We start from the raw sequence: 54,093 nt of genomic DNA, 5'->3' as shown, positions 1-54,093 counted from the left end.
CGACCTGTCGGGCGGCATGAAGCGCCGGCTCACCATCGCCCGCAGCCTGATCAACCGGCCCGAGGTGCTGCTCCTCGACGAGCCGACCACCGGCCTGGACCCGCAGGCCCGGCACGTCGTCTGGGACCGGCTCTTCCGCCTCAAGCAGCAGGGCGTGACGCTCGTGCTGACCACCCACTACATGGACGAGGCCGAGCAGCTCGCCGACCGGCTCGTCGTCATGGACAAGGGCCTGATCGTGGCCGAGGGCTCCCCGCTCGACCTGATCGCCGAGCACTCCACCCGCGAGGTCGCCGAGCTGCGCTTCGGCGTCGGGGAGCACGAGGCGGTGGCGGGCAAGGTCGAGGACCTCGCCGAGCGGGTCGAGGTGCTGCCCGACCGGCTGCTGCTCTACACCGCGAACGGCGAGGAGACGGTCGCCCGGGTCCACGAGCGCGGTCTCGAGCCGGCGGCCACCCTGGTGCGCCGCGCGACCCTGGAGGACGTCTTCCTCCGCCTCACCGGCCGGACCCTGGTGGACTGATGGCCGACGCGCGTCCCGCCCCCACCCCGAGCACCGCCCCGGCCAACGTGGTCGTCGGCGCCGCCCGGCTGGTCGACTACTGGGCGATCGGCTACCGCCGCACCTGGAAGGGCTCGGCGGTCTCCTCGTTCGTCAACCCGCTCTTCTACGTGCTCGCGATGGGCGTCCTGCTCGGCGACTACGTGGCCGACGACCCCGCCAAGCTCGACGGGGCGCCGACGTACCTCGCGTTCGTGGCGCCCGGGCTGCTCGCCGCCCAGGCGATGCAGACCGTCTTCGGCGAGACCACCTACCCCGTCATGGGCATGATCAAGTGGCAGAAGACCTACTTCGGGATGACCGCCTCGCCGCTCTCGGTGCCCGAGGTGATCCTCGGCCAGCTCGGGTTCGTGATGTTCCGCGTGGGGCTGACCTGCGGCGTCTTCACGCTGGTGATGGTGCCCTTCGGGGTCTACGCGACGGCGTGGGGAGCGGTGCTGGCCTTCCTCGTGCAGTTCCTGGTCGGGCTGGCCTTCGCGACCCCGATCTTCGCCTTCTCGGCCGGCCTGAAGAACGAGGCGCCGTTCGCGCTCGTCTTCCGGCTCGGCATGATCCCGTTGTTCCTCTTCTCGGGCGCGTTCTTCCCGATCTCCAACCTCTCGCCCTGGATGGAGGCGCTCGCGAAGGTCACGCCGCTGTGGCACGGCGTCGACCTGACCCGGATGCTGACCCTCGACACCGTCGACGTCGGCACCGCCGTCGTGCACGTCGTCTACCTCACGACGCTGGCGGTCCTCGGCTGGTTCTGGGCGGTCCGGCGCCTCTCCCGGCGGTTGGAGTACTGATGGCGATCACCACGGCCGCCGTCGCCCGTTCCGTCGCCCGCCCGCTGCGCCCGGGGGAGGCCACCGGGCTGCTGGTCTACCGCAACTACCTCGCCTACCGGCGGGCCTGGTACATCTTCGTCTCGGGGTTCCTGGAGCCGGTCTTCTACCTCTTCTCGATCGGGGTCGGCGTCGGCCAGCTGGTCACCGGCTTCGAGTTCAACGGCCAGGAGATCCCGTACGCCGAGTTCGTCGCGCCGGGGATGCTGGCCGCGTCCGCGATGAACGGCTCGCTGCTGGACTCGACGTTCAACTTCTTCTTCAAGCTCAAGTACAACAAGCTCTTCGACCAGCTCCTCGCGACGCCGCTGACGACCATGGACATCGCCCGCGGCGAGCTGAGCTGGTCGCTGCTGCGCGGCGGGATCTACTCCACCGCGTTCCTGCTCGTCATGGTCGCGATGGGCCTGGTGTCCTCGTGGTGGGCGGTGCTCGTCGTGCCGGCGGCCCTGCTCATCGGCCTGGCGTTCGGCGGCGCGTGCATGGCGCTGACGACCTGGATGCGCACCTGGCAGGACTTCGAGTGGGTCAACCTCGCGATCATCCCGATGTTCCTGTTCTCGGCGACCTTCTTCCCGGTCGAGGCCTACCCGACCTGGATCCGGTGGATCGTCGAGGTCACCCCGCTCTACCGCGGGGTCGTGCTGTGCCGCGAGCTGACCACCGGCGCGCTCTCGTGGGAGTCCGCGGTGAGCGTCGTCTACCTCGTGGTGATGGGTCTGGTCGGGCTTGCCGTGGTCCGGCGGCGGCTCGATACCCTCCTGCTGACATGACCCAGCACGACATGCCACGACCGAACCCGGCGATCGGAGCACTGCTCGCCGCCACCGGCGTGCGCCCCTCGGTCGAGGTCACCGACGACGCGCTCGTCGTGGACCTGGGGTGGAGCTTCTCGGTGACCGTGCCGCGGACCTCGGTCGTCGCGGTGACCGACGAGCCGGGCCGCAAGGTCAGCATCGGCGCCCACGGCTGGCGGGGCCGCTGGCTGGTCAACACGACGGGCGGCTCGCTGGTGACGGTCACCGTCGACCCGCCGGCCCGCGGCCGCTGCCTGGGGCTCCCGGTCACGGTGCGCGAGCTGATGCTGAGCATCGAGGACCGGGCGGCGTTCCGTGCCGAGCTCGACCCCGGGCACGGCTGAGCCCCGGCCGGCCTCAGCGCAGCAGCAGCTCCCACAGCTCGGTGTCGATCCACCGGCCGAACTTGTGTCCGACCTGGTGCAGGGTGCCGGCGTGGCTGAACCCGCACGCGCGGTGCAGCCCCTGGCTGCGCGGGTTCGGCACCGCGATGACGGCGACCACGAGCCGGATGCCGTCGGCGCGGAGCATCGGCAGCAGCGCGTCGTACAGCGCCCGCCCGACGCCCGCGCCGCGGGCCTCCGGCGCGAGGTAGATCGAGGTCTCGCGGGTGTGCTGGTAGGCGGTGCGGGGTCGGTAGTCGCCGGAGAACGCGTACCCGACGGTGACGCCGTCGCGCTCGGCGACGAGCAGGTGGTCGCCCGGGCGGGTGAGCTCGAGCCGCGGCAGCCAGTGGTCGATGCCGGGCGGCTCGGTCGCGAAGGTGGAGATCCCGTGGCGCACCTCGTGGTCGTAGATGGCGGCGACGGCGGGGAGGTCGGTCGCGGTCACGGGTCGGACGAGCACCATGGCGCCATCTTCGCGGAGGATGGCGGCCGCGTCGGCGGTGGCCCCACCGGCCGGCTGGAAGGATGGGCGCCGTGAGCGAGACCGTCGTGCCCGACACCAAGGACTGGACCTGGGTCCTCGACCGGCCGTGCCCCGAGTGCGGCTTCGAGGCCGCCACCGTCACCGTCGACCGGCTGGCGGAGGTGGTGCGGGACAACGCGACCACCTGGGAGGCGGTGCTGACCCTGCCCGACGCCGGGGTGCGCCCGGCTCCGGGCACCTGGTCACCACTGGAGTACGCCTGCCACGTGCGCGACGTGCACCGGATCTTCGACCTGCGGCTCGGCCTGATGCTCGAGCAGACCGACCCGCGGTTCCCGAACTGGGACCAGGACGAGACCGCCCTCGAGCAGCGGTACGCCGAGCAGGACCCGGCCGTCGTCTCGACCGACCTGCTCGACGCCGCCGAGGTCGTCGCCGAGCGCTACGAGTCGGTCCCGCCCGACGCGTGGGACCGTCGCGGCTACCGCAGCAACGGCGACGAGTTCACGGTCGCGAGCCTGGGCCGCTACCACCTGCACGACGTCGTGCACCACGCCTGGGACGTGCGCGCCGCCGCGGCTCGGGCCACCGTGGCGGCGTACGACGCCTCGGCGGCCGCCTACCGCGACGGCACCGCGACCGCGTCGGAGGTCGACCGGGAGGCCATCGAGGCGTTCGCCGCCGCGGCCGGTCCCGGCGCGCGGGTGCTGGAGATCGGCTCGGCCGGCGGCCGCGACGCGCTCCTGCTCGAGGAGGTGGGCCTCAGCGTGCGCCGCACCGACATCACGCCCGCGTTCGTGGAGCTGATGCGCTCGGAGGGCCACGACGCCGACGTGGTCGACCCGCTCACCGACGACCTCGACGACCCGACCCGCCCCGGCACGCCGTACGACGGGGTCTGGGCGAGTGCGAGCCTGCTGCACGTCGACCGGGCCGACCTGCCCGTGGTGCTGGCCCGGCTCGCCGCCGCCACGCGCCCCGGCGGGCAGCTGCGGATGTGGGTCAAGGAGGGCGACGGCGCCGCCTGGTCGCGGCACGGGCACGTCGCCGGCGCCCGGCGGTTCACCTACTGGCGGGCCGAGCCGCTGACCGACCTGCTCGAGGCGGCCGGGTGGGAGGTCGAGCACCTCGCCCACGTCACCGGCACCAAGACCGCCGAGCCGTGGCTCGACGTCCAGGCGAGGCGCCGCCCGTGAGGCACACCGAGTTCTGGGCCCGGATGGACGACGCCCTCGGGGACTCCTACGCCCGCTCGTGGGCGGACCTCTACGTCATCAGCGACCTCGGCGGGCGGACCGCCGCGCAGGCGCTGGCCGCGGGGGTCCCGCCGAAGGAGGTGTGGGCCGCGGTATGGCGCGTGCTCGAGCTGCCGGCGACCAAGCGCTGACCGACGTCGCCGCGGTCCAGCGGCGCACCGTCCGCGTGCTCGTCGTCGCCCAGGCGGTCGGCGCGGTCGGCATCACGATCGGCATCGCGACCGCCTCGCTGCTGGCCCGCCAGATCTCGGGGTCCGAGAGCCAGGCCGGCCTCGCGCAGACGTTCCAGGTGCTCGGCGCCGCGGTGGCGTCGTACCTGCTGGCCCGGCTGATGTCGCGCCGCGGCCGTCGGGTCGGCCTGACCACCGGCTACCTGCTCGGAGCGGCGGGCGCCGTGCTCGCGGTGCTGGCCGGCGTCGTCGGGTCGATGGTGCTGCTGCTCGTCGGCGCCGTGCTGCTCGGCGCGACGACCGCCGCCAACTCCGGTTCCCGCTACGCGGCGACCGACCTCGCCGAGGACGCCCACAAGGGCCGGGCGCTGTCGACGGTCGTGTGGGCCACGACGATCGGCGCGGTCGCCGGGCCGAACCTGACCGGCCCGGCCGCGTCCCTCGCGGACGCGCTCGGGATCCCCGAGCTCACCGGGCCGTTCGCGCTCGGCAGCCTCGGCATGCTCGGCGCCGCGCTCGTCGTCACCACCCTGCTGCGGCCGGACCCGCTGCTGCTGGCCCGGGAGGCGGCGGGCGTCCCGGTCACGGAGCCGAGCGGCACCGCGTGGGCGCGGGCGGTGGCCGCGACGCGGGAGCGGCCCGTGCTGGGCTTCGCCGTGCTCGGCATGGCGTGCGCGCACGCCGCGATGGTCGGGGTGATGATCATGTCGCCGCTGCACATGGAGCACGGCCACGCGGAGCTGCGGGTGATCGGGCTGGTGATCAGCGTCCACGTCCTCGGGATGTTCGCGTTCTCGCCGCTGGTCGGCATGCTCGCCGACCGCACGAGCAGGTGGGCGGTCCTGCTCGAGGCGGCCGCGCTGCTCCTGGTCTCGCTGGTGCTCTGCGCCCGCGCGCCGGAGGGCAGCTCGTGGCAGATCTTCGTCGGGCTGTTCCTGCTCGGCCTCGGCTGGTCGTTCGCGACCGTCGCGGCATCCACGCTGATCGCCCAGCACGCACCGCTCGACGCGCGCACCGACGTCCAGGGGGCCGCCGACCTCGTCATGGGACTCACCGCGGCGGCGGCCGGAGCGGTGTCCGGGCTCGTCGTCGGGACCTGGGGCTACCCGGCCCTCGCCGTCGGCGCGATCGGTCTGGTCGTCCTCGTGGCGGTCGCCGGCCTCGGTGCGCGGGCGACCACCCGGCTGGCAGGCTGACGCCATGGTCTCTGCGGACGTCGCCGTCATCGGCGGCACCGGCTTCTACTCCTTCCTCGACGACGCGGAGGAGGTCGCCGTCGACACCCCGTACGGCGCGCCCTCGGCGCCGGTCGCCGTGGGCACCGTGGCCGGGCGGCGGGTGGCCTTCCTCCCGCGCCACGGCCGGGCGCACGAGCACCCACCGCACGGCATCCCGTACCGCGCGAACCTCTGGGCCCTGCGCAGCCTCGGGGTGCGCCAGGTCATCGCCCCGTGCGCCGTGGGCGGGCTGAGCGACGCGGTCGCGCCCGGCGACCTGGTGGTGCCCGACCAGCTGGTCGACCGGACCTGGCGCCGGGTGCCGTCGTACGTCGAGCGCGGCGCGGCGCACCTGCCGTTCGCGGACCCCTACTGCCCGCGGGTCTCGCAGGCGCTGGTCGGCGCGGCTCCGGACGTCCGCGCCGGGGGAGCGATGGTGGTGATCGAGGGTCCACGGTTCTCGACCCGGGCGGAGTCCCGGCTGCACGCCGCGGGCGGGGCGACCCTGATCAACATGACCGCCGCCCCGGAGGCGGCGCTCGCCCGCGAGCTGCAGATGTGCTACGCCTCGATCGCGCTGGTCACCGACATGGACGCCGGCGCCGAGGAGGGCTCCGGGGTCGGCCAGGAGGAGATCTTCGCGCTGTTCAAGGCGAACCTCGCGCGGCTGTCCGGGCTGCTCGCCGCCGCGATCGCCGGGCTGCCGGACCCCGACGGGTGTACCTGCTCGACGTGGGCCGACGGCATCGAGCTGACCTACGAGGTGCCCGGATGAGGGTGCTGCTGACCGGCTCCGCCGGCTTCATCGGGACGGCCGTCGGGTCGGCGCTCGAGGGCGTGGGCCACGAGGTGGTCCGGGTCGACGTGATGTGGCCGCAGGCCCATGGCGCGACCGCGGCGCCACCGGGCACGCACCAGGTCGACGTCCGGGACGCGGAGGCGTGGCCGGCGCTGCTCGACGGTGTCGACGCCGTCTGCCACCAGGCGGCCGTCGTCGGTGCGGGGGTCCGCGTCGGCGACCTCCCCGACTACGCCGGCGTCAACGACCTCGGCACCGCGGTGCTGCTCGCCGCCATGCACGAGGCCGGGGTCGACCGCCTCGTGCTCGCCTCCTCGATGGTCGTCTACGGCGAGGGCCGCTACACCTGCCCGACGCACGGCGACCGGGTGCCACGGCCGCGCAGTCGCGCCGCGCTGGAGTCCGGCGACGTGGAGAACCACTGCCCGGACTGCGGGGCCACGCTCGGCTGGGCGCTCGTCGACGAGGACGCGCGGCTCGACCCGCGGTCGTCGTACGCCGCCAGCAAGGTCGCCCAGGAGCACTACACGGCCGCGTGGGTCCGCCAGGCCGACGCCGCGGCGGTGGCGCTGCGCTACCACAACGTCTACGGGCCGGGGATGCCGCGGGACACGCCGTACTCCGGGGTCGCGGCGATGTTCCGCTCCTCGCTGGAGCGCGGCGAGCGGCCGCAGGTCTACGAGGACGGCGGCCAGGTGCGCGACTTCGTGCACGTGTCCGACGTGGCCCGCGCGAACCTGCTCGCGCTGGAGTCGGTCGTCGCCGCCGACCGCGGTCGCTACGACGCCTTCAACGTCTGCTCCGGTGAGCCGGTCTCGATCCTCGACGTCGCGCGGCTGGTCGGCACCGGCACCGACACCGGCATCGAGCCCGAGGTCACCGGGCGCTACCGCCTCGGCGACGTCCGGCACGTGGTCGCCTCGCCGGCCCGCGCCCGGGAGGTCCTCGGGTTCGCCGCCGCCGTCCCGCCCGGCGTGGGTCTGCCGGCGTTCGCCACCGCCCCGCTGCGGGCCTGATCCCGGCCGCCGCCGGTGCGTCATACGAGCCGGCTGCTCCGACGACCACCTCGGATGACGTCCGCGGGGGAGTCGCCGGTACGTCATCCGACCTGGTTGCCCCGACGACCACCTCGGATGACGTCCGCGGGGGAGTCGCGGATCACCAGGTCGTGTAGAGCAGCTGCTGGACGGCCAGCGCCCAGACCACCTGGAGCAGCAGGCCCCAGCGGCGCCAGCGCTCGGGCAGCAGCGCCGTGGCCAGCAGGAGCCAAGGGACGAAGGGCAGCCAGATCCGCTCCACCTCGGCCTTGCTCATCCCCGACAGGTCCGCGACCAGCACGCAGGCGGCCGCGGCCGCCGCGAGCAGGGTCACCACCCGGTCGGAGCCGCGGCGCAGCACCGCGAGGCCGGAGCCCACGAGCGGGCCGGCGCAGACGACGAGCGCGGCGAGGTCGCCCCAGACCCAGTACGACGCCGGCCGGTCGGCCGCGATGCCGTCCCAGTAGCGCTCCCGGAGGACGGGGAACGCCTCCCACCACGCGAACCCGGCGGCCGCGAACCCCAGCACCACCGCCAGCGCCGAGGCCGCGGCGACCGGCAGCGGCCACCACGAGCGGGCTAGCAGCAGCACGGCGACCGCGATCAGCCCGAGCAGCGGCAGTCCGTAGGACGACATCACGCACCAGCCGAGCAGCAGCCCGGCGAGCACCGACCACGCCACCAGCCGCCGTCCCGACGACCGGGCGCCGAGCGCCAGGCAGGCGAGACCCCAGGCGGCGAGGGCGCCGAAGAGCGCGTCGGCCGACACGGCCATGAACACCGCCGCGGGCGTGAGGACGAGGAACGGTGCGGCGCGCCGGGCCGCCGGCTCGGCGCCGAGGGCGCGGACGGTGACGAGCACCGCGACCGCCGTGGTCGCCGCCAGCACGGTCACGACCAGCCCGGCGGCGAGGTCGCCGCCGAGGTGGGCGCGGACCAGCGCCACGAAGAACAGCAGCGCCCCGGGCGGGTGCCCGGCCGGGTGGGTCGGCCAGGCGTCCGTCGCGTCCAGCGGGATCCGGTCGACGTAGCCCTGGAGCAGGGCGTGCACGTCGGTCACGGCCCGGGCGCTCGGGAGGTACTCGTAGCGGCTGCCGAGGGTCCGGGAGATGCCGTCGGTCCCGTCGACGAGCGCCAGCGCGAGCAGCCACGCCAGGCTGCCGACGTACGACGTCAGCAGGAGTCGTCCCCACGACAGCCGCTCGGCCAGGCGCGGGCCGTACCACCAGCCCAGCAGCCCGATCACGATCGCGGGCACCGTGCCGGGGCCGAGCAGCTTCGGCTCCCACCAGCCGTGCAGCGGGGGCACCTCGTGCGGGACCACGCTGCGCGGCGCGCGGGACCACACCTCCCAGCCCGTCAGCGGCGGCACCGCGAACGCGACCGCCACCAGCACCAGCGCGACCCCGAGGCCGACCCATGGCGCCCGTGCCCGCGTCGTCGCCATGCCTCCGACCCTAGGTGCCCGACCCGGGCGGCGGGGACCGCCGAGCGCGGGTCCCGCCGATCCGTCACCAGGCCGTAAGCCTTCGGCACGCATGCGGGGGGCCGCCGCTGCCTACCGTCAGGACATGGATCCCGACTGCGACCTGGTGCTGCCCTGTCGGGACGAGGCCGCGGCGCTCGAGGCGCTGCTGCCCCGGGTCCCGTGCTCCTTCGCGGTGGTGGTCTCCGACAACGGCTCCCGGGACGGCACCGCGGAGGTCGCGCGCCGGCTCGGCGCGACGGTCGTCACCGAGCCACAGCCGGGGTACGGCGCCGCGGTGCACGCCGGGCTGCTCGCGGCGACCCACGAGCTCGTGGCGTTCATGGACGGCGACGGCTCCTTCGACCCCGACGAGCTGCTGCCGCTGGTCGAGGACGTCCGGTCCGGACGGGCCGACCTCGCGGTCGGCCGCCGGCGTCCGGTCCGGCGGGGGGTCTGGCCGTGGCACGCCCGCGCCGGCAACGGGCTCGTGGTCTGGTGGCTGCGGCGGCGGATCGGGATGGCCGCCCACGACATCGCGCCGGTGCGCGTGTGCCGGCGGGAGGCCCTGCTCGCGCTCGACGTCCGGGACCGGCGGTTCGGCTACCCGGTCGAGCTGCTCCAGCGGGCGACCGACGCCGGCTGGCGGGTCTCCGAGCGGGACGTCTCCTACCACCCGCGCGCGATCGGCACCCGCTCGAAGGTGTCCGGGTCGGTCCGCGGCACCGCCCGTGCCGCACGCGACTTCTGGCGGGTGCTGGCATGAGCACCGCGACGGGCACCCGGGTGCTGGTGGTCGCCAAGGCGCCGGTCGCGGGCCGGGTGAAGACCCGGCTCGGGGCCGAGGTCGGCCACGACGCCGCCGCGCAGCTGGCCGCGGCCGCGCTCCTCGACACGGTCGTGGCCTGCCAGGGGGCGGTCGGCGCGGACCGCTGCCTGCTCGCGCTCGCCGGCGACCTGGCCGACGCCGTGCGCGGTGACGAGATCGCCGACGCCGTCACCGGGTGGGGCGTCGCCCGGCAGCGCGGCGCCACCTTCGCCGAGCGGCTCGTCAACGCGCACGTCGACGTGCCCCCGGGCGGACCGGTGCTCCAGGTCGGCATGGACACGCCGCACCTGACCGCGGACCTGCTGCGGGCCGCCGCCGAGGACCTCGACGACCACGACGCGGTCCTGGGTCCGGCCGAGGACGGCGGCTGGTGGGTGCTCGGGCTCCACGAGCCCCGCGGTGCCGCCGCCCTGCACGACGTGCCGATGTCGACGCCGGACACCTACCGCGACACCCGCCGGGCGCTCGCGGCCGCCGGGCTCGAGGTCGGCGCGACCGCCGTGCTGCGCGACGTCGACACGGTCGCGGACGCGGAGGCGGTCGCCGCCGCCGTGCCGGACGGCGAGTTCGCCCGGGTCTGGCGGGAGGTGCGTCGGTGACCGTCACCGTGCTCGACCTCGCCCGCTGGGACCGGCCCGCCGACAGCGACGACCGGGCGCTCCTCGACCTCTGCGTGGGCCCGACGATCGACGTGGGCTGCGGGCCGGGCCGGCTCGCCGCGGACCTGGCCGCCCGCGGCCACGTGGTGCTCGGCATCGACGTCCTCGGCCACGCGGTCGGCGCCGCCGTACGTCGGGGGGTGACCGCGCTGCGTCGCGACGTCTTCGAGGCGCTGCCGGGCGAAGGGCGGTGGGGCACCGCCCTGCTCGCCGACGGGAACGTCGGCATCGGCGGTGACCCGGTGGCGCTCCTGCGCCGGCTGCGCGAGCTGCTGGCGCACGACGGACGGGTGGTCGCCGAGCTCGCGGCACCCGGCACGGCGCTCACGACCGGGTGGGCCGCCGTGCGGGTGGGGTCCGAGACGGGGGACCCGGTGCGCTGGGCGGTCCTCGGGGTCGACGACGTCGACCAGGTCGCGAGGCAGGCCGACCTCCTCGTGGGGGACGTGGTCCGGCTCGGTGAGCGCTGGTGCGCAGTGATGGAGGCCGCATGAGGATCCCCACCGACAGCGACTTCACGTCGCGGCTGCGCAGCCCGGCCGTCACCGCACGGGTCGGGCTCTGGCTGGGCATCTGCTTCGGGATCTGCTTCGTCACCGGGCTGGTCAGCCACTACGCCCAAGACCCGGCGCACCCGGTGCCGTTCCCCGCCAGCCCCGTGTGGGGCTACCGCGTCACCCAGGGCCTGCACGTCATCACGGGCACCGCCGCCGTACCGCTGCTGCTGGTCAAGCTCTGGACGGTCTACCCGCGGCTGTTCCGGCGGCCCGAGCGTGGCTGGCGCCAGCTGCTCCTCGACGCCACCGAGCGCGGCACTGTGCTGGTCCTGGTCGCGTCGGCCGTCTTCCAGCTGGCCTCCGGGCTCGCGAACTCCGCGCAGTGGTACCCGTGGTCGTTCTCCTTCCGCACCACCCACTACGCGGTCGCGTGGATCGCGATCGGCTCGGTCCTGCTGCACGTCGCGGTCAAGCTGCCGGTCATCCGCGACGCGCTGGGCGCCGACGTCGAGGACACCGCGCACGACCGGCCGACCGCCACGACGCCCGGTGTGCTCAGCCGTCGCGGCCTGCTGCGCACGACCTGGCTGGCGGCCGGGGTCGCGGTGCTGGCGACCGCGGGGAGCACGGTCCCGTTCCTGCGCCGGGTCTCCGTGCTCGGGGTCCGCTCCGGCGACGGCCCGGAGGGGGTGCCCGTCAACAAGTCCGCGGCCGCGGCGAAGGTGACCGCCAGCGCGACCCGCTCCGACTACCGCCTGGTGGTCGCCAACGGTGACCGTCAGGTGTCCCTCAGCCGCGCCGACCTGCTGGCGATGCCGCAGTCGACCCACGACCTCCCGATCGCCTGTGTCGAGGGGTGGAGCGCGAGCGGCACCTGGACGGGCGTGCGGGTCCGGGACCTGCTGGACCTGGTGGGCGTGCCCCGCGGCACCGACGTCCACGTCACCTCCCTCCAGGAGTCCGGTCCCTTCACGACCACGGTCCTGCACGCGAGCTTCGCCGACGACGACCGCACCCTCCTCGCCCTCGCGCTCGGCGGAGAGCCGCTCTCGATCGACCACGGCTACCCGGCCCGGGTGATCGCCCCGGACCGGCCCGGGGTGCTCCAGACGAAGTGGGTCGCGCGGATCGAGGTGCCGGCATGAGGGCCGCGCTCGGCGCCCTCGGCGTGCTCGTCGCCGGGTACGGCGGCTGGTTGCTGTTCACCCGCGAGAGCGACCTCGTCGGGGTGGCGGTCTGGCTGGCCGCCGGCGTCGTCCTGCACGACGCGGTCCTCGCGCTGGTCGTGGTCGCCCTCGGCGCGCTGACCGTCCGGCTGGTGCCGGCCCCGGCCCGGGCGCCGGTCGTGGTGGGCTTCGTCGTGCTCGGCTCGGTCACGCTGCTCGCCGTGCCCGTCCTGGGGCGGTTCGGTGCCCGCGCCGACAACCCGACCCTGCTCGACCGCGACTACACGGCCGGCTGGTTGGTGCTCGCCGGCATCACGGTGGTGGCCGTCGTCACCGTGGCACTCGTACGCTCACGTCGACGCGTGAGCAGGAGGTGACGTGGCCCGGGTCCTGGTGGTGGACGACGACCACACCGTCCGCGAGGTGGTCGTCTCGTACCTGCGCGCCCACGAGCACGAGGTGACCGAGGCGGCCGACGGCGAGACCGCGCTCCGCCTGGTGCGCGACCGGCCCGTCGACCTCGTCGTGCTGGACCTGATGCTCCCCGGCATCGACGGCATCGAGGTCTGCCGGCGGCTGCGCGAGGCCGGCGACGTCCCGGTCGTCATGCTCACCGCGCTCGGTGAGGAGACCGACCGCGTGGTGGGGCTCGAGGTCGGCGCCGACGACTACGTCACCAAGCCGTTCAGCCCGCGCGAGCTGGCGCTGCGGGTCGACTCCGTCCTGCGCCGCACGCACGTCGCCGTCGCACCGCGACGCCTGGTCGACGGCGACCTCGTCGTCGACGAGAGCGCCCACACGGCGTACCGCGGCGGCGCGCCGCTGGCCCTCACTGGCCGCGAGTTCGACCTGCTGCGGTTCCTGCTCGCGCACCCGGGGAAGGCGTACTCCCGCGACGAGCTGCTGCGCCAGGTCTGGGGCTGGTCGATCGGCGACCAGTCGACGGTGACCGTGCACGTGCGCCGGCTCCGCGAGAAGGTGGAGCCCGACCCGCGGCAGCCGGCCCGGCTGGTGACGGTGTGGGGCGTGGGCTACCGCTGGGAGGCGACGCATGTCGGGTGACCAGGTGCAGATCGTGATGGTGGCGGCGGCCTGCGCCGTCGCCGTCGGCGCCGTCGGGCTGGTGGTCGCCTGGCTGGTGCGGCACCGGTCGATCCGGTGGCAGCTCGGCCTGATCGTCGTGGTGTCGATCGGCTCGGTGCTCGCCGGCGTGGTGGCCGTGTCCCGGATGATGTTCCTGTCGCACCACGACTGGGAGGTCGTCAGCCTGGTGGCCGGGGTGGCCGGCCTGGTGGCGCTGCTGGTCGCGCTGGCCCTCGGTGCGGCGATCTCGCACTGGTCCGAGGCGCTGCGCGTCGGCGCCCGTCAGCTCGACACCCACGGCACCTACGTCGCCGACCCACGTGGCCCCAGCGAGCTCCAGGCGCTCTCGGCCGAGCTGGCGCGGACCAGCGAGCGGCTCGAGGAGTCGCGGGAGCGCGAGGTGCGCCTCGAGGAGTCACGGCGCGAGCTGGTCTCGTGGGTGTCCCACGACCTGCGCACGCCGCTGGCCGGGCTGCGGGCGATGACCGAGGCCCTCGAGGACGGGATGGCCCCCGACCCCGAGCGCTACCACCGGCAGATCCGTGCCGAGGTGGACCGGATGGTGCGGATGGTCGACGACCTCTTCGAGCTCTCCCGCATCCATGCGGGCGTGCTGCGGCTCAGCCCGCAGCCGGTCGCGCTCGGCGACCTGGTGAGCGAGGCGATCGCCGGCGCCGACCCGGTCGCCCGGGCGCGCAGCGTGCGGCTCGGGGGCAGCGTGGAGCCCGGGGTGGAGGTCACCGCCGACGCCGCCGGGCTGTCGCGGGTGATGACGAACCTGATCATGAACGCGATCCGGCACACCCCGGCGGACGGCACCGTCGAGATCCGCGGGCGGGCCGTCCCGGAGGGCGTGGAGCTCAGCGTGCTCGACCAGTGCGGGGGCCTGTCGACCGAGGACATGGGGCGGGTCTTCGACCTCGCCTGGCGCGGGGGAGCGGCCCGCACGCCGGTGCCCGAGGGCGCCGAGGGGCAGGGCGCCGGGCTGGGCCTGGCGATCGTCAAGGGCATCGTCGAGGCGCACCGCGGCGTGGTCGAGGTGGAGAACGTCGAGGGCGACCCGCCCGCCGGCTGCCGGTTCCGCGTGCTCCTCCCGGCCTGACCGCCGGGCCGCGCGCCGGGCCGACACGCCCGGTCCTCCTCCCGAACATCTGTTCGATCGTGGGCTAGTTTCTGTCCACAGGCATGACGTGGGACGAGGTTCTCCACAGCAGTCGACGGCGCTGATCAGGCGCTGTCGGTGGCTCGCTCTAGCGTCGCAGACGTGCCTGGACCACGACGAGAGACAAGGAAGCACACCATGGCTGGTGGAGGAGACCGCGAGAAGGCGCTCGACGCCGCGCTCGCGAACATCGAGCGGCAGTTCGGCAAGGGCTCCGTGATGCGCCTCGGCGACGAGACCCGGGCCCCGCTCGAGGTGATCCCGACGGGATCGATCGCCCTCGACGTCGCGCTCGGCCTCGGTGGCCTGCCGCGCGGTCGCGTCGTGGAGATCTACGGGCCGGAGTCCTCCGGCAAGACCACGGTGGCGCTGCACGCGGTGGCCAGCGCCCAGCGCGCCGGCGGCATCGTCGCCTTCATCGACGCCGAGCACGCGCTCGACCCGGACTACGCCAAGGCGCTCGGCGTCGACACCGACGCGCTCCTGGTCTCCCAGCCCGACTCCGGTGAGCAGGCGCTCGAGATCGCGGACATGCTGGTGCGCTCCGGTGCGCTCGCCCTGGTCGTCATCGACTCGGTGGCCGCGCTCGTGCCGCGGGCCGAGATCGAGGGCGAGATGGGCGACAGCCACGTCGGCCTCCAGGCCCGCCTGATGAGCCAGGCGCTGCGGAAGATGACCGGTGCCCTCAACAACTCCGGCACGACCGCGATCTTCATCAACCAGCTGCGCGAGAAGATCGGCGTCATGTTCGGCTCGCCCGAGACCACCACCGGTGGCCGGGCGCTGAAGTTCTACTCCTCGGTGCGTCTCGACGTGCGCCGCATCGAGACCCTCAAGGACGGCCAGGACATGGTCGGCAACCGGACCCGGGTCAAGGTCGTGAAGAACAAGGTCGCGCCGCCGTTCAAGCAGGCCGAGTTCGACATCATGTACGGCAAGGGCATCAGCCGCGAGGGTGGCCTGATCGACGTGGGGGTCGAGGCGGGCCTCGTCCGCAAGGCCGGCGCCTGGTACACCTACGAGGGCGACCAGCTCGGCCAGGGCAAGGAGAACGCGCGGACCTTCCTGCGCGACAACCCCGACCTGGCCAACGAGCTGGAGAAGAAGATCCTCGAGAAGCTCGGCGTCGGTCCGACCGTCGACCACGAGGTCGACCTGCCGACCGACCCGATCGGCGTCGACGACTTCTAGGCCCGATGACCCTCGACGAGGACCGGCCGGCACCCGACTGGATCGGCGACGTCTCGGCCGGGGTGGACGCGTGGACCCGACGCGCCGCCCCGGCCGACCGGCCGGCCCCGCCCGACGACCCGGTCGCGCAGGGACCCGATGCCGACCCCGAGTCGGTGGCGCGCACGATCCTGCTCGACCAGCTGACAGGTCGGGCGCGCAGCCGCCGGGAGCTCAGCGACAAGCTGGCGGCCAAGAACGTGCCCGCGGAGGTGGCCACCCGGCTCCTCGACCGGTTCGAGGAGCTCGGGCTGGTCGACGACGACGCGTTCGCCCGGTCCTGGATCGCGGCTCGCGGGTCCGACGGCTCCGGCGGTGGCAAGGGCCTGGCGAAGCGGGCGCTCGCCCAGGAGCTGCGCCGCAAGGGTGTCGACGACGAGGTCGCCCGCGAGGCCCTCGACGACATCGACCCCGGGGACGAGGAGGCCGCTGCCCGCACCCTGGTCCGCAAGAAGCTGCGCACCCTGACCCGGGTCGACGACACCACGGCCACCCGGCGCCTGGTCGGCATGCTGGCCCGCAAGGGCTACGGCTCCGCGATGGCGTTCGCCGTAGTGCGAGACGAGCTGGCCCGCAGTGGACGAGAATGCCCGGGTGACGACTGAGCACGAGGTCCTGACCTGGGAGATGTTCGGCACGGCGGCGCACGAGCTCGCCCAGCAGGTGGTCGACAGCGGGTACCAGCCCGACCTGGTGCTCTCGATCGCCCGCGGTGGGCTCGGCCTCGGGATGGCGCTGGGCTACGCGCTGGACGTCAAGAACCTCTCCGCGGTCAACGTCGAGTTCTACACCGGCATCGACGAGCGGCTCGAGGTCCCGATCATGCTGCCACCGACGCCTGCCGCGGTCGACCTGGCCGGCCTGCGGGTGCTGATCGCCGACGACGTCGCCGACACCGGGAAGACGCTGGAGATCGTCCGCGAGTTCTGCGCCGGCCACGTGGCCGAGGCGCGGACCGCCGTGATCTACCAGAAGCCGCACAGCACCGTGGTGCCCGACTACACCTGGCGCCGTACCAGCCGCTGGATCGACTTCCCGTGGTCGACCGAGCCACCGCTGGTCGAGCGGGGCCGCAGGTGACCCAGGTCCACGTCGTCGTCCACGACCGCGGACGCGACCTGGCCGGTGTGGTGCACGAGGACGAGTCCTGGGCGGCGGCCGCGCGGCGCACGGTCGCGAGCCTGCACGCCGAGCCGGCGCCTGTGGACCTGTCCGGCGCGGTGAAGCAGTTCGTCGTCGACCACGACAACCGGGTGACGGTCCGGGCGATGGGTCGTGGCGACCTCCCCGACGTCACCCGCTGGCGGCAGAGCGAGCACCTGCACCGGTGGTGGGCCTCCGACGGCGAGCCGACCGCCGAGCGGGTCGCGGCCCAGTACGGCCCGAGCATCGACGGCACCACGCCCACCCGGATGTGGGTCGCCGAGGTGAACGGCCGCTCGGTCGGCTTCCTCCAGGACTACCGGATCGGCGACTACCCCGAGTACGCCGTCCTCGGCCCGGACCCCGACGCGATCGGGGTGGACTACGCCCTGTGCGAGGAGTGGAGCGGACGCGGCTTCGGCGCCCGGGTGCTGTGGGAGTGGATGCTGCGCGCCCGGCGCCGCTTCCCGGCGGCGGCGACGTTCTTCGCGGCACCCGACCACCGCAACGCCGCCTCGCTGCGGATGCTCGCCAAGGCCGGGTTCACCGAGGGCCTGTGGTTCGACGAGCCGCAGGAGGACGGATCGGTCGACACGGTGGTCGGCTGCTCGCTCGACGTCGCGCGGGTGCTGGGATGATGGCGCGATGACAGCCCACCCCTTGCGGCTCCCGGCCGGCCCCGTCGACCTCGACGACATCCCCAGCGACGCCACCCCCGGCTTCAAGGGGAACAAGAAGAAGGCCAAGGCGGCCCTGTTCGCGATGGGCGACGAGATCGCCGACCGCCAGGAGCGGCTCTTCGCCGAGGGGCGCACGACCGGGTCGCACCGCCGGGTGCTCCTGGTCCTGCAGGGCATGGACACCTCCGGCAAGGGCGGCGTGCTCAAGCACACGGTGGGTCTCGTCGACCCGCAGGGCGTGCGGATCACCTCGTTCAAGGCGCCGACCGACGAGGAGAAGAAGCACGACTTCCTGTGGCGGGTGCGCCGCGCCGCGCCGCAGCCGGGCTACATCGGCGTGTTCGACCGCTCGCACTACGAGGACGTGCTCATCGGCCGGGTCGACCACCTCGCCGAGCCCGAGGAGATCGAGCGGCGCTACGACGCGATCAACGACTTCGAGCGCGAGCTCGTCGAGGACGGCACCGTCGTGCTCAAGTGCATGCTGCACATCTCCAAGGACACCCAGAAGGAGCGCCTGATCCGCCGGCTCGACCGGCCGGACAAGCACTGGAAGTACAACCCCGGCGACCTGAACGCCCGCTCGAAGTGGGACGCCTACCGCGAGGCGTACAACGTCGCGCTCGAACGCACCCACACCGACCACGCCCCGTGGTTCGTCGTCCCGAGCGACCACAAGTGGTTCCGCAACCTCGCGGTCGGTGAGCTGCTGCTCGCCGCGCTGCGGGGGATGGACCTGCAGTGGCCCCCGGCCGACTTCGACGTCGAGGCCGAGCGGGCCAGGCTGCTCGCGGAGGACGCGAGCGCCTGACCCGCCCGTGGGGTGGGCTCAGCGAGGGCTCAGCTCACGCCGAGTAGGTGTAGAACGTGCCGCTCTGCGTCGTGGCGAACGACTTCGTGCCGGGGAGCTCGATCTTCCAGTAGTACCGGCCCCGGCGCGGCGCGGGCAGCGGGGTCGAGAAGTGGCTCTGGGCGTTGGTCCGCAGCGTCTTGTACCTCGACCACTTCTTGCCGTGCTTGCGGAAGATCGTGACCTTGCCGTGGTACTTCGGGCTCACCGTGCCGCTCAGCACGACCCGGCGGGTGCCGACGTTCTTGATCGCGAGCTTGCGCTGGACGTGGGAGATCGCGCCGGCCGAGGACGGCTCGTACTCGCTGGTGCCGCTGTAGAGGACCCGGTACGTGGCGTTGCCGACGGCCCTGACCGAGTCGTAGAGGTACGCCGACGACGAGGTCTTCACCGTCTTCCAGTGCCTCCCCGGCAGCCGGCGCTGCACGGTGAGGGTCCCGTCGTACACCTGGCTGCCGCCGGCGGAGACCTCGATCGAGAGGCTCAGCGTCTCGCCGTACACGATGGCGCCGGGCTGGCTGGCCGTGGTGCTGCTGCGGTAGATCCAGGGCTTCCCGTCGGTTCCACCGACGATCTGGGTCGCGGTCGCGGCGTGCGCGGGCGCGGTGGTGGTCAGGAGGGCGGTCGGCGCAACCAGCACGGTGGTGAGGGCGGCGGCGACGAAGTGACGAAGGCGCATCGTGGTCCTGTCGTTGGTGTCCGAGTGAGGTGGGTCCCCGAGGTCCCGAGCCCGGACTACCCGACGGCGGCGGCCGGTAAACGGACCTCGGCCGGCCGCTAGGGTGTGCCGGTGATCCCGACGGTGGCCGTGACGCGCTACGTCACCCCGCTGCGCGAGGGCGGCAGCCTGCCGGGCATCGTCGAGGCCGACGACCTGGGCACCTACGTCTGCAAGTTCCGCGGCGCGGGCCAGGGCGTCCGGGTCCTGGTCGCGGAGGTGGTGGTCGGGGAGATCGCCCGCCGGATCGGGCTGCGCACCCCCCAGCTGGTCGCGCTCGACCTGGACCCGGAGATCGCCCGCTACGAGGCCGACGAGGAGGTCCAGGACCTGCTCAACGCCAGCACCGGCCTCAACCTCGGCGTCGACTTCCTGCCCGGCGCCTTCGGGTTCGACGGCACGGTGCCGGCCGACGCGGCGTCCGGGAGCGCCCCGACGGGCGGGGGCGTCGCCGCCCGGATCCTGTGGCTGGACGCCTTCACCGCCAACGTCGACCGCTCGTGGCGCAACCCCAACCTGCTGCTGTGGCACGGCGACCTCTGGGTGATCGACCACGGCGCCGCGCTGTACTTCCACCACGCCTGGCCGGGCGGTTCGCTGCTCACGGACGGTGGTGCCGAGCGGTTCGCCGCCCAGCCGTGGAGCTTGGACGACCACGTGCTGCGCGACCACGTCGCCGGCCTCCCGGCCGTGGACGCCGAGGTGACCGCGCTGCTCGACGAACGGGCGCTGGCCGAGGTCCTCGCCGAGGTCCCGGACGCCTGGCTCGAGGCCGTCCCGGGGGCCGAGACCCCCGACGACCTGCGCGCCGCCTACGTGCGGTTCCTGACCGCGCGCCTGGCGACGCGGCACTGGCTGCCGGAGGTGGCCGTCCGGTGAGCCGCCTGTCCTACCAGTACGTCGTGCTCCGTTGCGTGCCCCGCGTGGACCGCGAGGAGTTCCTCAACGTCGGCGTCATCGTCTACTGCCAGGCCACCGACTTCCTCGAGGTCGCGTGGCGGGTGGACCGCGACCGGCTCCGGGCCCTCGACCCGATGCTCGACCTGGACCAGGTCTGCGAGGCGCTGTCGTTCGTCGAGGGCGTCTGCGCCGGCGACGAGCGGGCGGGTGCGGTGGCCGGCGAGGCGCTCGGGCTGCGCTTCGGCTTCCTCCGCGCCCCGCGCAGCACGGTCATCCAGCCCGGCCCGGTCCACGGGGGAGTGACCCTCGACCCGGCCCGCCAGCTCGACCACCTGGTGCAGACCCTGGTCGGCTGAGGCCCGCGGCGGCCGAGATGCGCGACTCGGCGATCAGGACGGGACCAGCCCGTGCTCGTGGGCGAACACGACGATCTGCACCCGGTCGCGCAGGCCGAGCTTGCGCAGGATCGCGCCGACGTGGGTCTTCACCGTCGACTCGCTGGCGAAGACCAGGCCGGCGATCTCGGTGTTCGACAGGCCGCGGGCGACCGCGGCGAACACCTCGCGCTCCTTGTCGGTGAGCCCGAGGTACGCCGTCGGGGTCGGTGCCGCGGCCCGGAACTGCCCCTCGAGCAGTGCCGACAGGTCGGCGGGCGCGAGCACCGCGTTGCCGGCGTGGACGGTGCGGATCGCGTCGCGCAGCATCGCGGGGGTGGTGCCCTTGAGGAGGAACCCGCTGGCGCCGTACCGGATCGCGGTGGCGGCCCGGTCGTCGAGGTTGAACGTGGTCAGCACCACCACCCGGACCGGCTTCCCGCGCCGGGCGGCCCGGTCGGGGAGGAAGATCTGGCGGGTCGCCTCGACGCCGTCCATCTCGGGCATCCGGACGTCCATCAGCACCACGTCGGGGGCGAGCTCGTCGACGAGCCGGACCGCCTCGGCTCCGTCGGCGGCCGCGCCGACGACCTCCATGCCCTCCTGGGCGTCCACGATGACCCGGACCCCCTCGCGGAACAGCTCCTGGTCGTCGACCAGGAGCACCGAGATCGTCATCGGGCCCGCACCGGCACCCAGGCCGTCGCGGTGAACGTCGGCGGGTCGAGGCGGCGGCGCACGTCGAGCCGCCCGCCGACCGACTCGAGCCGGCGGCGCATGCCGTCCAGGCCCTGGCCCGCGGGGCCCGGCGGCTCGGCGGGGAGGGACAGCGGCTGGGTCTCGTCGGGAGTGGTGTCGATCGCGTTCTGCACCTCGATGCGGAGGTCGCCCTGCCAGTGCCGCTCGACGCGCACCGGCTGGTCACGCGGGCCGTGCTTGATCGCGTTCGTCAGCATCTCCTGGAGCACCCGGAAGGCGACGACCTCGAGCTCCGGCGGCATCGGCTGCGGCGCGCCGACCTCGGTCGACACCACCTCGTGACCGCTGGCGCGGACCCCCTCGACCAGGCTGTCCAGGTCGACCTGGCGCGCCCGTGCCGGGGCGGACCCGGACGTGGAGGCCAGGACGTGGCGGACGTCGTCCAGCGACGTCCTGGCCGTCGTCGCGATGTTCGTCATGGTGCGCTTGAGTCCCTGGGTGTCGACGTCGTCGAGGTACTGGGCCGACTCGGCCTGGGCCAGGATCACCGCCAGGGAGTGGCCGACGACGTCGTGCACGTCGCGGGCCAGCTGGGTCTGCTCGTCGCGCAGGCGGGCGATCTCCTCGGCCTGGTCGCGCTCCGCCTCCGCCGCGACCTGGGACCGGCGCGAGCTGCGGGACCGCGCCGAGAACCGGAGCGCCAGGCCGAGCAGCCACGGCGCGGCGAGGATCGTCGCTGCCATCAGCGCGGCCGGGATCCGCCAGTCGTCGCCGGCCTGGTACCGCTGCTGCGCCAGCTCCATCACCCCGGCGACGTGGAGCGCCTCGTAGAAGACGCTGGCGTCCAGCCAGAGCACGGCGATCGCCGCCCCGAGCGGGATCGACAGCCCGCTGATCCAGACGACGACGGTGCTGCCCCAGCGGGCGCAGCCGAAGGCGACGACGGCCAGCAGCAGCTCGACCACCATCGCGTTCGTCCCGGTCAGCACCTGGACGGCCCCGACCAGCCAGGCCAGGGCGAGCGCGGCACCGGGGGCCGCCCGGGAGAGCCCGACCGCCCCCGCGACCCCCACGACGATCGCCAGCGGGCCCCACGGGTTGACCGAGTAGACGCCCCGGTCCAGCTCGACCAGGCCGACCAGGAGGACCCCGAGCCCGACGGCGGCGTCCGGGACCCACGGTCGCCAGTCGGTCATGCCGCGACCCCCACCCGTCGGCGGGTCAACACACCGGTGAGAGCGGCGATGGCCGGTCCTCCTGCCAGGTCGGTGCGGGCGTGTCGAGGCTAGGGAACCACACCGGGGTCGCCGGGGCGCGGTGCCGGGCACCGCGGACCAGCTCGTCGAGCAGGTCCGGGTAGGAGAGCCCGGCGGCGGTGAACATCCGCGGCACCTGGGAGTGCTCGGTCATCCCCGGGATCGTGTTGACCTCGTTCAGCACCGGGCCCGCGTCGGTCAGGAAGAAGTCGATCCGCGCGACGCCCGCGCAGCCGAGGGCGTCGTACGCCGTCAGCGCGGCCTGCTCGAGCGCCCGGGCATCGGCCTCGTCGAGCCGGGCGGGGACCCGGAGGTCGGCGTGCCCGCCGTACTTCGCGTCGAAGTCGAAGAGCCCGTCGACGACGATCTCGAGCGCCGGCGACGCCACGACGGTCCCGTCGGCGCGACGGAGGACCGCGACGTCGATCTCCCGGCCGGCGACCACGTCCTCGACCAGCGCCCGGCTGTCGAGGGCGAGTGCCACCTCGAGCGCCGGGAGCAGCCCGTCGGGGGCCGTGACCAGCGCGACGCCGTGGCTGGACCCGGCGGCGACCGGCTTGACCACCACGGGGTGGGTCCACCGCTCGCGGGCCGCGGTGGCCGCGGTGACCAGGTGACCGGGCGCGGTGGCGATGCCGACCGCGCCGGCGACGAGCTTGGTCGCCCACTTGTCCATCGCGAGGGCGCCCGGGCCGATGCCGGAGCCGACGTACGGCAGCCCCGCGAGCTCGCAGAGCGCAGCGAGCGCGCCGTCCTCGCCGCGTGGTCCGTGCACGACCGGGAAGACGACGTCGCAGGACCGGAGCACCTGCGCGGCCCCGGCGAGCCCGATCGGCCGCAGCGAGCGGTCCCGCCAGGTGCCGTCCCGGCCGATGGTGAGGGGCACGACCTCGTAGGTCGTCGGGTCGAGCGCCGCGGCCACCGCGGCGGCCGACGCCAGGGAGACGTCGTGCTCGCAGCTCTGCCCGCCACCGATCACGGCGACCCGGGTCCTCACGACAGGCTCCGCAGGTGCGGCACGGCCCGGACCGAGCGCCGGACCCGGGTCCCGATGCCGGTCACGACCTCGTGCTCGATGGTGCCGGCCCAGGCCGCCCACTCGGCGACGCTCGGCTCACCGGCGTCGCCGGGCCCGAAGACCGTGACGGTCTCGCCGGGGTCGACGCCGCGGTCGCCGAGGTCGACGACCAGCTGGTCCATGGACAGGAGCCCGACCACGGGGCGCCGCGCGCCGCGCACCAGCACCTCGGCACGTCCGGAGGCTGCGCGCGGCAGGCCGTCGGCGTACCCCAGCGGGACCAGGCCGAGGTGGGTCGGGCGGCTGGTCCGGTGGGCGTGGCCGTAGCCGACCGGGGTCCCGGCGCGCACCCGGCGCACCGAGACCACCGGCGCGGTGAGCGTGAGCGCCGGGCGCAGCGCGGTCGTGCGCGAGGGGTCGATGCCGACCAGCCCGGCCCCGACCCGGCTCATCGTGTGGTGGCTGCGCGGGTCGGTGAGCGTCGCGGCGGTCGCGGCGAGGTGCCGGTCCCGCGGCCGGAGCCCCACGGACCGGGCCGTCTCGAGCGCCCAGGCGAACCGGGTGCGGCCGAGGGCGTTGCAGTCGTCGGCCGGGTCGGCGGTGCACCCGAGGTGACCCATGACGCCGACCACCTCGACCTCGCCGCGCAGCTCGGCGCGGCGGGCGGTCCGGCACAGCTGCGCCCAGCTCGCCGGGTCGGCACCGTCGCGCGCCATGCCGGCGTCGACGTGCAGGTGCACGCGGGCCCGGCCGGGTGCGGCGGCGACGGCCGCCAGGTGGTCGAGGCTCGGGACCGCGACCTCGACGTCGCGCGCGACCGCGGTCGCGAAGTCGGCGTCGACCGGGTTCAGCCAGCTCAGCAGCGGTACGCCGAGGCCGGCGTCGCGCAGCGGCCACGCCTCGTCGAGCGAGGTGACGCCCAGCCGGGTGGCGCCGTGGGCGAGCGCGGTGCGGGCCACGTCGACGGTGCCGTGGCCGAACCCGTCGGCCTTGACGACCGCCATCAGCTCGCCGGTGGTGCGGGCCGCGAGGAGGCGGGTGTTGCGCGCGATCGCGTCGAGGTCGACGGCGAGCCGGGGTCCGCCGCCGGTCCGCCCGCGAGCCGTGACGAGCGCCTCGGCGCTCACGCCGCGACCGCCGCGGCGACGGGGCCGTACACCGCGTGGTCGGCGCCCGAGACGAGCGCCCAGTACCGGTCACCGTGGCTCCAGTGCCACCACTCGGTCGGGTAGTTCACCAGGCCCGCGCCGTGCAGCACCTGGGAGAGCAGGGTCCGGTGCGCGCGGGCGTCGGCACCGATGCCGTCGGCGGCGAACCAGCACCGCCCGTCGCTCTCCTCCGGAGTGGCGTCGATCGCGGTCCCGAGGTCGAGCTCGTCGTCGCAGGCGTCGACGAGGGTGAGGTCGACCGCGGCGCCGGCCACGTGCGGTGCGACGTCGACGGGGGAGACGAACCGGCTGGTCAGCCGCTCCAGCTCGCCGCGACCGATGCCGGGGTGCAGGGCACGGAGCTCGGCGGCGTACGACCCGATGATCGCCCGCTGCCGCTCGACCGACCGGTGGCCCTCGACCACGCGCAGCCGGATGCCGGGCGGCAGGCACGCGTCGGCGGCCGCCAGGCGGTCGGCCAGGCCGGCGCGCACCAGGGCGCCGGCGGGGGAGAGGTCGGCCGGCAGCCGCACCAGCGGCTCGCCGCACTCGACCACGGGCAGCGCCCGGACGCGCTCGTCGGACAGCAGGATCGTCATGTCCGGAACGCTAGGAACCCGGACCCGGCCAGCGCCTCCACCTCAGGTGCCGATCAGCTGTCCTGGCGGCTGATCCTCCTCAACCGCGAGTCGGCGCATCTTGTGCACGCAGGCGTCCAAGATGCGCCGAGTCGCGGTCAGACCGGGACCAGCTCGACCGCGCCGACGGCGTACCGGGCCAGGATCGCGCGGGCCAGCTCGGGGTGGGCGCCGAGCGGTGCGGACACCGCCACCGCTCCGGCCTCGGTCGCCAGCTCGGCGGCCCGGTCGGGCAGGAACCCGGGCGCCAGGAACAGCGAGGCGACCGCGATGTGCCGACGGCCCTCGGCGCGGAACGCCCGCACCGCCTCACCGGTCGCCGGCGGCGCCGACGACGCGAACGCAGCGGTGACCGGCAGCTTGTGCCGCGAGGCCCAGACCCGGGCCAGCCGGGCCACCGCCTGGTTCGCGAGCGGGTCGCTCGAGCCCGCCGCGGCGAGCACGAGCGCGTCGAGCTCGCGCACGCGGGCCTCGCGCAGGGCTTCACGCATCCGGACGTCGAGCACCTCGAGGAACTGGGCCTCGAGCCCGAGGATGCGGGTCGCCCGGATCGTCACGCCCTCGTGCCGGGCCTGCGCCTCCGCGATCGCGCTCGGGACGTCGACCTTGGCGTGGTAGGCCTCGGTGAGCAGGAGCGGGACGACGACGATCTCGTCGTGGCCGGCCTTCACGAGGCGGTCGACGACCGTCGAGAACGACGGCTTCGACAGCTCGAGGAAGGCCTGCTCGACGCGCAGGTCGGGGCGCATCGCCCGGACCTCGTCGACGAGGGCCTTGATGGTGGCGGCGGACCGGGGGTCACGACTTCCGTGAGCCAGGGCCACCAGAGCAGGAGCAGCCATCACACTGCCTCCTTCGTGGTGCGTGCTGTTGCGGTGGTGCGGACGCCGGCGACGCTGCCGGGTGCGCGGGTGCGGGTGCTCGTCGACCGGGTCATGAGTGGATCCCGCACTCGGTCTTGTTGGTGCCGGCCCAGCGGCCGCTGCGCGGGTCCTCGCCCGGAGCGACGCGGCGGGTGCACGGCCAGCAGCCGATGGAGGGGTAGCCGTCGTAGACGAGCGGGTTGACCAGCACGCCGCTGTCGGCGATGTAGCGCTCGACCTGCTCGTCGGTCCACCGGGCCAGCGGCGACACCTTGACCTTGCCCTTCTTGGCGTCCCAGCCGATCACCGGCGCGATCACCCGGTTGTGGGTCTCCGCGCGGCGCAGGCCGGTCGCCCAGGCGTCGTACTCGGCCAGCCCGTCGGATAGGGGCTGGACCTTGCGCAGCTTGCAGCACAGGTCCGGGTCGGTCTTGTAGAGGTCCTTGCCGTAGGTCGCGTCCTGTTGCGCCACCGTCTGCACCGGGGTGATCGTCAGCAGGTTGACCGGCAGCGTGGCGGCGACGGCGTCGCGGGTCCCGATCGTCTCCACGAAGTGGTAGCCGGTGTCGAGGAACACGACGTCGACGCCGGGCGCGACCTTCGAGGCGATGTCGGCGAGCACCGCGTCGCCCATGGAGGAGGTGACGCAGAACCGCTTGCCGAAGGTGGCGACCGCCCACTCGATGATGTCCTCGGCCGGGGCGAGCTCGAGCTCGGCGCCCCAGTGCGACACCAGCTCGCGCAGCTCCTCGGGGGAGCGGCCCTCGGTCGCGGTGCCGCGGTTGTTGCGCGCGGAGATCGTGGTGGCGGCGGTCATGACTGCGCTCCTGACGGGGCTCCCGAGGGTCGGACGAGGCCGAGCATCTTCAGCGAGAACGCCCGCAGGCAGCCCCGGCAGTCCCAGGTGCCGTGCGGCGAGGTGACCTCGCCGGACTCCGAGACGACCTCGTGCGGCCGCAGGTCCTGCTCGCCGCAGTAGGGGCAGTGGAACGGGATGCCGCGCTCGCTCATGGCGCCACCTCCAGGACCTTGTCGCCGCGGAGCAGCTCCTCGTCGGCCCGGGCGACCCAGGAGGCGAAGCTCTCGTCGGGCTCGCGGCTGGCCAGGAAGTTGGTCACCACGGCCGTCACGTAGTCGTCGAGCCCGGCGCTGGTGACCTTGTGGGCGCGCAGCTTGCGCCCGAAGTTCGCCTCCAGGCCGGTCGCGCCGCCCAGGTGCACCTGGAAGCCCTCGACCTGCGCGCCCTCGTGCATCACCAGCTGGCCCTTGAGGCCGATGTCGGCGACCTGGGTGCGCGCGCAGGCGTTGGGGCAGCCGTTGACGTTGACGGTGATCGGGACGTCGAGGTCGGGGAACCGACGCTCGAGCTCGGCGACCAGGTCGCGCGCCCGGTTCTTGGTGTCGACGATCGCCAGCTTGCAGAACTCGATGCCGGTGCAGGCCATCGTGTTCTGCCGCCAGGCCGACGGCCGGGCCGAGAGCCCGATCGCGTCGAGGTCGTCGAGCAGCGCGTCGACCACGGCCGGCTCGACGCCGATCAGCACGATCTTCTGGTACGGCGTCAGCCGGGCGCCCCGCACGGCGTACTGGTCCATCAGGTCGGCGAGCCGGACCAGGACGGTGCCCGACACGCGGCCCGCGGTCGGGGCGACCCCGACGTAGCGCAGGCCGTCGCGCTGCTCGTGCACACCGACGTGGTCGCGGTGGCCGGTCGGCGAGGGCGGGGAGGGAAGGGAGACCAGCCGTCGGCCGAGGTACTCGTTCTCCACGACCTCGCGGAACTTCTCGATGCCCCAGTCCGCGACGAGGAACTTCAGGCGGGCGCGCGAGCGCAGCCGGCGGTAGCCGTAGTCGCGGAAGACCGACGCGACGGCCTCCCAGGCGTCCGGGACCTCGTCGAGCGGGATCCACACGCCCATCTTCTGGGCGAGCATCGGGTTGGTGGACAGTCCGCCACCGACCCACAGGTCGAAGCCGGGGCCGTGCTCGGGGTGCACGGTGCCGACGAACGAGACGTCGTTGGTCTCGGGGGAGACGTCCTGGGAGGGGTGGCCGGTCAGCGCGGTCTTGAACTTCCGCGGGAAGTTCGAGAAGTCCGGGTTGCCGATGTAGCGGCGGTAGATCTCGTCGAGGGCGCTCGACCCGTCGATGATCTCGTCCTTCGCGACGCCGGCGACCGGCGAGCCGAGGAACGGCCGCGGTGAGTCGCCGCACGCCTCGATGCTGGAGAGACCGGCCGCGTCCAGGCGCTCCCAGATCGCGGGGACGTCCTCGACGCGGATCCAGTGGTACTGGATGTTCTCGCGGTCGGTGACGTCCGCGGTGTCGCGGGCGAAGTCGACCCCGATCGTGCCGAGGGCCCGGACCGTGGCGGGGGAGAGGAGCTTGCCGTCCGAGCGGACCCGCAGCATGAAGTAGCGGTCGTCGAGCTCCTCCTCGTCCAGCACCGCCGTCCTGCCGCCGTCGATGCCGGGCTTGCGCTGGGTGTAGAGGCCCATCCACCGGAACCGCCCGCGCAGGTCGGCGGGGTCGATCGAGTCGAACCCGCGCTTGGAGTAGACGTGCAGGATCCGCTCGCGCACGTGCAGCGGGTCGTCGTCCTTCTTGGACTGCTCGTTCTTGTTCAGGGGCTCGGTGTAGCCGAGCGCCCACTGCCCCTCGCCGCGCTTGGGGCGGGGGATCTCGGTGTGCTCGGCACGCCGGGCGGTGAAGCGGGGGTCAGACATGTGGGTGTGTCCCTCGACGAGAGGGGCGCGTCCGTCGACCGGCGACGTTGCCGGGAGGTCAGCGCCCGGGAGTGGGGCGGACGGTCAGGACGGCCAACACATCATGCTGCGCGTGCGTCCGAGGTCCACGTGGCGCCGGGCCACGAGGTACGCATGGGTCGCAGCGGAGATCATGTCAAGCAGTCTCAGGGAGCGGACGTCGATCCCACAAACCGGAATCTCATGATGTGAGATCTGCAGCCACGATGTGAGACGCACGGCCAGGTCGCCGCCGGGCGGACGGCTCCGGGCGGCGGCGACACTAGGCTGAACCCCATGACGGACCGGATCGATTCCCTCACCAGCAGCGCGTACCAGCAGGCCCTCGAGGTGATCGCCTCGGTCGAGCCGCGGATCGCGGAGGCCACCCGCCAGGAGCTCGCCGACCAGCGCGGCTCGCTCAAGCTCATCGCCAGCGAGAACTACGCCTCGCCGGCGGTGCTGCTGACCATGGGCACCTGGTTCAGCGACAAGTACGCCGAGGGGACGGTCGGCCACCGCTTCTACGCCGGCTGCCAGAACGTCGACACGGTCGAGGCGCTCGCCGCGGAGCACGCCCGCGAGCTGTTCGGAGCGCCCTACGCCTACGCCCAGCCGCACTCGGGCATCGACGCCAACCTGGTCGCCTACTGGGCGATCCTGGCCCACCGGGTCGAGAGCCCCGCACTGGAGAAGCTGGGTGCCAAGAACGTCAACGAGCTCTCCGCCGAGGAGTGGGAGACGCTGCGCGGCGAGCTCGGCAACCAGCGCCTGCTCGGCATGGCGCTGGACGCCGGCGGCCACCTCACGCACGGCTTCCGCCCCAACATCAGCGGCAAGATGTTCCACCAGCAGCAGTACGGCACCGACCCGGAGACCGGGCTGCTCGACTACGACGCGCTGGCCGCCAAGGCCCGCGAGTTCAAGCCGCTGATCCTGGTGGCCGGCTACTCGGCGTACCCGCGACGGGTGAACTTCGCGAAGATGCGGGAGATCGCCGACGAGGTCGGCGCCACGCTGATGGTCGACATGGCGCACTTCGCGGGCCTGGTCGCCGGCAAGGTCTTCACCGGCGACGAGGACCCGGTGCCGCACGCCCACGTCGTCACCACCACGACCCACAAGTCGCTGCGCGGCCCGCGGGGCGGCCTCGTCCTCGCGCAGGAGGAGTACGCCGCCGAGGTGGACCGCGGCTGCCCGATGGTGCTCGGCGGCCCGCTGTCGCACGTGATGGCCGCGAAGGCGGTCGCGCTGGCCGAGGCGCGCCAGCCGTCCTTCCAGGCCTACGCCCAGTCGATCGCCGACAACGCGAAGTCGCTCGCCGACGGCTTCCTCTCCCGCGGCGCGAACCTGGTCACCGGCGGCACCGACAACCACCTGGTGCTGCTCGACGTGACCTCGTTCGGCCTGACCGGCCGCCAGGCCGAGTCGGCCCTGCTCGACGCGGGCGTCGTCACGAACCGCAACTCGGTCCCGCAGGATCCGAACGGCGCCTGGTACACCTCGGGCGTCCGGCTCGGCACCCCCGCGCTGACCACCCGCGGCTTCGGCCACGACGAGTTCGACCGGGTGGCGGAGCTGATCGTCCACGTCCTGCAGAACACCGAGCCCGGCACGACCAAGGCGGGCGGACCGTCCAAGGCGTCGTACCGCCTCGGCGACGGCGTGGCCGCCAAGGTGCGCGACGCCTCGGCGGAGATGCTCGACAAGCACCCGCTCTACCCGGGGATCGACCTCGGCTGAACCTGGTCGACGCGGGCGGGCCCGGCCTCAGCCCCGGATCACCGCACGACGAGGCTTGTCGCGAGGTAGCCGTCCACAAACTGTGCCCCCAGGGTGTACGGGCCCACCGTCGTCGTGATTGTCCCGACCATGATCAGGCGCTCGTCGGGGGAGACCGCCACGTCGAGGCCGGTCGCCGAGCAGCGCAGGGGCACACGGGGGGAGTGTTCTTGTCGAAGGTGAGATCGCATCCCACGCCCGCGACCGGGCGGAAGTCACCCGCGGGAACGCCATGGTCGGAGAACAGGCGCACGTGCATCGTCGCAGGCACATCGACCCAGTCGGAGATGGTGTCCGGGGCGTAGCTGGCCGACAACGACGTGACCGTCCCGGCCCGCGCCAGCACCTGGACCAGCCCGAGGAGCGGACGATCTCCGAATGCCCCGGGAGGGCTGACGACGTCGGCGTCGTCGATGTGGTACGTCCGTGACCCGGCGCCGCTGATCGGGAGGACGGCCGCGAACTCGGGCGAGCCGTCCTGGCGGTTCTGCATCGTGACGACGCTCTGGCCGCTGCTCGCGGTCAGGATCGTGCCGTTCGCGTCGGCGCCCGCCGGCCCCGAGGGCCCCGCTGGACCGGACGGTCCCGGCAACCCGCTGGGTCCGGGCGCTCCGCTGGGGCCGGTCGCGCCCGAGGGCCCTGGGGGGCCGGAGGGTCCTGCCGCGCCCGACGGCCCCGGTGCACCCGACGGTCCGACGGGCCCGGTTGGTCCGACCGGTCCGACGGGTCCGACGGCGCCGCTCGGCCCCGCTGACCCCGGGGCACCGCTCGGTCCTGCCGGTCCGGCAGCGCCGCTCGGTCCGGCAGCGCCGGGCTCGCCCTGCTGGTTCCAGGTCAGCCGCGTCTCACGCAGCCGGCGGGGGCCATCGGTGAGGCAGGGCGCCTGGGCGGTCTCGAGGCGGATCACCCCGGTCCGCACGCTCGCGCAGACGCTGATCATCGTCGACGAGTCCCGGCTGCCGGCGGCGTAGGTGGCAGTGACAGTGCCGCTGAGGACGAGCACCGCGGCGCCGACCGTGGCGGCGCGACGGGAAGGTGTGGTCACGCGCCGACGCTAGGGACCCGCCCTCGCCCGGGCGACCGCGTCTAGACCGCGGCCGGCGCGGCCCTCGATGTGATGCCCAGCCAAGCACCCGCTCTACCCGGGGATCGACCTGTCCTAGGTCGACCGGCCGCGGGAGGTCGCGTCCAGCAGGTCGAGGCTGAACCTGGTCACGGCCGCGCGCTCCGCCGCCACCGGGGCCAGCTGGGGCGGCGGTGTCGTCTCCAGCAGGTCGAACGGGACGGCGGACAGGCCGGTGAACGCGAACAGCAAGATCGCGTGTGCGCGTCGGACGGTGTCCTCGTCGTGCCCGCAGCCGGCCGCGTAGGCCGGGACGACGACGTCCTCGATCGTCCCGAGCGCGGAGGCGGGCAGCTTGCCGATCATCGTCTCGCCCACCAGCAGCTGGGTCAGGTCGAAGCCCACCGGCAGCGGGGTGAACTGCCCGAAGTCGATGAGCGTGAACCCGTCCGGATCGTCGTCGGTGACGAGCAGGTTGCCGGGGCAGGCGTCACCGTGCGCGGCGAGGCGGGGGAGCGCCCCGACCTCGGCGGCCAGCTCCGGCAGCACGTCGAGCGCGGCGAGCAGCCGCTCGCGCAGGGTCGGGTCGAAGACGCTCAGTGCCGGGTGCTCCCAGATGTCGGACCGCAGGATCGGCTCGAGCTGCATCGTGACCCGGGTGGCGCGGTAGGTCTCCGCGCTCATCGCGAACCCGCCGACGTCGGCGACCTCCGCGACCTCCGGGCTGCTGCTGAGACGCCCCAGCAGGTGCGCTGCGCGGGCGAACCGGTCGAGCGACCAGGCCCGCCCGGCCGTCGCCACCACCTCGAGCCACAGGGCGTAGGACTCGTCGTCGACGTCGTGCACGCCGTACGCGCGGGGCATGCGGAGGCCGGCGGGCAGCCGGTCGCGGAGGTCGGAGCGGTAGACCTCGCGCTCGGTGCGCCAGGGGTAGCTCGCCGCAGCCGCCTCCCGGAACTCCTCCGGGACCATGGCGAAGACCGGCGAGCGCGTCCATGCCTGGACCTGCTTGACGAAGAACGCGAACGACCCCGTGCCGGCGTGGCCCCGCACCCACCAGCGGCCGGCCGTGGTCATCGACGGGACGTCGTAGGCCACGGGCTCGACGACCAGGGAGTCGATCCGCTCGACCGGCCCGCCCACCTGGTCGGCGACCATCGCGAGGAGGGTCCGGTCCGGCACGTCCGCGGCGCCGAGCGCGTCGCGCCCACCCATGGGGTGAGGGTACGACGATTCGGGCTCGTCCGGCCCGGGTACGCAACCGGTATGGCTGAGACTCGGGCGCCGAAGAAGAACCGCACGCACTGGCTCTACGCGGCGGTGGTCCTCGCCGTGGCCCTGGGCATCGCGGTCGGGCTGCTGTTCCCGGACTTCGCAGTGCGGCTCAAGCCGCTCGGCGACGCCTTCGTGGGGCTCATCACGATGATGATCCAGCCGGTCATCTTCTGCACGATCGTGCTCGGCGTGGGCTCGGTGGCCAGCGCGGCCCGGGTCGGCAAGGTGGGCCTGCTCGCGATCGGCTACTTCCTGGTGATGTCGACCTTCGCGCTCACCATCGGGCTGGTCGTCGGCAACATGCTGCACCCCGGTTCGGGGCTGGACCTGACCGAGGACGTCACCGCCGCCGGCGCGGCCCAGGCGGAGGAGGGCCACGGCAGCACCACGGAGTTCCTGCTCGGCATCATCCCGGACTCGCTGTTCTCCTCGCTGACCTCCGGTGACGTGCTGGAGACGCTGCTGGTCGCCCTGCTCATCGGCTTCGCGCTCCAGCAGATGGGTGCGTCCGGGCGGCCGATCCTCACCGTCGTCGAGTACGCCCAGCGGCTCGTCTTCCGGGTGCTCGCCATGGTGATGTGGGCAGCGCCCGTCGGTGCCTTCGGGGCGATCTCGGCGGTCGTGGGGGAGACCGGAGCCGACGCGCTGAAGGGCCTCGCGATGCTGATGGCCGCGTTCTACCTGACCTGTGCGCTCTTCGTCTTCGGCGTCCTCGGCGTCCTCCTGCGGGTCGTCGCCGGGATCAACATCCTGTCCCTGTTCCGCTACCTCGGCCGGGAGTTCCTGCTGATCCTCGCCACCTCCTCCTCCGAGTCCGCGCTGCCGCGCCTGATCGCGAAGATGGAGCACGCCGGCGTCGACCGGACGACGGTCGGCATCGTGGTGCCGACCGGCTACTCCTTCAACCTCGACGGCACCGCCATCTACCTGACGATGGCGACGCTGTTCATCGCCGAGGCGATGGGGGACCCGCTCTCCCTCGGCGAGCAGATCTCGCTGCTGGTGTTCATGATCATCGCCTCCAAGGGCGCCGCCGGGGTCACCGGTGCCGGGCTCGCCACGCTCGCCGGCGGCCTCCAGTCCCACCGCCCCGACCTGGTCGGCGGCGTCGGCCTGATCGTCGGCATCGACCGCTTCATGTCCGAGGCGCGGGCGCTCACCAACTTCGCCGGCAACTCGGTCGCCACGGTCCTCATCGGCCGCTGGACCGACGGCCTCGACCGGGACCGGTTCGACCGGGTGCTGGCCGGCGAGCTCCCGTTCGACGAGCAGACCATGATCGACGAGCCCGACGAGGACCGGCAGCCCGACGGGGTGCGCGAGGCCGAGCCCGTGCCCGAACCGGCCGAACGCCGCTGACCGCCTCCGGCCGAGCCGCCTCAGACCACCGGCGTCGCGCGCTCCACGACCGCCCGCAGGTCGCCACCCTCGAGCGCACCGAACGTGCCGTCGTACGACGTCCCGAGCCGTGACGCGCAGAAGAGGTCGGCGACCTCGGGCGGCGCGTAGCGGACCAGGAGCGAGCCCTGGAGGACGGCGGCCATCCGGCCGGCGAGCCGGCGCGCGCTGACCTCGAGCCGGTCCGGCTCACCCATCAGCGAGCCGAGCAGGGCGAGGGTGTCCTCGATCGCCCGGTCGAGGCGGGTGTCGCCGCCGCGGGCCCGGCCGACCTCGGTGATCCACGCGTCGAGGACCTCGGGCTCGCGGCCGAGCGCCCGCAGCACGTCGAGCGCGTTGACGTTGCCCGACCCCTCCCACACCGAGTTGAGCGGCGCCTCGCGGTAGAGCAGGGGCAGGCCGGAGTCCTCGACGTAGCCGTTGCCGCCCAGGCACTCGAGCGCCTCCGCGACGACCGTCGGGGTCCGCTTGCAGACCCAGAACTTCGACAGCGGCAGCGCGATCCGGCGCAGCGCCGCCTCGTGCGGGTCGTCGACGGCGTCGACGGCCGTCGCGAGCCGCATCGCGAGCGCGGTGGCCGCCTCGGTCTCGACCGCGAGGTCGGCGAGCACGTTCTGCATCAGCGGCTTGTCCACCAGCAGCGAGCCGAAGGCCGAGCGGTGCGCGGCGTGCCAGGTCGCCTCGTTGAGGGCCCGCCGCATCAGCGAGGTCGACCCCAGCACGCAGTCGAGGCGGGTCGCGGCGACCATCTCGATGATGGTGCGCACCCCCCGTCCCTCGTCGCCGAGGCGCTGGGCGACGGTGCCGTCGAACTCCAGCTCCGAGGACGCGTTGGAGCGGTTGCCGAGCTTGTCCTTGAGCCGGACCACGTCGAGCTGGTTGCGGCTGCCGTCGGGCAGCACCCGCGTGACGACGAAGCAGGTGAGGCCGGCGTCGGCCTGGGCGAGCACGAGGAACACGTCGTTCATCGGGGCGGAGGTGAACCACTTGTGGCCGTGCAGGGTGTACTCCCCGTCCACGGACGTCGGCCGCGCCTGCGTCACGTTCAGGCGGACGTCGGAGCCGCCCTGCTTCTCGGTCATGCCCATGCCGGCGAGGGCGCCGCGCTTGGTCGAGGCCAGCCGCACGCCGGGGTCGTAGACGGTGGAGGCGAGCAGCGGCGTCCACTCCTTCGCGATCGCCTCGTCGGCACGCAGCGCAGGGACCGCCGCGTAGGTCATCGAGATCGGGCAGCCGTGCCCGGGCTCGGTGTGCGACCAGGCCATGAAGCCGGCCGCGCGCCGCACGTGGGCGTACGGCGACCCGGCCTCCTGCTGCTCCCAGGGCCGGGCCGCGAGCCCGTGGCCCACGGCCCGCTCCATCAGCCAGTGGTAGGAGGGGTGGAAGCGCACCTCGTCGACCCGGTTGCCGAAGCGGTCGACCGGGACGAGCTCGGGGCCGTGGCGGTTCGCGAGCAGGCCGTGCTCGCGCGCCTCGGCGCTCCCGGCCTCGGCGCCGATCGGTGCCAGGTCGTCGACCACCTCGCCCGACGCGTAGCGGGTGACCGCCTCGACGAGCGCCCGGTCGCCCGTGACGGTGTTGTGACCTTCCAGTGGAGGCACCTGGTTCGTGGCTACCCGGATCTCGGAACGCATGTGACTACGTTAGATCCATGACCGGGGCCGAGGGTGTGGAGCGCCGCGACTCCGCCACCTCGCCGCTCGTCGTCTGGCTCCGGCAGGCGCGGGCGACCGTCTGGCGGCTCGTGGTCACCACGGTCGGGACCTGCCTGAGGTACCGGGTCACGGGCCTGGCCGCGGAGGCCGCGTTCTTCGCCGTGCTGTCCGTGCCACCGCTGATCTTCGCGCTCGCGGGCGCGATCGGCTTCGTCACCGACCAGTTCAGCGCCGCCCAGGTGGCCGACGTGCGCTCGGCGATCATCGACCTCTCCGAGCGCGCGCTGACCGAGAACGCGGTCAACCGGATCATCACGCCGACCATCGACGACGTGCTCCAGGGCGGCCGGTTCGACGTCATCTCGCTGGGCTTCGTGCTCGCCCTCTGGTCGGGCTCACGGGCGCTGCACGTCTTCATCGACACCATCACGATCATGCACGGGCTCGGCGGGCACCGGGGCATCGTCAAGACCCGGGCGCTGTCCTTCGCGCTCTACATCCTCGCCATGGTGACCGGCGTGGTCGCGCTGCCGCTGGTGGTCGCCGGGCCGGGCCTGGTCGCGAACTGGCTCCCGGCCCGCGCGGACTTCCTCATCCACTTCTACTGGCCCGTCGTCGTGGTCATCTCGGTCTGCTTCCTGGCGACGCTCTACCACGTCTCGGTCCCGGTGCGGACCAACTGGAGCTTCAACCTCCCAGGCGCGACGTTCTCGCTCTTCTGCTGGGTCGTGGGGTCCTACCTGCTGCGCTGGTTCCTCACCGCCACCGCGGCCGACTCCCGGTCGATCTACGGTCCGCTGGCCGCGCCGATCGCGGTCCTGCTCTGGCTCTACCTGGTCTCGCTCGCGGTGCTGGTCGGTGCTGCCGTGAACGCCGCCTTCGACGAGGTCTTCCCGCAGAAGACGACGATGCGGGCGCGCCTGGAGCTGGTGCAGCGGCTGCGCCGCCGGACGGTGCGCGAGGAGACCCCGCTGGGTGAGGGCGATCCCGAGGGATAGATTGCCGCCCGTGCCGGACGACTCCAGCGACAGCACGCAGGGCCCGAGCCGTGCGAGCGTCTCGCTCCCCGACCCCAACCGGTCGCCGTGGTGGGAGCTGGGCCGGCGGCTGCTGCTGGCCGTGGCGATCCTGGTGTTCACGATCGCGATCGTCTACCTCGACCGGCACGCCTACCGCGACGCCAACGACCCGCCGCTGTACGGCGTGGACCTGGTCGACTCGATCTACTACACGACCGTCACGCTGAGCACGACCGGGTACGGCGACATCGCGCCGGTCTCCGCGCACGCCCGCATGATCAACGCGTTCGTCATCACCCCGCTCCGCATCGCCTTCCTGGTGCTGCTGATCGGGACCACCCTGGAGGTGCTCGCCTCCCAGGGCCGCGAGATGTTCCGAGTCGCCCGCTGGAGGAAGAAGATGTCGGACCACGTCGTCGTGATCGGCTACGGCACGAAGGGCCGGGCGGCCGTCGACACCCTGGTCAACAACGGTCACGACCGCGAGGCGATCGTCGTGGTCGACCCCGGCGCCGGGGCGCTCCAGGAGGCGCACGCCGACGGCCTGGCCGTCGTCACCGGCGACGCGACCCGCCAGGACGTCCTGCGCCGGGCCGGGGTCAGCGACGCCAAGCAGGTGATCATCACGACCAACCGGGACGACTCCAACGTGCTGGCCACGCTGACGGTGCGCCAGCTCAACCCGGACGTGTGGATCGTGGCTGCCGCGCGCGAGCAGGAGAACGTCGCACTCATGCGCCAGTCCGGGGCCGACTCGGTGATCACCTCCTCCGACGCCGTCGGGCGGCTGCTGGGCCTGTCCTCGCTGTCGCCGACGCTCGGCCAGGTGATGGAGGACCTGCTCACCTACGGCGAGGGCCTCGAGGTCGCCGAGCGGGCGCTGCTCGTCTCCGAGGTGGGCCGGCCGCCGCAGTCGCTGCCCGACCAGGTGATCGCCGTCGTGCGCGACGAGAAGGTCTACCGCTACTTCGACCCCGTGGTGACGCTCCTGGCCCGCGGCGACCGGTTGATCGTCGTCCGCCCCGCGCGCGAGCTGCCCTGGGCGCCCCGGCCGGGCACCCACAACGAGGACCTCGCCTCCGAGGAGGACTGACCGGGTCGACCGCCCCGGGAAGACACCCGACGCCGTTCCGTCCCAGATGCCCGCGGACGGGCGCCGTTGGGACTAGCCTGCTGAGCACCAGGTGGGGGCCAGGGGAGTGGGGATGCCGGGAGACCGGAAGAGGCCGCATGTGATCGTCGGCCCCGGTGTGACCTTCGGGTTCGCCGGGCTGCTGGTCGCGCTCGCCCTCCTCACCCACGCAGCCGACGCGACCGGCCCCGGGTTCTCGACCGCGATGCCCGTCGGCGGGCTCGCGGTGCTGTGGTTCCTGCTCCGCGGGGCCCGGGTGCTGAGCATCGAGACGGTGGTGCTCGGCGTCACGGTGTTCGCCGCCGACCTGATCCTCGGCTCGGAGCCGGACCTCGCGGCGGCGATGGCGGGCGCGGTGGTGGTCCAGACCCTCGTCACGGTGGTGCTCCTGCGCCGCTGGTGCTCGGGTCTGTGGGGGTGCGGCGGCGACCGGCCGCTGGACCGGCCCCGCGTGCTGGCCCGGTACGGCGCCGCCCTGGCCCTCGGCATGGCGGTCGGTGCGGCGCTGGCAACCGTCGGCTGGACCCTGCTGGCGGACCACACCACCGACCTCGGTGGCGCGCTGTGGTTCGGACGCAGCCTGTGCAGCACCCTCGTCGTCGTCACCTCCGGGCTGCTCGTCGGGGAGCGGGTCACCTCCGAGCCGCCACGGCCGCGGCTGCTGAGCGGGGCCACCTGGTTCGAGCTGCTCGCGGCGGTCGCGTTCACCGTCGGGATGTACGTCGTCGCGTTCTGGTTCGAGCAGCTGCCGCTGGCGTTCCCGCTGGTCGCGGCCTCGGTCTGGTTCGGGCTCCGATTCTCGACCCTGCTCAGCGCCGTCCACTCGCTCCTCGTGGGCACGGCGACGCTGGCGCTGACCGTGCGCGACATCGGCCCGTTCGCCGCCGTCGACCACACGTCCGTGGGCTACCTGCTGGCCGAGTTCTACGTGGCGACGATCGCCGTCACCGGCCTCGGGCTCTCGACCGGCCGGGACGAGCGCGAGGCGCTCGCCGCCGAGCTGCGCCGCACCCAGGAGGAGGCCGAGTACCAGGCCAGCGTCCGCGAGGCCGTCATCGGCTCGATGAACGAGGGTCTCTTCGTCCTCGACGACCAGGGCGCCGTCCTGCTCCACAACCCCGCAGCCGCCGAGATCTTCGGGATCGCCGAGGACGTGATGACCCGCGAGGCGCTGGTGGCCCGCTCGGACCGGTGGGCCGACGGCACCCCGCTGCCGGACGCCGAGCGACCCTCGAGCCGGGCCCTGGCCGGGGAGACGGTCCGCGACGTCGAGATCCTCGTCAGCCCGGGCTCCGACCTCCCGGACCGGGTGGTCTCGGTCTCCGCCATCCCGTTGCCCCGCGACAGCTCTCGCGGCCGGGCCCGGGCGCTGGTGCTCTTCCGCGACGCGACGACCGAGCACGCGCGTCGCGAGGAGCTGGCGGCGTTCGCCGGGGTCGTGGCCCACGACCTGCGCAACCCGCTCGCCGCCATCGACGGCTGGACCGAGATGATCGCCGACGAGCTCGACTCCGGAGGTCTGGACGCCCAGCTGGCCCGTGAGTTCGTGTCGCGGGTGCGGTCCTCCTCGCGCCGGATGCGCGAGCTCATCCGCGACCTGCTCGCCCACGCGACCAGCAGCTCCCGCGAGCTCGACGTGGCCCGGGTCGACGTGGCCGAGCTGGTGGCGGAGGTCGCCGCCGCCCGCCACGCCGAGAAGCACGTCTCGTGCCGGGCGGTCCCACCGGTGCTCGCCGACGACGTCCTGATCCGCCAGGTCCTCGACAACCTGATCGGCAACGCCCTCAAGTACGTCGCCCCGGGCGTCGAGCCCTGCATCACGGTGCGCGGCTGCCCGCACCCGCCGGGCTTCGTGACCATCCAGGTCGTCGACAACGGCATCGGCATCCCGACCGGCGAGGAGGACGCGATCTTCGACGAGTTCCACCGCGCCCACTACCGCGACTACGAGGGCAGCGGCCTCGGGCTCTCGATCGTCCGACGGATCATCACCCGCCACGACGGCACCATCAGCGCCCGGGCGAACCCCGACGGCCCCGGTTCGGTCTTCGAGTTCACCCTGCCGGCGTACGACGGCTGACCGGGGCGGTCAGCCACCCCGAGGGGTGATGTGCGACCGCGCGCCGTCCCGGATGCTGCTGGGAGAGTGGCGCCCGTCGGTCCTGGTCACGGGGGCTGGGGCAGGCGGGCCGCCACCGCCAAGCCTCCGGGCCCCGACCGAGGGTGCCCGCCCTAGGAGAGCTCGAAGGCCCCGGCCAGGCCGGCCAGCACGCACAGCCGGCGGAACCTCGGGCCGGCCGCGACGACGTCCATCGAGCCGGACTGCAGGGCCACGGCGTGCCGGGCCCGGTCGAGGACGCCGAGGGCGGAGGCGTCGACGAACGTCACGTCGCGCACGTCGACCAACAGCCGCCGGCAGCCGGAGCCGAGCGCGTCCACCAGCTGGCGCGCCACCTGGTGGGCGGTGAAGATGTCGAGCTCACCGGACGCGGTGAGGGTCGCGGTCGGCGGTTCCATCGTCAGGGTGGTCGAGAAGTCCACGGGCAGGCCCCGGTTCGGTGCACCGACCGGGAACGGCGGCGCTGGACGGCGACCGCCACGAGCTCCCGGTCACCTCGAACCTAGCTGCGGCACGCCCCGCTGGCCACACCCTTCGAGGTGCACCCGTCCGGGGGACCGGTCCGGCTCCGGCGTGCCGCTGGGCGGGAGCACGACGACGGGGCAGGCGGCCTCGTGGAGCACCCAGCGTGCCGTGCGCCCGAGCCGGGTGCCGCCCCGGTCGTCCGCGGGGTTGCGCCCGAGAACGAGCACCCGGGACCGGGTCGCCTCGTGGAGCAGCACGACGCCCGCCCGCTGGTGGGCGGCGTGCACCGTGCGCAGGGGTCCCTCCCCGCAGGCCTCCAGGGCCCGCTCGAGCAGGGGACCGGCGGTCGCGGCGTCCTCGACCCCGACCGTGATCGGACGGTCGTCGTCGGGGCGCGGGCTCCAGACCGGGGGCACACAGGCGACCGGGGGGTCCGCCCAGGTGGTGGGCAGGACGTCGTCCGGGTCGGTCAGCGCGCGGAAGAGGTGCAGCAGGTCGCGGCGCCGGACGACGACCAGGCGGGCGTCCGCGCTCGCGTCCAGCACGGCGCGCACCGGGGTGCCGCTGACGAGGCGACCCTCGGCCGGCACCTCCCCGACCCGGGCGAGCACCCGCTGCAGCACGTCGTCCTCGTAGGCGACGACCCGGAGCGGGCAGTGGTGACGTCGCGCCTCGTCGAGCGCGAAGGCGAGCGCGGCCCCGACCTCGTCGTCGAGGGCGGCCAGCACGACCGGTGCGGTGGGCTCCACGGCGACCTCCTCACGGTCCGTCGGCGGGCTGGTCGGAGCCGGCGTCGGGATCGGCGCCGGACCGGAACGGGTGGCCGGCCGGCTCCGTGCGGGCGACGACGGACACCAGGTCGTGGCGGCTCACGATGCCGACCACGACGCCGTCCTCGACGACCGGGAGGCTGGTCAGGCCGCTGTTGACTAGCAGGTCGGCGGCCACGGGCAGCTCGACGTCCGGCAGCACGGCCACCGGGTGGAAGCTCATCACGTCGCCGACCCGGGCCGGGTGCGGTCCGCCGGCGGAGGGGTGCAGCTCGCGGACCCAGGGGTTGCGCGGGACCGCGTCGCGGACGACGTCGGTCTCGGTCACCATGCCCAGGACGTGGCCGTCGGCGTCGACGACCGGCAGCGCGGCGACGTCGTGCTCGTCGAGGAGCAGGGCGGCGCTCGCCAGGTCGGCCTCGGGACCCACGGTCAGGACCGGGGTCGTCATCACATCACGCACGCGCAGCACGGGGTGCCTCCTCACGGGTCCGCAGGACGAGCCACAGCCCGATGCCCGCCAGGCCGCCGAGCACGAGCCCGGAGACGAGCAGGACGGCGGCGAGGGTGTCGAGCCCGGGGAGCTCGGCGCCGATGGTCACGTCCGCCCCGACCGGGGCGGTGCCGTCGCCGGTCAGGACGACGAGGGTCCAGGAGCCGGGCTCCGGCTCCCAGGTGATGCTCCGGGTGCCGGTCCCGCTCGCGGACTCCGTCCAGATGTCCGCGTCGGCGGGCGCCACCTCGAGCGGGCCGCCGTCGACGTACGTCGTGCCGGCGGTGCCGTCCTCGGCGAACGGGTCGTCGACGGTCGACTGCGCCACGCCGGCCAGGTAGGTGTCCACGTCGGCGGTGCGGGCGACGCCGACGAAGACCCCGTCCGGGGTGGTCGCCTCCGCGGTCACCCGGACCGTGCCGAGCAGCCGGTGCGGCAGGTCGAGGCTCGCCGAGCCGGTCTCGAGGTCCACGCTCTCGGTCCGCAGCGCGTAGCCCGGCGACGACCAGGACGTCGTGGTGCCGGTGACGTAGCCGGCGTCGTCGCGCATCGCGGTGTCCGCCAGCTTCACCAGCCCGGCGCCCATGACGAGCGCGACCGCGAGCATCAGGAACACGGCGGCGACGATGCCTCCGACCACCCGTCCGGCTCCCCAGGCCGACCTCGGCCGTGGCGCCGGCGGCGACGGCACCGGGGGAGTGAGGGTGGGGACCGTCATGAGGGGATCACGACCTTTCTCCCCACCAGGGTCCCCCGGGTGTCCCGGAGTCGGGAGGGCACAACGTCCCGGTGCCGGAGGCCTTCGGCCCGCGGGCCCTCCGGTCCGGGGGCCGTCCCCCGGACCGACCGGGGCTCAGCGGCGCGACAGCACCGCGCGCGCGGCCTCCCACCGGGCCACCGGCACCCGGAACGGCGAGCACGACACGTAGTCGATCCCGGCCTCGTCGAAGAAGTGGATCGACTCGGGGTCGCCGCCGTGCTCACCGCAGACGCCGATGTGCAGGTCGGGCTTGGTCTCCTTGCCGAGCCGCGAACCGATGCGCACCAGCTCGCCGACACCGTCGACGTCGATCGACTCGAAGGGCGAGACCGGGAAGACCCCGCGGTCCCGGTACGCCGGGAAGAACGCCGCCTCGACGTCGTCGCGCGAGAACCCCCACGTGGTCTGGGTCAGGTCGTTGGTGCCGAAGGAGAAGAAGTCGGCCGTCCTGGCGATCCGGTCGGCGAGCAGGGCCGCGCGCGGCAGCTCGATCATGGTGCCGATCGGGATCCGCAGGTCGATGCCGCGCTCCGCGGAGACCTCGGCGATGACCTGCTCGAGCTCGGCGCGCACCAGGGTGAGCTCGCGCTCGTGCACCACCAGCGGCACCATGATCTCGGGCCTCGGGTCACCCCCGGCCTCGATCCGGTCGGCCGTGGCGGCCGCGATCGCCCGGGCCTGCATGATGAACAGGCCGGGGATGGCGATGCCGAGCCGCACCCCCCGCAGGCCGAGCATCGGGTTGTGCTCGTGCAGGCGACGGACCGCCTCGAGCATGTCGTGGTCGCGCAGGTTCTCCTCGTGCCGCTCCTCCTCGATCGCCACCCGCACCGCGAGGTCGGTCAGGTCGGGCAGGAACTCGTGCAGCGGCGGGTCGATCAGGCGGACCGTGACGGGCAGCCCGTCCATCGCCTCGAAGATCTCGCTGAAGTCCTGGCGCTGCAGCGGCTCGAGCTGGGCCAGCGCCGCATGGCGCTCGCCCTCCTCGCGGGCCACGATCAGCCGCTCGACGAGGTGGCGGCGCTCGCCGAGGAACATGTGCTCGGTGCGGCACAGCCCGATGCCGGCGGCGCCGAAGCGCCGGGCCCGGATCGCGTCCTCCGGGGTGTCCGCGTTGGCCCGCACCCCGAGCCGGCGGACCTGGTCCGCGCGCTCGAGCAGGGCGCCGACCATGTCGGCGGTGCGGTCCTCGACCGTCTCGCCCTCGAGACGGCGCACGACGTCGGGGTCGCTGACCGGCACCTCGCCGAGGAACACCTCGCCCGTGGTGCCGTCGATGGAGATGACGTCGCCCTCCTCGACCGTCGGGCCGCCATACACGGTGAAGCGGCGGTTCGGGAGGTCGATCTCGATCGCCTCGACCCCGCAGACGCAGGTGACCCCCATGCCGCGCGCGACGACCGCCGCGTGCGAGGTCTTGCCGCCACGGGCCGTGAGGACGCCGTGGGCGGCCATCATGCCCGCCAGGTCGTCGGGGTTGGTCTCCTTGCGCACGAGGATGACGGTCTCACCGCGCTCGGCCCAGGCGACGGCCGTCTCGGTGTCGAGGACGGCACGGCCGACGGCTGCGCCGGGGGAGGCGTTCATGCCGGTGGCGACCGGGTGCCGGTCCGGGTCGGGGGCGAACCGCGGGAACATCAGCGCGACCAGCTGGTGGCCGCTGACCCGCAGCAGCGCCTCGTCCTGGTCGATGAGGCCCTCGGCGATCATGTCGGTCGCGATCCGCACCGCGGCCTCCGCGGTCCGCTTGCCGACGCGGGTCTGGAGCATCCACAGGTGCCCCTCCTCGATGGTGAACTCGAGGTCGCACATGTCGCGGTAGTGCTTCTCGAGCACCTCCATGATCCGCAGCAGCTCGTGGTACGACGTGGGGTCGATCTCGCCGAGGTCCGCGAGCGGGACCGTGTTGCGGATGCCCGCGACGACGTCCTCGCCCTGCGCGTTGACCAGGTAGTCGCCGTACACGCCCGGCTCGCCGGTGGCGGGGTCGCGCGTGAAGCACACCCCGGAGCCGGAGCTGGCGCCGCGGTTGCCGAAGACCATCGCCTGCACGTTCACCGCGGTGCCGAGGTCGTCGGGGATCCGCTCCTGGCGCCGGTAGAGCGCGGCGCGCGGGGTGTTCCACGACTCGAAGACCGCGTGCACCGCACGGCGCAGCTGCTCGCGCGGATCCTGCGGGAAGTCGGCCCCGGTGTGCTCGCGGATCACCGCCTTGAAGTCGGCGACCAGCGAGCGCAGGTCGTCGGCGCTCAGGTCGGCGTCCGAGGTCACGCCGCGCTCGGCCTTGAGCGCGTCGAGCCGGTCGCCGAACGCGTCGGACTCCACGCCGAGGACGGTGCTGCCGAACATCTGGAGCAGCCGGCGGTAGGAGTCGGTGGCGAACCGGTCGTCACCGCTCTGCGCCGCGAGCCCGGCGACGGACTCGTCGTTGAGCCCGACGTCGAGGACGGTCTCCATCATCCCGGGCATCGAGAACTTCGCACCGGACCGCACCGAGACCAGCAGCGGGTCGACGGGGTCGCCGAGCCGGCGCCCCATCCGCTCCTCCAGCGCCCGCACGTGCGCGTCCACCTCGTCCTGGAGCCCGGCCGGCTCGACGCCCGCGACCAGGAAGGCCCGGCACGCGTCGGTGGAGATGGTGAACCCGGGCGGCACCGGGAGCCCGAGGTTCGTCATCTCGGCGAGGTTGGCCCCCTTGCCGCCGAGCAGCTCCTTCTGGTCCCTGTTCCCCTGCGTGAAGTCGTACACATAGCTGCCCATGGGGCGAGCCTGCACCCCCAGGGGTGCCGACGGCGAGAGCTGGGGACCCGGCGATGACTGCGGACCCCACGAATGGGGCCGATGGTCCCTGTGCCCGCGTCGAGCCGCGGACGGACGGTGGTAGCGACCTCAAGGAGGCAGTGATGGACACCACACCCGGAGCCGTCGTCGTCGCGGTCGGCGGGCACGGATCGGACGCCGCGGTGGAGTTCGCCGCGGCCGAGGCGCTGCGGCGCCACCGCACGCTGCACGTCGTGCACGCGGTCGACCCGCACGACCCCCAGGAGGGGATCGAGGGTGCCGACCTGCTCGCCGACGCCGTCCGGCTCGGGACGATCCTGCTCGGCGAGGTCGGCCTCGTGACCTCCGACCTGGCCGTGGGGGCGCCGGTGCACGCCGTCGTCAAGGCCGCCGTCGGCTCCGACCTCGTCGTGGTCGGGCGCTGCCCGGAGTCGCGGCGCACCCATCCCTACGTCCGGTCGGTCACCGGCGGCATCGGCGCCCGCGTCGAGGTGCCGGTCGTGTCCGTGCCCGACGGCTGGCGGCCGCGGCTCGGCCGCCCGCCGACGGTGGTCGCCGGCGTCGACGACCCCGACAAGCGCCCCGACGTGCTCGCCGCCGCCTTCGCGGCCGCCCGCGACCGGCGCGCGCGGCTGCTGGTGGTCTCGACCTGGTGGAGCCCGCGCGAGCCCCACGTCACGGACACCGGCTGGGCCCAGCGCCTGGAGGACCAGCTCACCCGCGCTCTCGAGCGCGAGGGCGCGGCGTACCCCGACGTCCCGGTCGAGATCCACGTGCGCAACGCCCGGGCCGGGGAGGCGCTGATCGAGGCGTCCCGGCGCGCCGAGCTGGTCGTGGTCGGGCGGCACAACAGCCTGGTGCCGTCGGGGTCGCACCTCGGGCCGATCGCCCGGGCCGTGCTCCGGGAGTCCGACTGTCCGGTCCTGCTGGCCACCCCGCACGCGCTGCACCACGTCCGGATCGCCACCTCGCACCAGACCCACCCGGTGCACTGACCCGCCCGCACCCCGCGCCTCGGCGCGAGGCAGGATGGGACCGTGCTGGGAGACGGCGTGCTCGTGCTGGACGGCGGGCTCTCGACCGCGCTCGAGGAGCAGGGGGCCGACCTCTCCGGTGCCCTCTGGACGGCCCGGCTGCTGGCCGAGGAGCCGGAGCGGGTCGCTGCCGTCCACCGGGCCTACTACCTCGCCGGCGCCCGGGTGGCGACCGCCGCGACCTACCAAGCCAGCGTCGAGGGGTTCGTGGCCGCCGGGTGGGACCGCGACGAGGCCGACCGCCTGGTCGCGCGCGGCGTCGAGGTAGCGCGCGGGGTGCGCGACGAGCTCGCCGTCGAGCGTCCCGGGCTGCTCGTCGCCGCCTCGGTCGGTCCCTACGGCGCGTTCCTCGCCGACGGGTCGGAGTACCGCGGCCGGTACGGCGTCCCGCCGGCCCGCCTGCGCGACTTCCACGGTCCCCGCCTGGAGCTGCTCGCCGCCGCCGGCCCGGACCTGGTCGCCGTCGAGACGATCCCGGACGCCGACGAGGCAGCCGTGCTGGTGCCGCTCCTCGAGGAGCTCGGCCTGCCGGCCTGGTTCAGCTACTCCGTGCGGGGTGCGACGACGTGCGCGGGGCAGCCGCTCGACGAGGCGTACGCCGTGCTGGCCGGGAGCGGGGTCCTGGTCGCGGCCGGCGTCAACTGCTCGGAGCAGGGCGACGTCCTCGGCGCGGTGCGCGCCGCCGTCGCCGGCACCGGCCTGCCCGGTGTGGCGTACCCGAACCGGGGCGGCAGCTGGGACGCGGACGCCAAGCGCTGGGCGTACGGCGACCCGCTCGACCTCGACCTCGTCGACGACTGGGTCTCAGCGGGCGTGCGCCTGGTCGGAGGCTGCTGCGGCACCGGGCCCGCCGACATCGCGGCGCTGGCCGAGCGGGCGGCCGGCTAGCACCGGGTCCCGGTGGGCGAGCCAGACGAGCACGACGAGCGCCGGCACGCTCCACAGCCAGAAGCCGAACCCGAAGACCATCAGCAGCACGTGGAACGCGATGACGCCGTACCAGCCCCACACGGCGGCACGCCCGCCGACGAGGAGCAGGATGCCGAGCAGCAGCTCGCCGGACATCAGGGCCAGCCCCCACACCTCCGGGTCCGCCATGAAGACGTCGTGCCAGCCGTCGGTCACGAAGGGCAGCAGCGCCTGGTCGGCGAAGTGCCGGTAGACCTGCGCGTCGGCGGCGACCAGCCCGAGGTGGACCCCGCCCATGGTCAGGTAGAACCCGCCCACGACCGTCCGGCCGAGCGCGGGTGACACCCCGGTCACCTCACTCCACCCGGACCTCGACGACACCGGGGACCGTGCGGGCCACGACGTGCGCGAGCGAGTGCTCGGCCGGTCCGGACGGGCCGGAGACCTGGACGACGCCGTCGTCGACCTCGACCAGCCAGTCCTCGTGACCGAGGGACGCCAGCACCTCGTCGATGTCGGCGGCGATCACCTCGTCGGCCCGGGCGAGGGCCTGGACGACGTCGCTGCGGCTCAGCACGCCGACCAGCCGGCCGCGGCTGTCCACCACGGGCAGGCTCTTGGCGGACAGGGCGGTCATCGTCTCCACCGCGCTCGCGACGTCGTCGTCGATGCGGACCGACGCGGCCGAGCGGGTGTAGACCTCCTCGACGCTGTGCGGCGGGAACAGCAGCTCGACCTCGACCGGGCGCTCCTGGGCGCGCGGGTCCCGCGCGACGAGGTCACGGATCAGGTCGGCCTCGCTGACGATCCCGCACAGCCGGCGGTGGTCGTCGACGACCGGCATCGAGGTGATGCCGAGCCGGGCCAGTCGGGCCAGCGCCTCCTTGATGGAGGCGTCCGGGGTGACGGTCACCGGGTCGGGTGTCATCAGGTCGCGGACCAGCATCACGCATCTCCTTCGTTCGGGCGGGCTGCCCACAGTCGCCGGCCGGTGACCCGGTCGGGTTCGACACGCACGAACACCGTGTGTGCACCGGTGGGCCAGACCCGCATGTCGACCAGCATGTCGGGCACGTCGAGCACGTCGACCAGCTCGGCGCCCCCACGGATCACCACGCTCCACCCCGCGTGGTCGGCGAGGTCGACGTGGTCGACCTCCACGACCACCTCGTGCCCGGCCGTGCCGCGGGCCAGCGAGGAGTCCGCCTCGGTGCGGAACCACAGGGAGCCGTCGGCGACCGTGTAGTTGACCGGGATCAGCTCGATGCCGTCCTCGCCCTGCCAGGCGACGCGGGCGATCTCGGCCCCCTCCAGCAGGCTCCAGCAGTCGTAGGCCACCAGGGTGGCGATGTTCGCGGTGCTCATGACCTCACCGTCGCGCGCCGGGGGTCGCCGCCCCAGATCGTCAGGTCCCCCCGACGCGTGACCAAGGTCCCGGGTCCCGCGGGCGGGCGGCCCTGACGCCTGCCGGGGCCCGGATCGAGCATGGGGGTGGAGGAAGGAGGTCATCATGACCACACGTCCCGACGGACCCGACCTCGTCGTCCTCGGCGTCGACGGCTCAGCGGCCAACCTGGGCGCGCTGCGCTACGCCGTCGCGGAGGCACGCCTGCTCGGTGGTCGCCTCAAGCTCGTCCACGTGGTCCCCGACTACCTGTCGATCTCGCCGATGGTGCCGCTCACGGCGGCCGAGTTCACCGAGACCGGCACCGAGATCCTGCGTTCCGCGGAAGCGGTCGCCCGCGAGCTCGCCCCCGACCTCGAGGTCGAGGGCTGGCTGCACCACGGCAACCGGCCGGCCGAGCTGGTCCGAGGCGCCGAGGGTGCGCACGTGCTGGTCGTCGGTCGCGACGGCCGGCCGCTCCCGCAGCGGCTGCTGCGTGGTGACACCGCCGCCGCCGTCGCCGCCCGCGCGGAGCTGCCCGTGGTCGAGATCCCGGCCGAGTGGGAGCCCCGCCCCGCCGACGCCGAGCGGGTCGTCGTGGTCGGCGTCAAGGCCGCACCGCACGCTGACGACCTCCTCACCGACGCCTTCGAGACGGCTCGTGAGCGCGACGCGACGCTCGTGGTCCTGCACGCCTGGAAGCTGCCGACCGCCTACGACGACATCGTCGAGACGCGCGTCGCGGTCGACCAGTGGGCCCGCGAGGCGACCCTCCAGATGGAGGAGCTGCTGCGCGAGCACCGCACGGAGCACCCGGACGTCAAGGTCGAGGTGCGGGTCGTCCACGACCATCCCAGCCACGCCCTCGTCGAGGCCTCCCACGAGGCCGACCTCGTCGTGCTCGTGCGCCGGGCCCACGGCGTACCTCCCGCTGCCCACCTGGGCAGCACGGCGCGCGCGGTCCTGCGCAGCGCCCAGAGCCCGGTGCGCGTGGTCGCACCGACCACGAGCCGGAAGGAGTGAGGGAGATGGCTGCGAACGAGTACGGCGTGCTGGTGGCTGTCGGTGCCAACGGGGTGCACGACGGCGCACTGGACCTGGCCGCCTGCGAGGCGGTCCGTCGCGGGACCGGCGTGGAGCTGATCCACGTCGTGCACTCCCTCGTGACCGCCCCGTCCAGCATCGAGCAGATGCAGTCGCTGGACCAGACCCTGACGCGGGTCGGCCGTGAGGTGCTGACCGACGCAGCCGAGCGGCTGCGCACCCGGCTCGACGGCCGGGCGCCGGTCACGACCGAGATCGCCACCGGACCGGTCGCGGGCACCATCGCCGTCCGGGCCGCCGACGCGGACCTGCTGGTCCTGGAGCGCCGCGACACCGGGCACGGCGAGCGGCTGCTCACGATGTCGGTGTCGACGCGGGTCGCCGCGCACACGACGACCCCGGTCATGGTGGTGCCCGAGCACTGGCGGCACCGCTACGACGAGGCCGCGCTCCCCGTGACCGTCGGCGTCGACCGCCCCCTGGACGCGCCCGGCCAGGTCGAGACCGCGCTCGTCTACGCGCGCAGCTCGGGCCGGCCGCTGGTGATCCTGCACGCCGCCTGGTTGGCCGAGCAGTACCAGGACCTGGGCTTCCGGAACAGCACGCGCGACATGTGGCGCCACGACGCCGAGCGTGAGCTCGAGCTCGCGCTCGAGAAGGTTCCCGACCTCGACACGGTCGAGGTGAAGGTCGACGTGCCGTGGCGGCGCCCGGTCGACGCGCTCGTCGGGGCCACCAAGACCTCGTACGTGCTCGTGCTCAACCGACGCGACGAGCACCCGCTCGGCGCCCATCTCGGTCCGATGACCCGCGCCGTCCTCCGCCACGCTGAGGGCCCGGTCATGATCGTCGGCCGCACCTGAGGAGGACGACAGTGACGGAGCTTCAGTGGCCCGAGTGGCCGGACGCGGATCGACCGGTGGTCGAGCTGACGGACGAGGAGTGCTGGACCAGGCTGCAGGAGGAGCGGGTCGGCAGGCTGGGCTACCAGCTGGTCGACGAGATCCACGTGGTGCCGATCAACTACGCCGTCGTGGACCGGACGCTGCTGATGCGGACCGCGGCCGGCAACAAGCTGCTCGCCGCTGAGCTGCACTCCGAGGTCGCCCTCGAGATCGACCGGTTCGGCACCGACGACGCCTGGTCGGTGCTGGTGCGCGGTCAGATCAAGCACCTCGAGGAGGACGAGGCGGAGCGCCTCGCCGCCCTGGGTGACTGGACCTGGGTGCCGACCCTGAAGTACGACCTCGTGCAGGTCGTGCCGACGGCCGTCACCGGCCGGCACTTCTTCCTCCGCGGTGATCGCTAGCCGCTAGCCGGCCGCTCGTCGGCTGTCGAACCTGGCTGCGGTCGGGACCGGGACGGGGGCCCGGGACCGGCCGCAGCTGCTCGTCGAGCAGCCAGCCCTGGGGCGCCTCGAGACCCGCCGGTCAGCGGCGCCGGGTGGCGAGCACCGCCACGACCAGGACCGCGAGCAGCAGCACGACCAGCCACGGGTGGTGGTGCAGGAGGTAGAAGCTCCCGACGCGTCGGGCCACGAGGTCGGTCAGCAGGGCCACGTCCCGACGGTAGACGACGGGCGGGTGGCGGCCGTTCCTCCAGATTCGCTCAAGTCGGCCGGCGGCCCTTCGGTCCTGCCCGGGCCTGGGCTACTGTTGGTCACGACCCCGGTGGTGACCCGAGACGCCACCGGGGTCACCCATGTCCGGAGCACTCGTCTCCGAGCCCGGGCTCAGTCCCGGGGGTAGGTCGTCACCCGCCGCAGCAGGTCGATCTCGCTGCGCAGGGTCAGGTGCACGGCCGCGCCGGCACCGGCCAGGCACGCGACGTACGCCTCGAGTGCGGCCAGCAGGTCCTGCTGCGCGTGGCCGATCGCCTTGCGGTCGAAGGGACCGCGCCGGGCGTCGGCGACCGCGGCCCGGGCCCGGTGGACCTCGACCTGGAGCTCGCGGAGCTTGGGCGGGCTCATGGGCACCGACGCAGCAGAGCCCCTGCCGCCTCGCGGCGGCAGGGGCTCGGGCTGGGCCGGTCGGGCCACGATGCCGTGGTACGGGTCAGAGCGCCCGGACGTTCTCGGCCTGCGGGCCCTTGGGGCCCTGCGTCACGTCGAACTCGACGCGCTGGTTGTCCTTGAGGGACTTGAAGCCGGTGCCGGAGATGGCGGTGTGGTGGACGAACACGTCCGCGCCACCCTCATCCTGAGCGATGAAGCCGAAGCCCTTGTCGTCGTTGAACCACTTGACGGTTCCCTGAGTCATGTTCATTCCTTGGTGTTCGCGTGCGCCGGACACCGTGCCCAGCGCGTGAGCTGAAGACATCCGCAATACGTTTGATGTCCAGCAAGACCGAAGACCAAGAACGACGAAGATGAGCGGCCGCGATGCTCACGGCCGGAGCGCCGCAAGCGGCGCCCTTCAACATGACCACCGTAACAGTCGTGGCCACCCCTGACGATTCGCGCGGCCGGGCGGGTCCTCCCGAGAGTCGACGTGCGAGCAGCGCCGGTGACGGCCCCCGGCCCGCCGGCATGCGCGGTGGTCACGCGAGGAACAGCGTCCGGACATGGGTGTGACCCCGTCGGCCGTGGTCGGCGGGGTCGGGGTCAGCGGGTATGTCGCGCTGTCGGCTCGGGCGGTGGTTCGGTGACGAAGGGGGACACGTAGGTGCGTCCCATCGGGGTGGTCCACACGAACCCGACCCCTGCGACGCGCTGGTAGTCCCAGCCGGCGTGGGTCTTGAGGCGGTGGTGGGTCCGGCAGGCGGGTGCGAGGTTGGAGGAGGCGGTGGGCCCTTGGGGCCAGGGGACCTGGTGCTCGGCGTCGCAGGCCCGGGCGGGGCGGGTGCAGCCGGGGAAGCAGCACTGCCGGTCCCGGAGGCCGATCTGTTCCTTCATCACCTCGGTCGGCCGGTAAGACTCCGTCGACAGCTCAGCGTTGAGGTCGATCACTGGCCGGACGGTGACCTTGGTGCCGGCCTGCTGGCACCAGTTCTTCAGGTGCTGCGACGTGATCGAGGATCGGGTGTTGTCGACGTCGACGCTGGACTGTCCGGGACGGACGTGGGTGTAGACGACGACCTCGCGGGACTGGTCACCCGTTCCGAGGAGTCCGGCGGCCATGGCCCGGCGCACGTCCAACGGCAGCTGCAGGTCCAAGGTCGCGGCCTTGGCCTTGATTTGGGCTTCCAGGGCGAGGGCGTCGGCGAGGTCGAGCTCCCCTTCGACGTGGACCAGCCCCTCGGGGGTGGCGTGGTCGAGGTCGATGTCGAACCGGCGCTTCTCCAACGCCGCGACCCGGCGTTCCTCCGCCGCGGCCGGGTCGTGCACGGCGCGGGCCTTCCCGACCTGCCGCTCGATCTCGGCGAACGAGCACCGGTGCGCACACCAAGCGAGTCGCTGGTCCGCCACCGCCGCGGCATCCGCCGGGAGCGACGTGGTGGCTTGGGCGACCTTCCTCGCCTTCCACACCGCCACCTCGCCCGCCACCACCCGCGCCCAGAGCCTGGGGAGTCGGTGTCGCAGCTCGACCGCGTCGCCGAGGAACAGGCGGCCGGCGTCGGTGGTGCGGCCGACCGCGAGCGCGAACTCCGCGACCGCGGCCTCGTCGATCGTCGGGGCGCCGTCGCCGGCGATCTGCAGGTCCCGCATCCCGAACTCGATCGAGGTGTCCACCTCCTCGCCGGGGTGCAGGGCGACCCAGTCGGTGGCCAGGACGAGCAGGTCGATCTCGGCCTCGACCGCGACCCGGTGTCGGGCATGGGCGGCGGTCAGCACCGACTCTGGAGTCAGGGTGCCGGCCTGCTGGTTCATGGGTCTACTCAAGCACTCGCCACCGACAGTCAGAGGCGAGAATCCCCTGTATCCACAGGGATCTGAGCAATTCGAAGGTAAAGGATTCGGGCTGCGCCGGCGCGGTGTTCGTTGGTCGCCGCCCTGCGCACCTCCTGGGGTCTCGACAAGCTCGACCACCGACGCCCCCAACCGCGCGCCGGGAAGTCAGCCGCAACCAGACGCTCGCCGTACCCGCGTTGCTGCCTGTCGGTCGCAACCGCAGCGGACCGCGAGATGCCGACAGGCACCGCCCTGCCCACCTCCCGGGGTCTCGACGACGCTCGCCGGCGCTCGCTGTTCGACCGCCGGCGAACGCGGCCGCGAGCCGGAAGTCAGCCGCAACCGGACGCCCGCCGCCCCGCGTTGCTGCCTGTCGGTCGCAACCGGAGCGGACGGCGAGATGCCGGCAGTCGCCGCCCTGCGCACCTCCTGGGGTCTCGACAAGCTCGACCACCGGTGCCAGGAACCGCGAGCCGGGAGGCGACCGCGACCCGACGCCGACCGTGTCCGTCGTTGCTGCCTGTCGG

Annotated in this window: 60 protein-coding genes (1 of these 60 only partly in view); 33 read left to right on the top strand and 27 right to left on the bottom strand. The window is 73.7% G+C overall.

Translation table 11 applies throughout. From position 1 onward, the window contains the following. The 4 genes in view from ACILQ5_RS17980 to ACILQ5_RS17965 are tightly spaced (each overlapping or abutting the next) and all read left to right on the top strand, a layout consistent with a single transcriptional unit that may run on beyond the window. On the top strand, positions 1-523 hold the 3' portion of the coding sequence (locus ACILQ5_RS17980; RefSeq protein ID WP_395659405.1) for an ABC transporter ATP-binding protein. It extends 416 nt beyond the left edge of the window; only the last 523 of its 939 coding nucleotides appear in the window; its start codon lies off the left edge, out of view; its stop codon occupies positions 521-523. Then, positions 523-1,347 (top strand): ABC transporter permease, encoded by an 825-nt coding sequence (locus ACILQ5_RS17975; protein ID WP_395659404.1) that lies wholly within the window; start codon positions 523-525, stop codon positions 1,345-1,347. Before ACILQ5_RS17980 ends, ACILQ5_RS17975 begins: the two co-directional genes overlap by 1 nt. Further along, positions 1,347-2,159, top strand: coding sequence for an ABC transporter permease (locus ACILQ5_RS17970; RefSeq protein ID WP_395659403.1), 813 nt, complete (start codon positions 1,347-1,349; stop codon positions 2,157-2,159). The genes ACILQ5_RS17975 and ACILQ5_RS17970 overlap by 1 nt, the downstream gene beginning before the upstream one ends. After that, the gene (locus ACILQ5_RS17965) at positions 2,156-2,527 is read left to right on the top strand and encodes a hypothetical protein (RefSeq protein ID WP_395659402.1); all 372 of its coding nucleotides are present in this window, start codon (positions 2,156-2,158) and stop codon (positions 2,525-2,527) included. The genes ACILQ5_RS17970 and ACILQ5_RS17965 overlap by 4 nt, the downstream gene beginning before the upstream one ends. Before the next feature lie 13 nt (positions 2,528-2,540). On the opposite strand, the gene ACILQ5_RS17960 is transcribed toward ACILQ5_RS17965, so the two are convergent. Then, entirely contained in the window at positions 2,541-3,032 is a 492-nt protein-coding gene (locus ACILQ5_RS17960; protein WP_395659401.1) for a GNAT family N-acetyltransferase, read from the bottom strand. 71 nt (positions 3,033-3,103) lie between these two features. Here ACILQ5_RS17960 and ACILQ5_RS17955 point away from each other — a divergent pair, with 71 nt between their 5' ends. The 5 genes from ACILQ5_RS17955 to ACILQ5_RS17935 are packed head-to-tail and all read left to right on the top strand — an operon-like array spanning position 3,104 to position 7,511. After that, positions 3,104-4,249, top strand: coding sequence for a methyltransferase domain-containing protein (locus tag ACILQ5_RS17955; protein ID WP_395659400.1), 1,146 nt, complete (start codon positions 3,104-3,106; stop codon positions 4,247-4,249). Next, positions 4,246-4,440, top strand: a complete 195-nt coding sequence (locus tag ACILQ5_RS17950) for a DUF3046 domain-containing protein (RefSeq protein WP_395659399.1) — start codon at positions 4,246-4,248, stop codon at positions 4,438-4,440. Before ACILQ5_RS17955 ends, ACILQ5_RS17950 begins: the two co-directional genes overlap by 4 nt. Then, positions 4,404-5,675, top strand: coding sequence for an MFS transporter (locus tag ACILQ5_RS17945; RefSeq protein ID WP_395659398.1), 1,272 nt, complete (start codon positions 4,404-4,406; stop codon positions 5,673-5,675). The genes ACILQ5_RS17950 and ACILQ5_RS17945 overlap by 37 nt, the downstream gene beginning before the upstream one ends. 4 nt (positions 5,676-5,679) lie before the next feature. After that, positions 5,680-6,471, top strand: a complete 792-nt coding sequence (locus ACILQ5_RS17940; protein WP_395659397.1) for an S-methyl-5'-thioadenosine phosphorylase — start codon at positions 5,680-5,682, stop codon at positions 6,469-6,471. After that, complete coding sequence (locus ACILQ5_RS17935; RefSeq protein ID WP_395659396.1) at positions 6,468-7,511, top strand: NAD-dependent epimerase/dehydratase family protein; 1,044 nt, start codon at positions 6,468-6,470, stop codon at positions 7,509-7,511. Before ACILQ5_RS17940 ends, ACILQ5_RS17935 begins: the two co-directional genes overlap by 4 nt. Positions 7,512-7,653: 142 nt before the next feature. Here ACILQ5_RS17935 and ACILQ5_RS17930 read toward each other — a convergent pair whose 3' ends face one another. After that, positions 7,654-8,979, bottom strand: a complete 1,326-nt coding sequence (locus ACILQ5_RS17930) for a hypothetical protein (protein WP_395659395.1) — start codon at positions 8,977-8,979, stop codon at positions 7,654-7,656. Between the two features lie 124 nt (positions 8,980-9,103). On the opposite strand from ACILQ5_RS17930, the gene ACILQ5_RS17925 reads away from it, so the two are divergent. The 12 genes from ACILQ5_RS17925 (at position 9,104) to ACILQ5_RS17870 (ending at position 18,257) form a co-directional block, all read left to right on the top strand. After that, positions 9,104-9,763 (top strand): glycosyltransferase family 2 protein, encoded by a 660-nt coding sequence (locus tag ACILQ5_RS17925; RefSeq protein ID WP_395659394.1) that lies wholly within the window; start codon positions 9,104-9,106, stop codon positions 9,761-9,763. Then, positions 9,760-10,425 carry a DUF2064 domain-containing protein gene (locus ACILQ5_RS17920; RefSeq protein ID WP_395659393.1) on the top strand — a complete coding sequence of 222 codons (666 nt, stop codon included), beginning with the start codon at positions 9,760-9,762 and terminating at the stop codon, positions 10,423-10,425. The genes ACILQ5_RS17925 and ACILQ5_RS17920 overlap by 4 nt, the downstream gene beginning before the upstream one ends. Further along, the gene (locus ACILQ5_RS17915) at positions 10,422-10,979 is read left to right on the top strand and encodes an SAM-dependent methyltransferase (RefSeq protein WP_395659392.1); all 558 of its coding nucleotides are present in this window, start codon (positions 10,422-10,424) and stop codon (positions 10,977-10,979) included. The genes ACILQ5_RS17920 and ACILQ5_RS17915 overlap by 4 nt, the downstream gene beginning before the upstream one ends. Further along, positions 10,976-12,127, top strand: coding sequence for a molybdopterin-dependent oxidoreductase (locus ACILQ5_RS17910; RefSeq protein WP_395659391.1), 1,152 nt, complete (start codon positions 10,976-10,978; stop codon positions 12,125-12,127). Before ACILQ5_RS17915 ends, ACILQ5_RS17910 begins: the two co-directional genes overlap by 4 nt. After that, positions 12,124-12,525, top strand: a complete 402-nt coding sequence (locus tag ACILQ5_RS17905) for a hypothetical protein (protein ID WP_395659390.1) — start codon at positions 12,124-12,126, stop codon at positions 12,523-12,525. Before ACILQ5_RS17910 ends, ACILQ5_RS17905 begins: the two co-directional genes overlap by 4 nt. A 1-nt stretch (position 12,526) precedes the next feature. After that, entirely contained in the window at positions 12,527-13,210 is a 684-nt protein-coding gene (locus ACILQ5_RS17900) for a response regulator transcription factor (protein ID WP_395659389.1), read from the top strand. Continuing rightward, positions 13,200-14,333: a sensor histidine kinase gene (locus tag ACILQ5_RS17895; protein WP_395659388.1), complete on the top strand. Its 1,134-nt coding sequence runs from the start codon at positions 13,200-13,202 to the stop codon at positions 14,331-14,333. Before ACILQ5_RS17900 ends, ACILQ5_RS17895 begins: the two co-directional genes overlap by 11 nt. 198 nt (positions 14,334-14,531) lie before the next feature. After that, entirely contained in the window at positions 14,532-15,584 is a 1,053-nt protein-coding gene (gene recA / locus ACILQ5_RS17890) for a recombinase RecA (RefSeq protein ID WP_395659387.1), read from the top strand. Positions 15,585-15,589: 5 nt separating this feature from the next. Then, positions 15,590-16,228 carry a regulatory protein RecX gene (locus tag ACILQ5_RS17885; RefSeq protein WP_395659386.1) on the top strand — a complete coding sequence of 213 codons (639 nt, stop codon included), beginning with the start codon at positions 15,590-15,592 and terminating at the stop codon, positions 16,226-16,228. Beyond that, a complete protein-coding gene (locus ACILQ5_RS17880) occupies positions 16,218-16,703 on the top strand; it encodes a phosphoribosyltransferase (protein ID WP_395659385.1) in 486 nt (161 codons plus the stop codon). The genes ACILQ5_RS17885 and ACILQ5_RS17880 overlap by 11 nt, the downstream gene beginning before the upstream one ends. Then, positions 16,700-17,404: a GNAT family N-acetyltransferase gene (locus ACILQ5_RS17875; RefSeq protein ID WP_395659384.1), complete on the top strand. Its 705-nt coding sequence runs from the start codon at positions 16,700-16,702 to the stop codon at positions 17,402-17,404. Before ACILQ5_RS17880 ends, ACILQ5_RS17875 begins: the two co-directional genes overlap by 4 nt. A gap of 7 nt (positions 17,405-17,411) precedes the next feature. Continuing rightward, positions 17,412-18,257: a PPK2 family polyphosphate kinase gene (locus tag ACILQ5_RS17870; RefSeq protein WP_395659383.1), complete on the top strand. Its 846-nt coding sequence runs from the start codon at positions 17,412-17,414 to the stop codon at positions 18,255-18,257. A gap of 34 nt (positions 18,258-18,291) precedes the next feature. Here the strand turns inward: ACILQ5_RS17870 and ACILQ5_RS17865 are convergent, their stop codons facing one another. After that, positions 18,292-18,975, bottom strand: coding sequence for a hypothetical protein (locus ACILQ5_RS17865; protein WP_395659382.1), 684 nt, complete (start codon positions 18,973-18,975; stop codon positions 18,292-18,294). A gap of 111 nt (positions 18,976-19,086) precedes the next feature. Between ACILQ5_RS17865 and ACILQ5_RS17860 the strand changes: the two genes are divergently transcribed. Further along, positions 19,087-19,893 carry a HipA family kinase gene (locus ACILQ5_RS17860; RefSeq protein ID WP_395659381.1) on the top strand — a complete coding sequence of 269 codons (807 nt, stop codon included), beginning with the start codon at positions 19,087-19,089 and terminating at the stop codon, positions 19,891-19,893. Next, complete coding sequence (locus ACILQ5_RS17855; RefSeq protein ID WP_395659380.1) at positions 19,890-20,270, top strand: DUF3037 domain-containing protein; 381 nt, start codon at positions 19,890-19,892, stop codon at positions 20,268-20,270. The genes ACILQ5_RS17860 and ACILQ5_RS17855 overlap by 4 nt, the downstream gene beginning before the upstream one ends. Before the next feature lie 33 nt (positions 20,271-20,303). Here ACILQ5_RS17855 and ACILQ5_RS17850 read toward each other — a convergent pair whose 3' ends face one another. From ACILQ5_RS17850 to ACILQ5_RS17810, 9 genes are all read right to left on the bottom strand, one after another. Then, complete coding sequence (locus ACILQ5_RS17850; protein WP_395659379.1) at positions 20,304-20,966, bottom strand: response regulator; 663 nt, start codon at positions 20,964-20,966, stop codon at positions 20,304-20,306. Next, the gene (locus ACILQ5_RS17845; RefSeq protein ID WP_395659378.1) at positions 20,963-22,183 is read right to left on the bottom strand and encodes a sensor histidine kinase; all 1,221 of its coding nucleotides are present in this window, start codon (positions 22,181-22,183) and stop codon (positions 20,963-20,965) included. Before ACILQ5_RS17845 ends, ACILQ5_RS17850 begins: the two co-directional genes overlap by 4 nt. 25 nt (positions 22,184-22,208) lie before the next feature. After that, positions 22,209-23,240, bottom strand: coding sequence for a D-alanine--D-alanine ligase (locus ACILQ5_RS17840; RefSeq protein WP_395659377.1), 1,032 nt, complete (start codon positions 23,238-23,240; stop codon positions 22,209-22,211). Beyond that, positions 23,237-24,388, bottom strand: a complete 1,152-nt coding sequence (gene alr, locus ACILQ5_RS17835; RefSeq protein ID WP_395659376.1) for an alanine racemase — start codon at positions 24,386-24,388, stop codon at positions 23,237-23,239. The genes ACILQ5_RS17840 and alr overlap by 4 nt, the downstream gene beginning before the upstream one ends. After that, a complete protein-coding gene (locus tag ACILQ5_RS17830; protein ID WP_395659375.1) occupies positions 24,385-25,008 on the bottom strand; it encodes a M15 family metallopeptidase in 624 nt (207 codons plus the stop codon). The genes alr and ACILQ5_RS17830 overlap by 4 nt, the downstream gene beginning before the upstream one ends. Positions 25,009-25,145: 137 nt before the next feature. Further along, the gene (locus tag ACILQ5_RS17825) at positions 25,146-25,889 is read right to left on the bottom strand and encodes a sirohydrochlorin chelatase (protein WP_395659374.1); all 744 of its coding nucleotides are present in this window, start codon (positions 25,887-25,889) and stop codon (positions 25,146-25,148) included. Positions 25,890-25,980: 91 nt separating this feature from the next. Further along, positions 25,981-26,727 carry a phosphoadenylyl-sulfate reductase gene (locus ACILQ5_RS17820; protein WP_395659373.1) on the bottom strand — a complete coding sequence of 249 codons (747 nt, stop codon included), beginning with the start codon at positions 26,725-26,727 and terminating at the stop codon, positions 25,981-25,983. Then, positions 26,724-26,921, bottom strand: a complete 198-nt coding sequence (locus ACILQ5_RS17815) for a hypothetical protein (protein ID WP_395659372.1) — start codon at positions 26,919-26,921, stop codon at positions 26,724-26,726. Before ACILQ5_RS17815 ends, ACILQ5_RS17820 begins: the two co-directional genes overlap by 4 nt. Then, positions 26,918-28,636, bottom strand: a complete 1,719-nt coding sequence (locus tag ACILQ5_RS17810) for a nitrite/sulfite reductase (protein ID WP_395659371.1) — start codon at positions 28,634-28,636, stop codon at positions 26,918-26,920. The genes ACILQ5_RS17815 and ACILQ5_RS17810 overlap by 4 nt, the downstream gene beginning before the upstream one ends. Before the next feature lie 315 nt (positions 28,637-28,951). Between ACILQ5_RS17810 and ACILQ5_RS17805 the strand changes: the two genes are divergently transcribed. After that, entirely contained in the window at positions 28,952-30,397 is a 1,446-nt protein-coding gene (locus ACILQ5_RS17805; RefSeq protein ID WP_395659370.1) for a glycine hydroxymethyltransferase, read from the top strand. A 133-nt stretch (positions 30,398-30,530) separates the two neighbouring features. Here ACILQ5_RS17805 and ACILQ5_RS17800 read toward each other — a convergent pair whose 3' ends face one another. Both ACILQ5_RS17800 and ACILQ5_RS17795 read right to left on the bottom strand, forming a co-directional pair. After that, positions 30,531-30,929 carry a hypothetical protein gene (locus ACILQ5_RS17800; protein WP_395659369.1) on the bottom strand — a complete coding sequence of 133 codons (399 nt, stop codon included), beginning with the start codon at positions 30,927-30,929 and terminating at the stop codon, positions 30,531-30,533. Positions 30,930-31,595: 666 nt separating this feature from the next. Beyond that, positions 31,596-32,714, bottom strand: coding sequence for a phosphotransferase (locus tag ACILQ5_RS17795; protein WP_395659368.1), 1,119 nt, complete (start codon positions 32,712-32,714; stop codon positions 31,596-31,598). A 51-nt stretch (positions 32,715-32,765) separates the two neighbouring features. On the opposite strand from ACILQ5_RS17795, the gene ACILQ5_RS17790 reads away from it, so the two are divergent. Further along, entirely contained in the window at positions 32,766-34,133 is a 1,368-nt protein-coding gene (locus ACILQ5_RS17790; RefSeq protein ID WP_395659367.1) for a cation:dicarboxylate symporter family transporter, read from the top strand. A gap of 20 nt (positions 34,134-34,153) precedes the next feature. Here the strand turns inward: ACILQ5_RS17790 and ACILQ5_RS17785 are convergent, their stop codons facing one another. After that, positions 34,154-35,806 carry an acyl-CoA dehydrogenase family protein gene (locus tag ACILQ5_RS17785; RefSeq protein WP_395659366.1) on the bottom strand — a complete coding sequence of 551 codons (1,653 nt, stop codon included), beginning with the start codon at positions 35,804-35,806 and terminating at the stop codon, positions 34,154-34,156. A 17-nt stretch (positions 35,807-35,823) separates the two neighbouring features. On the opposite strand from ACILQ5_RS17785, the gene ACILQ5_RS17780 reads away from it, so the two are divergent. From ACILQ5_RS17780 to ACILQ5_RS17770, 3 genes are all read left to right on the top strand, one after another. Next, the gene (locus ACILQ5_RS17780) at positions 35,824-36,825 is read left to right on the top strand and encodes a YihY/virulence factor BrkB family protein (protein ID WP_395659365.1); all 1,002 of its coding nucleotides are present in this window, start codon (positions 35,824-35,826) and stop codon (positions 36,823-36,825) included. A 10-nt stretch (positions 36,826-36,835) separates the two neighbouring features. After that, on the top strand, positions 36,836-37,939 hold the full coding sequence (locus ACILQ5_RS17775; protein ID WP_395659364.1) for a potassium channel family protein: 1,104 nt from the start codon (positions 36,836-36,838) through the stop codon (positions 37,937-37,939). A 139-nt stretch (positions 37,940-38,078) separates the two neighbouring features. Further along, positions 38,079-40,058, top strand: a complete 1,980-nt coding sequence (locus ACILQ5_RS17770) for an ATP-binding protein (RefSeq protein ID WP_395659363.1) — start codon at positions 38,079-38,081, stop codon at positions 40,056-40,058. Between the two features lie 152 nt (positions 40,059-40,210). Here ACILQ5_RS17770 and ACILQ5_RS17765 read toward each other — a convergent pair whose 3' ends face one another. The 5 genes from ACILQ5_RS17765 to ppdK all read right to left on the bottom strand — a co-directional run bounded on the left by ACILQ5_RS17765 (position 40,211) and on the right by ppdK (position 45,345). Then, positions 40,211-40,519, bottom strand: coding sequence for an STAS domain-containing protein (locus ACILQ5_RS17765; protein WP_395659362.1), 309 nt, complete (start codon positions 40,517-40,519; stop codon positions 40,211-40,213). A gap of 69 nt (positions 40,520-40,588) precedes the next feature. Continuing rightward, positions 40,589-41,311, bottom strand: a complete 723-nt coding sequence (locus tag ACILQ5_RS17760) for a hypothetical protein (protein ID WP_395659361.1) — start codon at positions 41,309-41,311, stop codon at positions 40,589-40,591. Positions 41,312-41,321: 10 nt separating this feature from the next. Beyond that, complete coding sequence (locus tag ACILQ5_RS17755) at positions 41,322-41,783, bottom strand: CBS domain-containing protein (protein ID WP_395659360.1); 462 nt, start codon at positions 41,781-41,783, stop codon at positions 41,322-41,324. Positions 41,784-41,787: 4 nt separating this feature from the next. Next, entirely contained in the window at positions 41,788-42,465 is a 678-nt protein-coding gene (locus tag ACILQ5_RS17750; protein ID WP_395659359.1) for a hypothetical protein, read from the bottom strand. Between the two features lie 213 nt (positions 42,466-42,678). After that, positions 42,679-45,345: a pyruvate, phosphate dikinase gene (gene ppdK / locus ACILQ5_RS17745; RefSeq protein WP_395659358.1), complete on the bottom strand. Its 2,667-nt coding sequence runs from the start codon at positions 45,343-45,345 to the stop codon at positions 42,679-42,681. Between the two features lie 143 nt (positions 45,346-45,488). On the opposite strand from ppdK, the gene ACILQ5_RS17740 reads away from it, so the two are divergent. Together ACILQ5_RS17740 and mmuM are read left to right on the top strand one after the other, a co-directional pair. After that, positions 45,489-46,361 carry a universal stress protein gene (locus ACILQ5_RS17740; protein ID WP_395659357.1) on the top strand — a complete coding sequence of 291 codons (873 nt, stop codon included), beginning with the start codon at positions 45,489-45,491 and terminating at the stop codon, positions 46,359-46,361. A 42-nt stretch (positions 46,362-46,403) separates the two neighbouring features. After that, the gene (mmuM, locus tag ACILQ5_RS17735; RefSeq protein ID WP_395659356.1) at positions 46,404-47,288 is read left to right on the top strand and encodes a homocysteine S-methyltransferase; all 885 of its coding nucleotides are present in this window, start codon (positions 46,404-46,406) and stop codon (positions 47,286-47,288) included. Here the strand turns inward: mmuM and ACILQ5_RS17730 are convergent. The 3 genes from ACILQ5_RS17730 to ACILQ5_RS17720 are packed head-to-tail and all read right to left on the bottom strand — an operon-like array spanning position 47,205 to position 48,674. After that, entirely contained in the window at positions 47,205-47,654 is a 450-nt protein-coding gene (locus ACILQ5_RS17730) for a hypothetical protein (RefSeq protein WP_395659355.1), read from the bottom strand. The genes mmuM and ACILQ5_RS17730 overlap by 84 nt on opposite strands. Positions 47,655-47,664: 10 nt before the next feature. Then, on the bottom strand, positions 47,665-48,255 hold the full coding sequence (locus tag ACILQ5_RS17725) for an HPP family protein (RefSeq protein ID WP_395659354.1): 591 nt from the start codon (positions 48,253-48,255) through the stop codon (positions 47,665-47,667). Continuing rightward, the gene (locus ACILQ5_RS17720) at positions 48,255-48,674 is read right to left on the bottom strand and encodes a pyridoxamine 5'-phosphate oxidase family protein (protein WP_395659353.1); all 420 of its coding nucleotides are present in this window, start codon (positions 48,672-48,674) and stop codon (positions 48,255-48,257) included. Before ACILQ5_RS17720 ends, ACILQ5_RS17725 begins: the two co-directional genes overlap by 1 nt. Before the next feature lie 145 nt (positions 48,675-48,819). Here ACILQ5_RS17720 and ACILQ5_RS17715 point away from each other — a divergent pair, with 145 nt between their 5' ends. Genes ACILQ5_RS17715 through ACILQ5_RS17705 form a run of 3 tightly spaced genes read left to right on the top strand, consistent with a single transcriptional unit; the run spans position 48,820 to position 51,046 of the window. Further along, positions 48,820-49,716: a universal stress protein gene (locus ACILQ5_RS17715; RefSeq protein WP_395659352.1), complete on the top strand. Its 897-nt coding sequence runs from the start codon at positions 48,820-48,822 to the stop codon at positions 49,714-49,716. Between the two features lie 5 nt (positions 49,717-49,721). Continuing rightward, positions 49,722-50,600, top strand: coding sequence for a universal stress protein (locus ACILQ5_RS17710; RefSeq protein ID WP_395659351.1), 879 nt, complete (start codon positions 49,722-49,724; stop codon positions 50,598-50,600). Positions 50,601-50,611: 11 nt separating this feature from the next. Continuing rightward, positions 50,612-51,046 (top strand): pyridoxamine 5'-phosphate oxidase family protein, encoded by a 435-nt coding sequence (locus ACILQ5_RS17705; protein ID WP_395659350.1) that lies wholly within the window; start codon positions 50,612-50,614, stop codon positions 51,044-51,046. Positions 51,047-51,167: 121 nt separating this feature from the next. Here the strand turns inward: ACILQ5_RS17705 and ACILQ5_RS17700 are convergent, their stop codons facing one another. From ACILQ5_RS17700 to ACILQ5_RS17685, 4 genes are all read right to left on the bottom strand, one after another. Beyond that, a complete protein-coding gene (locus ACILQ5_RS17700; RefSeq protein ID WP_395659349.1) occupies positions 51,168-51,296 on the bottom strand; it encodes a hypothetical protein in 129 nt (42 codons plus the stop codon). A gap of 173 nt (positions 51,297-51,469) precedes the next feature. After that, the gene (locus ACILQ5_RS17695) at positions 51,470-51,706 is read right to left on the bottom strand and encodes a hypothetical protein (RefSeq protein WP_395659348.1); all 237 of its coding nucleotides are present in this window, start codon (positions 51,704-51,706) and stop codon (positions 51,470-51,472) included. 85 nt (positions 51,707-51,791) lie between these two features. After that, positions 51,792-51,995: a cold-shock protein gene (locus tag ACILQ5_RS17690; protein ID WP_395659347.1), complete on the bottom strand. Its 204-nt coding sequence runs from the start codon at positions 51,993-51,995 to the stop codon at positions 51,792-51,794. Positions 51,996-52,339: 344 nt separating this feature from the next. Further along, positions 52,340-53,545 (bottom strand): DUF222 domain-containing protein, encoded by a 1,206-nt coding sequence (locus ACILQ5_RS17685; protein ID WP_395659346.1) that lies wholly within the window; start codon positions 53,543-53,545, stop codon positions 52,340-52,342. Positions 53,546-54,093: the final 548 nt, after the last annotated feature.

This window comes from Nocardioides sp., from assembly GCF_044226305.1.
In the GTDB taxonomy this organism is placed as follows: domain Bacteria; phylum Actinomycetota; class Actinomycetes; order Propionibacteriales; family Nocardioidaceae; genus Nocardioides.
The sequence above is the reverse complement of the archived record's forward strand: the minus strand, read 5'-3'. Positions and strand labels throughout refer to the sequence as shown.

Bases quoted from the DNA above. Each gene is read 5' to 3' on its own strand.
- ACILQ5_RS17975 (WP_395659404.1), top strand. From the start codon at position 523: ATGGCCGACGCGCGTCCCGCCCCCACCCCGAGCACCGCCCCGGCCAAC.
- ACILQ5_RS17970 (WP_395659403.1), top strand. From the start codon at position 1,347: ATGGCGATCACCACGGCCGCCGTCGCCCGTTCCGTCGCCCGCCCGCTG.
- ACILQ5_RS17965 (WP_395659402.1), top strand. From the start codon at position 2,156: ATGACCCAGCACGACATGCCACGACCGAACCCGGCGATCGGAGCACTG.
- ACILQ5_RS17960 (WP_395659401.1), bottom strand. From the start codon at position 3,032: ATGGTGCTCGTCCGACCCGTGACCGCGACCGACCTCCCCGCCGTCGCC.
- ACILQ5_RS17945 (WP_395659398.1), top strand. From the start codon at position 4,404: ATGGCGCGTGCTCGAGCTGCCGGCGACCAAGCGCTGACCGACGTCGCC.
- ACILQ5_RS17940 (WP_395659397.1), top strand. From the start codon at position 5,680: ATGGTCTCTGCGGACGTCGCCGTCATCGGCGGCACCGGCTTCTACTCC.
- ACILQ5_RS17935 (WP_395659396.1), top strand. From the start codon at position 6,468: ATGAGGGTGCTGCTGACCGGCTCCGCCGGCTTCATCGGGACGGCCGTC.
- ACILQ5_RS17930 (WP_395659395.1), bottom strand. From the start codon at position 8,979: ATGGCGACGACGCGGGCACGGGCGCCATGGGTCGGCCTCGGGGTCGCG.
- ACILQ5_RS17925 (WP_395659394.1), top strand. From the start codon at position 9,104: ATGGATCCCGACTGCGACCTGGTGCTGCCCTGTCGGGACGAGGCCGCG.
- ACILQ5_RS17920 (WP_395659393.1), top strand. From the start codon at position 9,760: ATGAGCACCGCGACGGGCACCCGGGTGCTGGTGGTCGCCAAGGCGCCG.
- ACILQ5_RS17910 (WP_395659391.1), top strand. From the start codon at position 10,976: ATGAGGATCCCCACCGACAGCGACTTCACGTCGCGGCTGCGCAGCCCG.
- ACILQ5_RS17905 (WP_395659390.1), top strand. From the start codon at position 12,124: ATGAGGGCCGCGCTCGGCGCCCTCGGCGTGCTCGTCGCCGGGTACGGC.
- ACILQ5_RS17895 (WP_395659388.1), top strand. From the start codon at position 13,200: ATGTCGGGTGACCAGGTGCAGATCGTGATGGTGGCGGCGGCCTGCGCC.
- recA (WP_395659387.1), top strand. From the start codon at position 14,532: ATGGCTGGTGGAGGAGACCGCGAGAAGGCGCTCGACGCCGCGCTCGCG.
- ACILQ5_RS17885 (WP_395659386.1), top strand. From the start codon at position 15,590: ATGACCCTCGACGAGGACCGGCCGGCACCCGACTGGATCGGCGACGTC.
- ACILQ5_RS17870 (WP_395659383.1), top strand. From the start codon at position 17,412: ATGACAGCCCACCCCTTGCGGCTCCCGGCCGGCCCCGTCGACCTCGAC.
- ACILQ5_RS17865 (WP_395659382.1), bottom strand. From the start codon at position 18,975: ATGCGCCTTCGTCACTTCGTCGCCGCCGCCCTCACCACCGTGCTGGTT.
- ACILQ5_RS17850 (WP_395659379.1), bottom strand. From the start codon at position 20,966: ATGACGATCTCGGTGCTCCTGGTCGACGACCAGGAGCTGTTCCGCGAG.
- ACILQ5_RS17845 (WP_395659378.1), bottom strand. From the start codon at position 22,183: ATGACCGACTGGCGACCGTGGGTCCCGGACGCCGCCGTCGGGCTCGGG.
- ACILQ5_RS17830 (WP_395659375.1), bottom strand. From the start codon at position 25,008: ATGACGATCCTGCTGTCCGACGAGCGCGTCCGGGCGCTGCCCGTGGTC.
- ACILQ5_RS17825 (WP_395659374.1), bottom strand. From the start codon at position 25,889: ATGGCTGCTCCTGCTCTGGTGGCCCTGGCTCACGGAAGTCGTGACCCC.
- ACILQ5_RS17820 (WP_395659373.1), bottom strand. From the start codon at position 26,727: ATGACCGCCGCCACCACGATCTCCGCGCGCAACAACCGCGGCACCGCG.
- ACILQ5_RS17815 (WP_395659372.1), bottom strand. From the start codon at position 26,921: ATGAGCGAGCGCGGCATCCCGTTCCACTGCCCCTACTGCGGCGAGCAG.
- ACILQ5_RS17810 (WP_395659371.1), bottom strand. From the start codon at position 28,636: ATGTCTGACCCCCGCTTCACCGCCCGGCGTGCCGAGCACACCGAGATC.
- ACILQ5_RS17805 (WP_395659370.1), top strand. From the start codon at position 28,952: ATGACGGACCGGATCGATTCCCTCACCAGCAGCGCGTACCAGCAGGCC.
- ACILQ5_RS17800 (WP_395659369.1), bottom strand. From the start codon at position 30,929: ATGCAGAACCGCCAGGACGGCTCGCCCGAGTTCGCGGCCGTCCTCCCG.
- ACILQ5_RS17795 (WP_395659368.1), bottom strand. From the start codon at position 32,714: ATGGGTGGGCGCGACGCGCTCGGCGCCGCGGACGTGCCGGACCGGACC.
- ACILQ5_RS17790 (WP_395659367.1), top strand. From the start codon at position 32,766: ATGGCTGAGACTCGGGCGCCGAAGAAGAACCGCACGCACTGGCTCTAC.
- ACILQ5_RS17785 (WP_395659366.1), bottom strand. From the start codon at position 35,806: ATGCGTTCCGAGATCCGGGTAGCCACGAACCAGGTGCCTCCACTGGAA.
- ACILQ5_RS17780 (WP_395659365.1), top strand. From the start codon at position 35,824: ATGACCGGGGCCGAGGGTGTGGAGCGCCGCGACTCCGCCACCTCGCCG.
- ACILQ5_RS17755 (WP_395659360.1), bottom strand. From the start codon at position 41,783: ATGACGACCCCGGTCCTGACCGTGGGTCCCGAGGCCGACCTGGCGAGC.
- ppdK (WP_395659358.1), bottom strand. From the start codon at position 45,345: ATGGGCAGCTATGTGTACGACTTCACGCAGGGGAACAGGGACCAGAAG.
- ACILQ5_RS17740 (WP_395659357.1), top strand. From the start codon at position 45,489: ATGGACACCACACCCGGAGCCGTCGTCGTCGCGGTCGGCGGGCACGGA.
- ACILQ5_RS17725 (WP_395659354.1), bottom strand. From the start codon at position 48,255: ATGCTGGTCCGCGACCTGATGACACCCGACCCGGTGACCGTCACCCCG.
- ACILQ5_RS17720 (WP_395659353.1), bottom strand. From the start codon at position 48,674: ATGAGCACCGCGAACATCGCCACCCTGGTGGCCTACGACTGCTGGAGC.
- ACILQ5_RS17715 (WP_395659352.1), top strand. From the start codon at position 48,820: ATGACCACACGTCCCGACGGACCCGACCTCGTCGTCCTCGGCGTCGAC.
- ACILQ5_RS17710 (WP_395659351.1), top strand. From the start codon at position 49,722: ATGGCTGCGAACGAGTACGGCGTGCTGGTGGCTGTCGGTGCCAACGGG.
- ACILQ5_RS17695 (WP_395659348.1), bottom strand. From the start codon at position 51,706: ATGAGCCCGCCCAAGCTCCGCGAGCTCCAGGTCGAGGTCCACCGGGCC.
- ACILQ5_RS17690 (WP_395659347.1), bottom strand. From the start codon at position 51,995: ATGACTCAGGGAACCGTCAAGTGGTTCAACGACGACAAGGGCTTCGGC.
- ACILQ5_RS17685 (WP_395659346.1), bottom strand. From the start codon at position 53,545: ATGAACCAGCAGGCCGGCACCCTGACTCCAGAGTCGGTGCTGACCGCC.